Annotated in this window: 50 protein-coding genes and 2 pseudogenes (1 of these 52 running past the window's edge); 43 read left to right on the forward strand and 9 right to left on the reverse strand. The window is 39.9% G+C overall.

All coding sequences use genetic code 11. The features are described from left to right. Positions 1-396: pseudogene (locus tag NML75_RS05650) on the forward strand (MBL fold metallo-hydrolase); the annotation flags it as partial. Positions 397-512: 116 nt separating this feature from the next. Here NML75_RS05650 and NML75_RS05655 read toward each other — a convergent pair. Then, positions 513-1,991, reverse strand: coding sequence for an oligosaccharide flippase family protein (locus NML75_RS05655; RefSeq protein ID WP_225750592.1), 1,479 nt, complete (start codon positions 1,989-1,991; stop codon positions 513-515). Between the two features lie 124 nt (positions 1,992-2,115). On the opposite strand from NML75_RS05655, the gene mecA reads away from it, so the two are divergent. From mecA to NML75_RS05720, 13 genes are all read left to right on the forward strand, one after another. Next, complete coding sequence (gene mecA / locus NML75_RS05660; protein WP_004252273.1) at positions 2,116-2,853, forward strand: adaptor protein MecA; 738 nt, start codon at positions 2,116-2,118, stop codon at positions 2,851-2,853. Between the two features lie 194 nt (positions 2,854-3,047). After that, complete coding sequence (locus NML75_RS05665) at positions 3,048-3,611, forward strand: TIGR01440 family protein (protein ID WP_004252274.1); 564 nt, start codon at positions 3,048-3,050, stop codon at positions 3,609-3,611. Position 3,612: 1 nt separating this feature from the next. Continuing rightward, entirely contained in the window at positions 3,613-9,426 is a 5,814-nt protein-coding gene (locus NML75_RS05670) for a ZmpA/ZmpB/ZmpC family metallo-endopeptidase (RefSeq protein WP_254733556.1), read from the forward strand. A 158-nt stretch (positions 9,427-9,584) separates the two neighbouring features. Continuing rightward, the gene (locus tag NML75_RS05675; protein WP_254733555.1) at positions 9,585-10,145 is read left to right on the forward strand and encodes a TlpA family protein disulfide reductase; all 561 of its coding nucleotides are present in this window, start codon (positions 9,585-9,587) and stop codon (positions 10,143-10,145) included. Between the two features lie 9 nt (positions 10,146-10,154). Next, positions 10,155-11,270, forward strand: coding sequence for a peptide-methionine (R)-S-oxide reductase MsrB (gene msrB, locus NML75_RS05680; RefSeq protein WP_254733554.1), 1,116 nt, complete (start codon positions 10,155-10,157; stop codon positions 11,268-11,270). 277 nt (positions 11,271-11,547) lie between these two features. Continuing rightward, positions 11,548-12,039: a hypothetical protein gene (locus NML75_RS05685; RefSeq protein ID WP_254733553.1), complete on the forward strand. Its 492-nt coding sequence runs from the start codon at positions 11,548-11,550 to the stop codon at positions 12,037-12,039. A 67-nt stretch (positions 12,040-12,106) separates the two neighbouring features. Continuing rightward, complete coding sequence (locus NML75_RS05690) at positions 12,107-12,583, forward strand: DUF2975 domain-containing protein (protein WP_223333387.1); 477 nt, start codon at positions 12,107-12,109, stop codon at positions 12,581-12,583. A 17-nt stretch (positions 12,584-12,600) separates the two neighbouring features. Beyond that, positions 12,601-12,804 carry a helix-turn-helix domain-containing protein gene (locus tag NML75_RS05695; RefSeq protein ID WP_004252288.1) on the forward strand — a complete coding sequence of 68 codons (204 nt, stop codon included), beginning with the start codon at positions 12,601-12,603 and terminating at the stop codon, positions 12,802-12,804. Between the two features lie 137 nt (positions 12,805-12,941). Next, positions 12,942-14,663 carry an aminodeoxychorismate synthase component I gene (gene pabB, locus NML75_RS05700; protein WP_254733552.1) on the forward strand — a complete coding sequence of 574 codons (1,722 nt, stop codon included), beginning with the start codon at positions 12,942-12,944 and terminating at the stop codon, positions 14,661-14,663. Beyond that, complete coding sequence (locus NML75_RS05705) at positions 14,664-15,281, forward strand: alpha/beta fold hydrolase (RefSeq protein WP_254733551.1); 618 nt, start codon at positions 14,664-14,666, stop codon at positions 15,279-15,281. A gap of 49 nt (positions 15,282-15,330) precedes the next feature. Then, the gene (locus NML75_RS05710; RefSeq protein ID WP_074324663.1) at positions 15,331-16,161 is read left to right on the forward strand and encodes an excalibur calcium-binding domain-containing protein; all 831 of its coding nucleotides are present in this window, start codon (positions 15,331-15,333) and stop codon (positions 16,159-16,161) included. A gap of 105 nt (positions 16,162-16,266) precedes the next feature. Further along, positions 16,267-17,226 (forward strand): ROK family glucokinase, encoded by a 960-nt coding sequence (locus tag NML75_RS05715; protein WP_225750585.1) that lies wholly within the window; start codon positions 16,267-16,269, stop codon positions 17,224-17,226. 101 nt (positions 17,227-17,327) lie between these two features. Continuing rightward, entirely contained in the window at positions 17,328-18,167 is an 840-nt protein-coding gene (locus NML75_RS05720; protein ID WP_254733550.1) for a thymidylate synthase, read from the forward strand. Positions 18,168-18,209: 42 nt separating this feature from the next. Here the strand turns inward: NML75_RS05720 and NML75_RS05725 are convergent, their stop codons facing one another. Then, on the reverse strand, positions 18,210-18,380 hold the full coding sequence (locus NML75_RS05725; protein WP_001051780.1) for a DUF3042 family protein: 171 nt from the start codon (positions 18,378-18,380) through the stop codon (positions 18,210-18,212). A 122-nt stretch (positions 18,381-18,502) separates the two neighbouring features. Here NML75_RS05725 and miaA point away from each other — a divergent pair, with 122 nt between their 5' ends. The 16 genes and pseudogenes from miaA to pyrE all read left to right on the forward strand — a co-directional run bounded on the left by miaA (position 18,503) and on the right by pyrE (position 39,786). Next, positions 18,503-19,387: a tRNA (adenosine(37)-N6)-dimethylallyltransferase MiaA gene (gene miaA / locus NML75_RS05730; RefSeq protein WP_225750583.1), complete on the forward strand. Its 885-nt coding sequence runs from the start codon at positions 18,503-18,505 to the stop codon at positions 19,385-19,387. Continuing rightward, the gene (gene hflX / locus NML75_RS05735; RefSeq protein ID WP_254733549.1) at positions 19,380-20,618 is read left to right on the forward strand and encodes a GTPase HflX; all 1,239 of its coding nucleotides are present in this window, start codon (positions 19,380-19,382) and stop codon (positions 20,616-20,618) included. The genes miaA and hflX overlap by 8 nt, the downstream gene beginning before the upstream one ends. Continuing rightward, positions 20,611-21,234: a cystathionine beta-lyase gene (locus NML75_RS05740; protein ID WP_254733548.1), complete on the forward strand. Its 624-nt coding sequence runs from the start codon at positions 20,611-20,613 to the stop codon at positions 21,232-21,234. Before hflX ends, NML75_RS05740 begins: the two co-directional genes overlap by 8 nt. A 14-nt stretch (positions 21,235-21,248) precedes the next feature. Then, positions 21,249-22,178: a ribonuclease Z gene (gene rnz, locus NML75_RS05745; RefSeq protein WP_254733547.1), complete on the forward strand. Its 930-nt coding sequence runs from the start codon at positions 21,249-21,251 to the stop codon at positions 22,176-22,178. A 20-nt stretch (positions 22,179-22,198) separates the two neighbouring features. Beyond that, positions 22,199-22,954 carry an SDR family NAD(P)-dependent oxidoreductase gene (locus tag NML75_RS05750; protein WP_070889324.1) on the forward strand — a complete coding sequence of 252 codons (756 nt, stop codon included), beginning with the start codon at positions 22,199-22,201 and terminating at the stop codon, positions 22,952-22,954. A 389-nt stretch (positions 22,955-23,343) separates the two neighbouring features. Next, positions 23,344-23,673, forward strand: a complete 330-nt coding sequence (locus NML75_RS05755; protein WP_254733546.1) for a hypothetical protein — start codon at positions 23,344-23,346, stop codon at positions 23,671-23,673. A gap of 6 nt (positions 23,674-23,679) precedes the next feature. Further along, a complete protein-coding gene (locus NML75_RS05760; RefSeq protein ID WP_006150191.1) occupies positions 23,680-23,874 on the forward strand; it encodes a helix-turn-helix transcriptional regulator in 195 nt (64 codons plus the stop codon). 242 nt (positions 23,875-24,116) lie between these two features. Continuing rightward, positions 24,117-25,865 (forward strand): glycoside hydrolase family 13 protein, encoded by a 1,749-nt coding sequence (locus tag NML75_RS05765; RefSeq protein ID WP_254733545.1) that lies wholly within the window; start codon positions 24,117-24,119, stop codon positions 25,863-25,865. Positions 25,866-26,154: 289 nt separating this feature from the next. Next, positions 26,155-30,873, forward strand: a pseudogene (locus tag NML75_RS05770) (Ig-like domain-containing protein); the annotation flags it as partial. Between the two features lie 147 nt (positions 30,874-31,020). After that, on the forward strand, positions 31,021-31,722 hold the full coding sequence (locus tag NML75_RS05775) for an ABC transporter ATP-binding protein (protein ID WP_254733544.1): 702 nt from the start codon (positions 31,021-31,023) through the stop codon (positions 31,720-31,722). Between the two features lies 1 nt (position 31,723). Beyond that, positions 31,724-34,429 (forward strand): ABC transporter permease, encoded by a 2,706-nt coding sequence (locus NML75_RS05780; protein ID WP_254733543.1) that lies wholly within the window; start codon positions 31,724-31,726, stop codon positions 34,427-34,429. A 96-nt stretch (positions 34,430-34,525) separates the two neighbouring features. Next, positions 34,526-35,878: a UDP-N-acetylmuramoyl-L-alanine--D-glutamate ligase gene (murD, locus tag NML75_RS05785; RefSeq protein ID WP_070677992.1), complete on the forward strand. Its 1,353-nt coding sequence runs from the start codon at positions 34,526-34,528 to the stop codon at positions 35,876-35,878. A 1-nt stretch (position 35,879) separates the two neighbouring features. Then, complete coding sequence (locus tag NML75_RS05790; RefSeq protein ID WP_004252319.1) at positions 35,880-36,938, forward strand: UDP-N-acetylglucosamine--N-acetylmuramyl-(pentapeptide) pyrophosphoryl-undecaprenol N-acetylglucosamine transferase; 1,059 nt, start codon at positions 35,880-35,882, stop codon at positions 36,936-36,938. A 9-nt stretch (positions 36,939-36,947) separates the two neighbouring features. After that, complete coding sequence (locus tag NML75_RS05795; protein WP_004252321.1) at positions 36,948-38,213, forward strand: cell division protein FtsQ/DivIB; 1,266 nt, start codon at positions 36,948-36,950, stop codon at positions 38,211-38,213. Between the two features lie 207 nt (positions 38,214-38,420). After that, the gene (pyrF, locus tag NML75_RS05800; protein WP_004252322.1) at positions 38,421-39,122 is read left to right on the forward strand and encodes an orotidine-5'-phosphate decarboxylase; all 702 of its coding nucleotides are present in this window, start codon (positions 38,421-38,423) and stop codon (positions 39,120-39,122) included. Between the two features lie 31 nt (positions 39,123-39,153). Further along, the gene (gene pyrE, locus NML75_RS05805; protein ID WP_004252330.1) at positions 39,154-39,786 is read left to right on the forward strand and encodes an orotate phosphoribosyltransferase; all 633 of its coding nucleotides are present in this window, start codon (positions 39,154-39,156) and stop codon (positions 39,784-39,786) included. Positions 39,787-39,849: 63 nt separating this feature from the next. Here the strand turns inward: pyrE and NML75_RS05810 are convergent, their stop codons facing one another. From NML75_RS05810 to NML75_RS05825, 4 genes are read right to left on the reverse strand one after another with little or no spacing between them, the layout of a single operon-like run. Next, the gene (locus NML75_RS05810; RefSeq protein ID WP_004252332.1) at positions 39,850-40,716 is read right to left on the reverse strand and encodes a cysteine ABC transporter substrate-binding protein; all 867 of its coding nucleotides are present in this window, start codon (positions 40,714-40,716) and stop codon (positions 39,850-39,852) included. A gap of 18 nt (positions 40,717-40,734) precedes the next feature. Beyond that, a complete protein-coding gene (locus tag NML75_RS05815) occupies positions 40,735-41,493 on the reverse strand; it encodes an amino acid ABC transporter ATP-binding protein (RefSeq protein ID WP_004252334.1) in 759 nt (252 codons plus the stop codon). Beyond that, positions 41,494-42,171 carry an amino acid ABC transporter permease gene (locus NML75_RS05820; protein ID WP_004252335.1) on the reverse strand — a complete coding sequence of 226 codons (678 nt, stop codon included), beginning with the start codon at positions 42,169-42,171 and terminating at the stop codon, positions 41,494-41,496. It lies immediately after the preceding gene. Further along, positions 42,131-42,811: an amino acid ABC transporter permease gene (locus NML75_RS05825; protein WP_004252341.1), complete on the reverse strand. Its 681-nt coding sequence runs from the start codon at positions 42,809-42,811 to the stop codon at positions 42,131-42,133. Before NML75_RS05825 ends, NML75_RS05820 begins: the two co-directional genes overlap by 41 nt. Before the next feature lie 207 nt (positions 42,812-43,018). Between NML75_RS05825 and NML75_RS05830 the strand changes: the two genes are divergently transcribed. The 7 genes from NML75_RS05830 to manA all read left to right on the forward strand — a co-directional run bounded on the left by NML75_RS05830 (position 43,019) and on the right by manA (position 50,244). After that, on the forward strand, positions 43,019-43,414 hold the full coding sequence (locus NML75_RS05830; protein ID WP_004252342.1) for a CopY/TcrY family copper transport repressor: 396 nt from the start codon (positions 43,019-43,021) through the stop codon (positions 43,412-43,414). A 10-nt stretch (positions 43,415-43,424) separates the two neighbouring features. Continuing rightward, entirely contained in the window at positions 43,425-43,796 is a 372-nt protein-coding gene (locus NML75_RS05835) for a cupredoxin domain-containing protein (protein ID WP_004252344.1), read from the forward strand. A gap of 9 nt (positions 43,797-43,805) precedes the next feature. Next, positions 43,806-46,028, forward strand: a complete 2,223-nt coding sequence (locus tag NML75_RS05840; RefSeq protein WP_254733542.1) for a heavy metal translocating P-type ATPase — start codon at positions 43,806-43,808, stop codon at positions 46,026-46,028. A 217-nt stretch (positions 46,029-46,245) separates the two neighbouring features. After that, positions 46,246-48,021 (forward strand): pyruvate oxidase, encoded by a 1,776-nt coding sequence (gene spxB, locus NML75_RS05845; protein ID WP_254733541.1) that lies wholly within the window; start codon positions 46,246-46,248, stop codon positions 48,019-48,021. A 58-nt stretch (positions 48,022-48,079) separates the two neighbouring features. Continuing rightward, positions 48,080-48,427: a VOC family protein gene (locus NML75_RS05850; protein ID WP_254733540.1), complete on the forward strand. Its 348-nt coding sequence runs from the start codon at positions 48,080-48,082 to the stop codon at positions 48,425-48,427. 143 nt (positions 48,428-48,570) lie between these two features. Then, on the forward strand, positions 48,571-49,149 hold the full coding sequence (locus tag NML75_RS05855) for a DUF3592 domain-containing protein (RefSeq protein WP_254733539.1): 579 nt from the start codon (positions 48,571-48,573) through the stop codon (positions 49,147-49,149). Positions 49,150-49,299: 150 nt separating this feature from the next. After that, positions 49,300-50,244, forward strand: a complete 945-nt coding sequence (manA, locus tag NML75_RS05860; protein WP_254733538.1) for a mannose-6-phosphate isomerase, class I — start codon at positions 49,300-49,302, stop codon at positions 50,242-50,244. Between the two features lie 42 nt (positions 50,245-50,286). On the opposite strand, the gene NML75_RS05865 is transcribed toward manA, so the two are convergent. After that, positions 50,287-51,627, reverse strand: a complete 1,341-nt coding sequence (locus NML75_RS05865) for a sodium-dependent transporter (protein ID WP_254733537.1) — start codon at positions 51,625-51,627, stop codon at positions 50,287-50,289. A gap of 248 nt (positions 51,628-51,875) precedes the next feature. On the opposite strand from NML75_RS05865, the gene NML75_RS05870 reads away from it, so the two are divergent. Then, positions 51,876-52,616 carry a MerR family transcriptional regulator gene (locus NML75_RS05870; protein ID WP_254733536.1) on the forward strand — a complete coding sequence of 247 codons (741 nt, stop codon included), beginning with the start codon at positions 51,876-51,878 and terminating at the stop codon, positions 52,614-52,616. A gap of 41 nt (positions 52,617-52,657) precedes the next feature. Here NML75_RS05870 and NML75_RS05875 read toward each other — a convergent pair whose 3' ends face one another. Beyond that, on the reverse strand, positions 52,658-53,833 hold the full coding sequence (locus tag NML75_RS05875) for an NAD(P)/FAD-dependent oxidoreductase (protein ID WP_004252358.1): 1,176 nt from the start codon (positions 53,831-53,833) through the stop codon (positions 52,658-52,660). A gap of 56 nt (positions 53,834-53,889) precedes the next feature. Next, positions 53,890-54,735: a DegV family protein gene (locus NML75_RS05880; RefSeq protein ID WP_254733535.1), complete on the reverse strand. Its 846-nt coding sequence runs from the start codon at positions 54,733-54,735 to the stop codon at positions 53,890-53,892. A 124-nt stretch (positions 54,736-54,859) separates the two neighbouring features. Between NML75_RS05880 and NML75_RS05885 the strand changes: the two genes are divergently transcribed. From NML75_RS05885 to NML75_RS05905, 5 genes are all read left to right on the forward strand, one after another. Beyond that, positions 54,860-55,417, forward strand: a complete 558-nt coding sequence (locus NML75_RS05885; protein ID WP_004252362.1) for a TetR/AcrR family transcriptional regulator — start codon at positions 54,860-54,862, stop codon at positions 55,415-55,417. A gap of 18 nt (positions 55,418-55,435) precedes the next feature. Further along, a complete protein-coding gene (locus NML75_RS05890) occupies positions 55,436-55,903 on the forward strand; it encodes a deoxycytidylate deaminase (protein WP_254733534.1) in 468 nt (155 codons plus the stop codon). A gap of 88 nt (positions 55,904-55,991) precedes the next feature. Beyond that, entirely contained in the window at positions 55,992-56,621 is a 630-nt protein-coding gene (gene upp, locus NML75_RS05895) for a uracil phosphoribosyltransferase (RefSeq protein WP_004252365.1), read from the forward strand. Between the two features lie 160 nt (positions 56,622-56,781). Then, positions 56,782-57,372, forward strand: a complete 591-nt coding sequence (gene clpP, locus NML75_RS05900; protein ID WP_254733533.1) for an ATP-dependent Clp protease proteolytic subunit ClpP — start codon at positions 56,782-56,784, stop codon at positions 57,370-57,372. 75 nt (positions 57,373-57,447) lie between these two features. Next, positions 57,448-57,671, forward strand: partial view of a YlbG family protein gene (locus NML75_RS05905; RefSeq protein WP_004252368.1) — the 5' portion only. It continues 46 nt past the right edge of the window; 224 of the gene's 270 nt are visible here — the first part of the coding sequence; its start codon is at positions 57,448-57,450; the stop codon falls past the right edge of the window.

A 57,671-nucleotide genomic window follows, 5' to 3' on the forward strand; every position in this document is an offset into this window, starting at 1 on the left:
AGATTCTTTACAAATAGTGGAGCGATGAAGACAGGTTGGCTCAAAGAAAATGGACTTTGGTACTATCTAGATAAGGATGGTATCATGCAAACAGGCCTTCAAGAGATAAATGGGGCACGCTATTACCTCAATGCAAGTGGTGCCATGGAAACTGGTTGGAAACAACTGAATGGTAACTGGTACTATTTCCAAACAAATGGTTCTCTCCTAAGAAATGGAACAAGTCCTGACGGGTACAAGCTCAATGCAGATGGAATTTGGACGACTGTTACAACCGAGGAAACAACTCAGGAACAAACTGTGGCAAAAAGTCAGGGGCACATTTTCGAAACAACAGAAGTTGAGAGAACTCAACAAACAGAAAGCTTATCTGTTACATCTGAGGAAAAAAATTAGTCTACTGAACCTAAAACACAAGCGAGCCAAGAATAGAATTAAGTTTCTAACTGATTTTTAATTAATTTTTTCTACAATAAAAACACCTATAAAGCTTAAGCTTTATAGGTGTTTTGTTAACTTCGTTTGATTTTTGCACGAACTAGATCTAGTGCATAGTGAAGGGTTTTATCCTTAATTACAAAGAGAGCGAAAGCATAATAGATTGCACATCCGGCGATTGTTGATGCCACCATGCTGAGCATAGCCATATTCACTGTGTATGAATGAACTTGGAAGAGAATTTTACAGATATAGTAAATTGGAATAAAGCCTAGTGACACAATTGTGTAGCGAGTTAATGTTCCAAAAATTTCTTTCAAATCCAAGAGTTTATGCTTCTGAATAAAGCGGATTTCAAGTAGAACCACAATTGCCTCAGCAATAATCGTTGTCCCGATGTAGTAGGCAGGAGTAAAGATGTTGTTGAAAAGGAGTAGAGAGTTTAGGATGACATTGACACCGCCCCCCATAAAGTAGAAAGCTGTTAATCGGTTTTCATGGTCATTGATAAAGATAATTTGCTTTCCAAGGATTAATTCGATAGCCCAGATAATGGTTCGAAAGGCAAAGACGCTTGTTACAATTCCTGCTTCTATATATTTCTCAGAAGAGTAAATAACAGTCGCATAGGTTCCTAAAACCATGATTCCGATACTAGTCGGAATCATGAGGAAGAAAAAGAGAGATGCACCTTGGTTGACCAGATACTTATAAGAATGAAAATCTTTTTTTCCTAAGTAGTAACCAAGTCGAGGAATGCTGACATTGATAGCTCCACTCAGGACACTAGCAATCAGCATAACAATACTTGAAGCAATAGTGTAGTAGGAGATGTAATTCTCATCAGGTCCTTTGGTAATGAACATACGGTCTAGCAAGGTGTAGAGCATATTGGCATTTGCTAGAAGCAACATGGTTAGAAGAGGCTTAGATGCTTTGATGAGTTCAATAACTTCGATCTTGACAAAGGAAACTTCTCGTTTAATCCATAGGAAGCTGAGTAGATAGTTGATAATGGTTGTTGCACTCATGATTGTAGCATAAGGAACAATATCATCAGGTGTCCTAACGAAAGCGAAGATAGCGACTAACATTCCAATACGAATCACGAGTGTTTTATAAAGGATAAAAGAATAATTCTCATAGGCTTCATTCATCCATTCGATATTCAGAAATTGGAAGAGAGCTTGGATTCCAAGGATATAGTAAAGAATTTTTAGATTGACAATACTAGTATCAAAATAAATAAAGAGGAAATAGATAGCTGTTGTTACAACTGAAGTAATGAGCGAAATATAGAACAACTTAGAAAAGACATAATTAATCTTATTTTTGTCATCCTTTACTTTACTAATTGCTCGAATCCCATAATTGTAAATCCCAAAGGCAGCTAGTGGAATGACAAAGCTCGCCCAGGTGTTAGCTGTGTTAAAGTAGCCATAATTTGATTTACTAAGAATCCGCGTTAGATAGGGATTAGTAATCAGGGGAAAAACGATGTTTAAAATATTGACCAGCAAGCTGGCCAAAGCATTAACTTTTATATTTTTCATGGAACTTTCTTTCTTACATTCTAAAATAGATACTAGTATTATATCACATTCCAACGCCATTCTTTTGATAAAATCATTTAAATCTTGTATAATAGATAGAACTGAAAGTATGAGGTTACGAACTATGAAAATGAAACAAATCAGTGATACCACACTAAAAATCACCATGTCTTTAGAAGATTTGATGGATCGTGGAATGGAAATCGCAGACTTTCTCGTTCCACAAGAAAAAACAGAAGAGTTTTTCTATGCCATTCTGGATGAGTTAGAAATGCCAGATAGTTTCTTGGATACAGGTATGCTTAGCTTCCGAGTGACACCGAAGCCTGATAAGGTCGACGTCTTTGTAACCAAGTCTAAGATTGACCAAAATTTGGATTTTGAGGATTTGGCAGACCTTCCTGACATGGATGAACTAGCAAAAATGTCTCCAGATGAGTTCTTGAAAACATTGGAAAAGACCATGGCAGAGAAAACTAAAGAAGACATTGAAGCTATTCAATCTCTAGAGCAGGTTGAAAAAGAAGAGGAAGCAGCGATTGATGAAATTGCTGAGGTGGATGAAGGGAAAAGAGAACCTTATGTCTACTACATCCTACGCTTTGACGACTTAACTAGTTTGGTTTCTTTTGCGAAAACAGTTGATTACCAAATGGAGACTTCAGAACTTTACAAAATGAACGACCAATACTATCTAACAGTCTTGGTTGATGTAGAAGATCATCCAAGTATTTATCCAGCTTGGTTATTGGCTCGCATGCGTGAATTTGCAGATGATAGTGATATTAGCCGTTCAGTTCTCCAAGAATACGGTCAAATCATCATCAATCACGATGCCGTCCAAGGACTCCAAAAAGTTTGAAGTATTTGAAAAAAGACAGAGAAATAGAATTCTCTGTTTTTTCGTTTTAGATTTGAATTTGATTAGGTTTAGACTATACGATAATTTTTGTAAACTCAATTGAGGTGCTATAGATGAATACTTTCTATTACGTCACTTAGCTTGCTAAAATAATGAAAAAACGATATCATAGAAAGAAATAAGCGAGGTAAAGTATGGACCAAGGACATTTACAAAAAGAGGTAGAGGAAATCCTAGAAGATGTGTTGGCAAAGGCTTCTCTCCATGAGGGGGCTCTCTTTGTTTTGGGCTTATCTTCCAGTGAGGTGATAGGAGGACACATCGGGAAAGCCTCTAGTCAAGAAATTGGAGAATTAATTGTTAAAAGAATCTTAGAAATCTTATCAGCTAAAGGAATCCACCTAGCAGTTCAAGGGTGCGAACATGTTAATCGGGCCTTGGTAGTAGAACGAGAGGTTGCAATCAAATACAATCTTGAGATTGTTAGTGTTCTTCCGACACTGAACGCTGGAGGATCAGGGCAATTGGCGGCCTTTCGCTATATGAAAGACCCAGTTGAGGTCGAATTTATCAAAGCTGATGCAGGGCTCGATATTGGAGATACGGCTATTGGGATGCATATCAAACATGTTCAAGTACCGATACGTCCAGTTTTGAGATCAATCGGTCAAGCCCACGTAACTGCCCTCGCTAGTCGTCCCAAGCTTATTGGAGGGGCGCGTGCCCAATACCCACAAGATGCTATTAGGAAATTGTAAAATGGAAAAGAAACATATTGAAAAGGTTATAAAATATTCTATTAGAAAGTTCTCTGTTGGAGTCGGTTCTGCTGTTATCGGAGCCGTACTTTTCGGTGCTAACAACCTCTTGCTTGATCCAGTAGTGGCTAATGAAGTTTGTGAGCCAAATCAGGTACACTATCGTTATTTAGCAGAGCAAGAGCTAACAGAAGCTGAAAAGGCCCTTATTCATAAGGAACTTCCTTCTGATTTAAAACAAGATGATGTTGTTTATCTTGTTTACCGAAGGAAAGCCACTATTTCTCAGGAATTACCAAAAACTGGAAGTAAAGAGCTAGGTCTCGTTGGTTTTGGCTTTGCGACAGCTGCATTAGCTGTACTAGTGTTCTCTAAGAAGCGACCTAATAAGATAGCAGGTATTCTTTTTATTGGTGCACTTGGAGGTAGCTACTTCATTCCTCAGACTATTCAAGCTTTTGAAAATCAAATTCTTTTATCTTATAACCAAACAATTTCTGCTTGTAGTCAAGAAGATTTAGCCAACGGAGTTATTCAAATTGATGGATATGACTACATTGGTTACTTCAAAGAAGCTGATTTGAAGGTTTCAATGCCTGAAAATAATCAAGGCAATAACTTGATTACAGATAAAGTGACACAAGAAGCTCGTGAAGGCGAATCACTTGTTCAACCAGAGCTTCCAACCTACAGCGAAGAGACTACAACTACAGCAACACAGGGAGAAACTCAAGGAAGCGAATCTCTCGTTCAGCCAGAACCTCCTGTTCATACAAGTGAAGAAACAACAGAGAGCACCCAAGAAGAAGCTCCTATTGGTGAATCCCCTGTCAAACCAGAGTCTCCAGCCCAACCAGAGAATAGTACAGCTAAGGGTACTCAAGAAGAAGGTCATGTAGGCGAATCTCCAATCCAACCGGAATTACCAGCCTATACAGGAGAAGTAACAGCCAAGGGCACTCAAGAAGAAGGTCATGTAGGCGAATCTCTTGTCCAGGAAGAACTTCCAGCCTATACAGGAGAAGTAACAGCCAAGGGTACTCAGGAAGAAGGTCATGTAGGCGAATCTCTAATCCAACCGGAATTACCAGCCTATACAGGAGAAGTAACAGCCAAGGGTACTCAGGAAGAAGGTCATGTAGGCGAATCTCTAATCCAACCGGAACTCCCAGCCTATACAGATGAAGTAACAGCTAAGGGCACTCAAGAAGAAGGACACGAAGGTGAACCTCTCATTCAACCGAGCTTGCCAGAATACAATGTGACTGAGTCAACTGTGACTGAAACAGAAACTGTTACAATTCCATATTCTACAGAATACCTATCGGATTCTAATCGCTATACAGACGAAGAAAGTGTTGTTCAAAAGGGTGAAGTTGGTAGTCAACTCATACATCGTGTCTATAAAACTGTAGATGGGGAGAAAGTTGGCGAAGCTATCACCACTAGTACGGAAGTTGTTAAAGCTCCTGTAGCTGAAAAAATCAGTCGCGGAACCAAAGCAATTGAAGGCCAAACCGAAGAAGTTTCTGTTGAAGAAGTTCCTTTTAAAACGATAACGGAACAAGATTCTAGTCTACTCAAGGGAACTGAAACAGTTGCTCAGGTTGGTAAGAATGGTAAGAAGAAAATTACTAAAGTCTACAAGACTATCAAGGGTGTGAAAACTGCAGATGCACCTACTGTTTCAGAAGAAGTTCTTGAACAGGCACAAGACCACATTATCAAAAAAGGTACTAAGGAATTAGAAAAACCTACTCTAACATTAACTAAAGTTGATACAGAAGAATTGAATCGAAGTGCAAATGCAACTTATAGCCTTAAAAAACCAGATGGAGTGACTATCAAATCTATTCAAGCAGTGTTGAAAAAAGGCGATCAAGTTATTAAGACATTTGCTATTTCAGAGTCTAATCTTGCGACAGCTTTAGCTGATTTAGATTATTACAAGGATTATACACTTGCAACGACCATGGTGTATGATCGTGGTAATGGTGACGAGGAAGAAGTTCTTAAGGAAGAACCATTGAGAATCGACCTTAAAAAAGTTGAAGTCAAAAATATTAAGGAAACAAGCTTAATCAGTGTGGATGACCAAGGTAATGAGACCGATAGTAGTCTCTTGTCCGAGAAACCATCGAATGTTAAGCCATACTACTTAAAAATTACGACTTACGATAACAAGGTTACGAAACTAGCTGTTGATAAAATCGAAGAAGTTACTGTAGATGGAGATAAACTATACAAGGTAACTGCAAAAGCACCAGATTTGATTCAACGTACTGCAGAAAATCGTTTCACTGAAGAGTATGTACACTATTTGCCTAAACCAAAAGCTCATGAAGGTGATGTGTATTACGACTTTTATGAACTTGTAAAAGCTATGCAAGCAAATCCTACTGGTACCTTTAAGCTTGGTAGCAATATGAATGCTAATAATGTACCACCGGCTGGCAAATCTTATGTAACCAATGCCTTTAAAGGTTCATTAGGAAGTACTGATGGTAATAAATTTGCTATTCATAATATCACTAGACCATTGTTTGGAAACATTGAAGGTGGTTCTGTTAAGGATCTCTTATTGGAAAATGTCAATATTGATATGCCTGGAGTTGATCGAGTAGCTCCAATCGCAGGTGTTATCAAAAACAATGCAACTATTGAAAATGTCAAAGTAACCGGAAGTGTTGTTGGTAACAATGATGTAGCTGGTATTATCAATAAAATTGATGGTAGTGGAAAAGTAAGTAATGTCGCCTTTATCGGTAAACTTCACGCTGCTGGCAATAGAGGAGGCTATTTAGCTGGTATTCTTGGTGAAAACTGGAAGGGTGTTGTTGAGAAAGCATACGTTGATGCTGAGATCACTGGTAATAAAGCAAAAGCTGCAGGACTAGTCTATTCATCTCAAAATGGTGCTAATAACTACACGATCGGTACAGAAGGGGTCCTAAGAAATTCAGTTGCTAAAGGTTCTATCGAACTGAAAGAAGCCGTTCAGTCTGGTGGATTGCTGGGTACTAACTGGGCCTTAGGTACTATTGAAGACAACATCACTATGATGAAAGTCAAAACAGGTGAGCTGGTGTTTGGTCACTCAGATATTGATGCTGACGACTACTTCACATATTCAAGAACCAAACGTAATTATAGTGTTGATGGCGTGAGTGAAGGTAAAAAATCCTTTAACAATTCACGTAAAATTCCAAGTATCTCACTGGCTGAGGCCGAGAAGAAAATTGAAGCAATGGGAATCACTGCTGATAAATTTACCAGCAGCAAACCTATTGAAGACAAGCTTAATAACAGTCTAAACAAAGACGATCAGTACAAAGCAATTGATAGTTATGATACGAATCGTGAGCTAGCTTACCGTAATATCGCAAAACTTCAACCTTTCTATAATAAGGAGTGGATTGTAGACCAAGGTAATAAATTAGCCGCAGGAAGTCCTCTCTTGACTAAAGAAGTATTGTCTGTAACTGCTATGAAAGGCAATACCTTTGTGACGGAATTAGCTGATGCTGATCATATTATGATCCACTATGCAGATAAGACAAAAGATATCTTTACCATTTCACCTAAAGATTCAAAAGTGAAACAAGTGAAAGAGTATGGTATTGCAGAACTTGGTGAAGTTGTTTATACTCCGAATATGGTTGACAAGGACCGTCGTGATCTCATCAATGCTATTGTTGAAAAATTAAGTCCTGTGGAATTACAATCTGACCCAATCTACACGCACCTTGGTAGAACTGGTCCAAATAAAGTTAATGCTATTAAGAACCTTTATCTTGAAGAAACCTTCAAAGAAGTTAAGGATAATCTTACTAAATTTGTGAAACAGTTGGTTGAAAATGAGGATCATCAATTAAACACAGATGAAGCTGCTAAACGTGCTTTGATCAAGAAAATTGATGATAACAAGGCAGCGGTTCTCCTTGGACTATCTTACCTTAACCGTTATTACGGAGTGAAGTTTGATGATTTCAATATCAAGCAACTCATGTTGTTCAAGCCAGACTTTTATGGTAAGAATGTAAGTGTATTAGACCGTTTGATTGAAATTGGTTCAAAAGAAGATTATGTCAAAGGGACTCGTACACACGATGCCTTCCGTGAAGTAGTTGCTAAAAATACTCTTTCTGGCAACCTAAATGACTTCCTGAAATATAACATGGAACTCTTCACAAAAGATACAGACTTGAATGATTGGTTTATAAAAGCAACTAAAGATAATGTCTATATCGTGGAACCAAAAACAACAAATCCTGATTTTGCTGATAAGAAACATAGAGCTTACGAAGGCTTAAATAACGATATGCATGGCAAGATGATTTTACCACTCTTGAACTTAAAAGATGCCCATATGTTCTTGATTTCAACATATAATACCATGGCCTACAGTTCATTTGAAAAGTATGGTAAGAACACTGAAGCAGAGCGTAATGCCTTCAAAGCTGAAATTGATAAGGTTGCTAAAGGACAACAGAATTACCTAGATTTCTGGTCACGTCTATCTCTAGATAAAGTACGTAATCAGCTCTTGAAGAGCAATAATATGGTTCCAACACCTGTACTGGACAACCAGAATTATAAAGGCATTAGTACTGATCGTTATGGCCATACAAACAGTGGTAAAGATGTGGCGCCTATCCGTGAATTGTATGGACCTACAGACCGTTACCATGCGACTGATTGGCGTATGGGAGCTGTGGCTCGCGTTTATGCGAATCCATATAAGGATGATTCTGTCTTCTTTATGGTGACGGACATGATTAGTGATTTTGGAGTATCTGCCTTTACTCATGAAACAACTCACGTCAATGACCGAATGGTATACCTAGGTGGCTCAAGACACCGTGAAGGAACGGATCTTGAAGCATTTGCTCAAGGAATGTTACAAACTCCGTCAGTATCAAATCCAAATGGTGAGTACAAAGCCCTAGGTCTCAACATGGCTTATGAACGTCCAAACGATGGAAATCAATGGTATAACACCAATCCAAATGACCTTAAATCACGTGACGAAATTGATCGTTACATGAAGGGATATAATGACACTCTCATGCTTCTAGATTATCTTGAAGGAGAAGCTGTCCTCAATAAAGCAAATCAAGATTTAAACAATGCTTGGTTCAAGAAGGTCGATAAGCAATACCGAGGAAATAACACCAAGAACCAATTCGACAAGGTTCGACCTTTAAGTGATGAGGAAAAAGCTATTCCTTTACGCACAGTAGATGACTTAATTACGAATAACTTCATGACCAACCGTGGTCCAGGTAATAGAGTTTATAATCCATCTGACTTTGATTCTGCTTATGTGAATGTTCCAATGATGACTGGTATCTATGGTGGTAATACAAGTGAAGGTGCTCCAGGAGCGATGTCATTTAAACACAATACTTTCAGAATCTGGGGTTACTATGGCTACGAAAAAGGCTTCCTGAACTATGCTTCTAACATGCTAAAAGCTGAATCTAAAAAAGCTGGTAAAGATACTCTAGGTGATGACTTCATCATTAACAAGATTTCTGAAGGAAAATTCAACAACCTTGAAGAATGGAAGAAAGCTTACTTCAATGAAGTTGTAACAAGTGCCAAAAATGGAATTCAGTCTATTGAAATTGATGGTAAAACATACAATAGTTATGAAGACTTGAAACGAGCATTTGCTGAAGCAGTTGATAAAGATAAGGCTACTCTAAGTAATGGTTCTGTCAAATTTGACAACACCGTATCACTTAAAGAAAAACTCTTTAAGAAACTTCTTCAACAAACAGATAGCTTTAAAACTTCTATCTTTAAATAATCAATTGACTCTCACCTGCTTAGCAGGTGGGAGTTTTTTGTGCAAGAAAAGATGCCTTATTTTCTAAGCAGATTTCAAGTATTTTTAGGATGCTAGGTATATAATAGAGCTATAATACAATATCTATATTCATATGATGAGTGAGAAAGGTGATGAAGATGAAAAAATGGCAAACATCTGTATTGGTCTGTGCTAGTTTGCTTTGTCTATCGGCTTGTAAAAACCAGTCAGCAAACCAGGCTGATAATCAGAGTGGAGACAAACAAGGGCAAGTTAGCTCTCAAATGGCAAAACAAGGGGAAGAAGTTCCAGACTTTGAGCTCACTGGAGTTGATGGAAAAACGTATCGTCTATCAGATTACAAAGGCAAAAAAGTCTATCTCAAATTTTGGGCATCTTGGTGCTCTATTTGTCTAGCCAGCCTCCCTGATACCGATGAACTGGCAAAAGAAGCTGGCGATGACTATGTCATCTTGACAGTGGTTTCTCCTGGTCAAAAAGGGGAACAAGCAGAAGAAGCCTTCCAAAAATGGTATCAAGGATTGGACTATAAAAATCTCCCTGTCCTTCTAGACCCTTCGGGAAAACTCTTAGCAAGTTACGGAGTCCGTTCTTATCCGACTCAGGCCTTTATCGATAAAGAAGGCAAACTAGTTAAGACCCAGCCAGGTTTTATGGACAAAGAAACTATTTTAAAGACTTTAAAAAGTATAGATTAGAGGCTCATCATGAATGATAAATTAAAAATAATTGTATTCATAGGAATCATCATTTGCGTTATTATCGGATTTTTATTTCTTTGGGAAAAAAGAAGCGCTAGCTACACCGATACCTCTCAAATTGAGAAGGCAGCAGTTAGTCAAGGGCAAAAAATCACGAAAAAAACTGAGCCAAGTAAAGATGCTGACCTACATGAAATCTATCTTGCGGGAGGCTGTTTCTGGGGAGTTGAAGAGTATTTTTCAAGAGTAGCAGGTGTGACAGATGCTGTTTCTGGCTATGCGAATGGCAGAGGAGAAACAACCCAGTATGAATTGATCGGCCAAACAGGCCATGCTGAGACTGTTCATGTGACCTACGATGCCAATCAAATTACTCTAAAAGAGATCTTGCTCCATTATTTCCGCATTATCAATCCAACTAGTAAAAATAAGCAGGGAAATGATGTGGGGACTCAGTACAGAACGGGAGTTTACTATAAGGATGAGCAGGACCTAGAAGTCATCAATCAAGTCTTTGATCAAGTTGCTCAGAAGTATGACCAGCCTCTAGCGGTTGAAAAGGAAGCCTTAAGAAATTTTATCGTAGCTGAGGACTACCACCAAGACTATCTCCAGAAAAATCCTAATGGATATTGCCATATCAATGTCAATCAAGCATCCTATCCTGTTATTGATGCGAGTAAATATCCAAAACCGAGTGACGATGAATTGAAAAAACTCCTCTCTCCTGAGGAATATGCAGTGACTCAAAATAGTCAAACAGAACGGGCCTTTTCAAATCGTTACTGGGATAAATTTGAAGCAGGCATTTATGTAGATGTAGCAACTGGAGAACCTCTCTTTTCTTCGAAAGATAAATTTGAATCGGGTTGTGGTTGGCCAAGTTTTACCCAGCCTATCAGTCCAGATGTTGCGACCTATAAGGAAGACAAGTCTTATAATATGGTCAGAACAGAAGTCAGAAGCCGAACTGGTGATTCTCATCTAGGACATGTCTTTACAGACGGGCCTCAGGACAAGGGAGGGCTTCGCTATTGTATTAATAGCCTGTCTATCCGTTTTATTCCAAAGAATCAAATGGAAGAAAAGGGTTATGGTTATTTGTTAGATTATGTTGAGTGAACGTGATATTCTTAAAAATAGTTTACTAAAAATGTTTTGGATTCATATTTGATTTTTTTAGAAGTGTTGACTTTAATATTTGAAGCCTAATTGCTCTTAAATAAAGATATTTTTAAATAAAAGAAAAAAATTATCAAAAAACGATAAAAAAGTGTTGCATTTCAAAAAAATTATGCTATACTAGATATATCGATAAACAATAATAAGTTTTCGAGTAGTAACAAAAAGAGCTCATTTGTTGCTAAAACAAAAATACTTTATAAAAGAGGAAATCATCATGAAAAAAACTACATCAACTAAAATCGTAAACTTTGCTAAATCACTTGTTACACTAGGCTCTAATTTCGGAATCTTTACCCTCAGTTTCTTTAGTATTGCATCATTAGTTCTTCTCCTTGGTCAATTTGATATCAGCCAACTAATGCCTGAAGGTGGAGAGGTAACAAGGTCAGGCTACGAAGCGTGGGGAGGGGTTAATGCCTTTGTTCTAACCTTTGTTGCCGGTAATACACTTCTGACTTATGGCCTTATCAAATTAAAACAGTTTGCTAAGAACTTTAAGGAAAGCGATCTTTTTGAAGATACAACCATTTCATTCTTGAAAAAAGGTGCAGTTCTAATGACACTAGTAGGAGCAATCCAAGGTATTACAGAACTTATTCTTAACCCAGCTCATATTATTTTTAACTTCTCGATTGCAGCATTTTTGTTTATTGCTAGCTTGGTGCTTACTTCAATCAAAAATCAATTTTCAGATAAAGTAGCATAATGCATGTACGTAACACTTACTAATATTGTATAATATAGTAGAGATTAGAAACGAGGTTTTGAAATTAATGTCTAAGAAAAATTCCTACTTACCATTTGCTTTAGGTTTTATTAATATCCTACTTTTTATCTTGGGAGTGTCTTTGGTTATATCCATCCTTTTAACAGTTTTCAATGTAACTGAGATTAACCTATTTAACCTTGGGACTATTTCCTTAAAACCTGATATGGTGAATACTTCAATTCTAGTGAGTGCTTTGTCCTTTATCAATAGCTTTATCATTCTGTTTGTACTATTTTGTGTTAGACAGTTCTTCCAAAATATTATTCATGAACAGATTTTTACAAGTTATAATGTCAAACTTGCTAATCGTATCTCTATTTCCCTCTTTATTGCCTCATTTCTAGGAGATGGTATTTTGACACTCAATGGTTATTCATTTCTAAATATAACTTTCATGGTTACTGCTCTCGTTGTTTGGACAATTGGTAAAGTCCTTGAAAAAGCAAACGAAATTGCAGAAGAAAATGAGTTTACAATTTAGAGAAAGGAGAATATCACATGATTGTTATTAATCTAGATGTCGAATTAGCAAAGAAAAAAATGCGTTCAGGAGATTTAGCAGAACGTGTAGGTATTACTCCCGCAAATCTTTCAATACTGAAAACAGGTAAGGCTAAGGCTATACGTTTTTCAACACTAGAAGCCATTTGTAAAGAACTTGGTTGCCAACCTGGTGATATATTGGAATATGTGCCAGATTAAAAAGTGGTTCAGCATAAGCTGAACCTTTTTATTTTGTTAAATTATATAAAGAATTCTAAAACATTTCCTGATAATCTGATAAAAAATACTGACTAGATAAATTCTAGGGACCTTCTTATTTATGGTATACTTAGGATATGCATAGAAAAACAGTGATTGATTTTAGGGCTTTGGGCGAGAGATATACCTTTACCCAGCCTATCAAAGAGTTAAAAACCAGAGATTTAGCAAAAGTAGCAGACTTGCTGGCACAAGTGGAAAGCTACCAAGAGCAGGGCTATTATGTAGTTGGTTATGTCAGCTATGAGGCTGCGCCAGCTTTTGAGGAGAAGTTAGCGGTTCACGAGGGTCCCTTGTTAAGAGAGTATCTCCTCTATTTCACTATTCATGATAGTGTAGAAAAATCCAGTATCCCTCTGACTTATGAGGAGGTGGATTTGCCATCAAATTGGCAGGAAGTAACATCTGCTGAGGACTACGAAAAGGCTATTGCCCAAATTCACCATCATTTACGACAAGGCGATACTTATCAGGTCAATTATACGGTCCAACTCAAACAGAATTTAAGTGCCAATCCTTTTGCTATCTACAATCGTATGGTGGTGGAGCAGGAAGCGGGATATAATGCCTACGTAGAGCACGATGATATGGCAGTGATTTCCATGAGCCCTGAACTCTTTTTTGAGCAAAATGGTCGTGAGTTGACCACTCGTCCTATGAAGGGGACTACTAAACGTGGTCTGACTGACGATGAAGACTTGAAAGAGGCCACTTGGCTGGAACAGGATCCCAAAAATCGTTCAGAAAACATGATGATAGTGGACCTCTTGCGAAATGACATGAATCGTATTTCTGAGGTTGGTAGTGAGCATGTGGAGCGTTTATGCCAAGTAGAGCAGTATTCTACAGTTTGGCAGATGACTTCGACTATCAAGAGTCAGTTACGACCGGATGTTGATCTAGTAGAAATCTTCCGTTCACTCTTTCCATGTGGCTCCATCACAGGAGCTCCCAAGATAGCGACCATGGAAATTATCAAAAACTTGGAACCGCAAGCTAGAGGAGTTTACTGTGGAACTGTTGGCCTCCTACTTCCCAATGGACGACGGATTTTCAATGTAGCTATTCGAACTATTCAACTGCATGGAGGGCAAGCTATCTATGGTGTCGGAGGTGGCATCACTTGGGATAGTACTTGGGAGTCAGAATACCGTGAAGTCCATCAAAAGGCAGCTGTTCTTTACCGAAAACAACCTCGTTTTCAATTGATTACGACAGGGAAAATCAGCCAGAAAAAATTGCTCTTTGAAAAGCAACATCTAGAAAGATTGAAAAAGGCTAGTCGTTATTTTGCCTTTCCATTTGACCAAGAAGTTTTGAAACAAAAAATAGAGAAGGAGTACCAGTCTTGTGGCGTCCATCAAGATTATCGGATACGAATCAGTCTCAGCAAATCTGGAGAGATTGAAATTGAACGACAAGTATTGACACCGCTTAGCTCTAGTTTTTGTCAGGCCAAGCTTTGTCAGAAAGCAGCTGATTTGGAGCAGGCCTTTACCTACTTTAAGACGACACACCGACCACATTTGACAGTGGGAGAGCAGGAAATCATCTATCACACTGCTGATGGAAAATTACTTGAAACCTCTATTGGGAATCTGGTCTTAAAAATGGATGGCAAGCTCTATACACCTCCTAGTCAGCTAGGTCTTTTACCAGGAATTTATCGCCAGCATTTACTTGAAATCGGGCAGCTGGAAGAGAGGGTCTTAACCATAGAAGATTTGAAGCAAGCAGAAGTCATCTATGGCTGTAATGCAGTGAGAGGCTTGTATGAGTTGTCAGTAAAGGAGGACTAAATGAAACTAATATTTTTACACGGTTTAGGACAGTCAGCATATAGTTGGAAAGAAGTTCAGGATTTTCTCGCAGATTATCCCTCTGAAGCCCTAGAGTTATTCCCTTCCGGAGTTGCTACCTACCAAGAAGCTAAGGAGCACATTTATCAGCACTTGTCAGAGGAGACAGAACCTTTTGTCTTAATCGGTTTGTCCTTAGGGGCTGCACTTGCATTGGAGCTTTCAAGTTCTGATATATCAAATCTTCAGGCCTTGGTTTTGTCAGGCTGTCCACTGAAACTAGCGGGTAACATTCCTTTTTATATTCAGTTGCTGATATTTAAATTGCTTCCCAAAAGGATATTTGAGAAACAGGGAGCAGATAAGGCTCTTATGGTTGGAGTTTCTGAGGAATTAAAGACACTTGATTTAAGAGAGATTGCAAGGAATTGTCCCTATCCAAGCTTGTTAATTTGTGGTAGTCAGGATAAGCCTAATCTCAGTTCAATGAAAGCTATTCAAGAACTGATGCCAAATTCCCAGTTCCAGATTATCCCTGAGGGCCCTCATATCTTGAATAGGGCCAAACCAAAAGAGTTTGCAGAAATAACTAGAAGTTTTCTTGAATTGCTGAAATAAGTTTGATAAAATAATATCGAGATTAATATTATAATTTTTGGAGGAAATCATGAACAAACGTCATTTATTAAAACTTGGTCTAGCTTCTTTACCTGCTCTAGCTTTGTTTTTACATCCAGTTGTGGCAGATGAAAGTATCCATTTTTCAAGCTGTAAGGAAGCTTGGGAGAATGGTTATGCAGATATTCATAAGGGAGAACCAGGGTATTCTGCTACTCTAGATAAAGATCATGATGGGATTGCCTGTGAATCAAAGAATGCGCCTAAGGGTGTTTTAAAAGAGAAAAAGTCGAGTACATCTCAAACTAACACCAATGTAGCACCTACCCCAAGTGTAGCAGCTGAAAGTGGCTGGGTTCGTCAAAATGGGTCTTGGTACTATTTTTCTGAAAATGGGAAAACAGTAACAAATACTTGGCAGGGTGCTTACTATCTCAAGTCAGATGGAAGAATGGCTGAGAATGAGTGGGTATACGATAACTATTACCAAGCCTGGTATTACCTTAAATCAGATGGATCTTATGCACGTAATGCTTGGCAGGGAAGTTACTATCTCAAATCAGATGGTAAGATGGCTCAGGGTGAATGGATTTATGATTCTTACTACAAAGCTTGGTATTACCTCAAATCAGATGGAGCTTATGCGCATAATACTTGGCAAGGTTCATATTACCTCAAGTCAAATGGGAAAATGGCTCAGAGTGAGTGGGTCTATGATTCTTCTTACCAAGCCTGGTATTACTTGAAATCAGATGGATCTTATGCTCGCAATGCATGGCAAGGAAATTACTATTTGAAATCGGATGGTAAAATGGCTAAGAATGAGCGAGTGGATGGTGGACGCTATTATGTAGATGCTTCTGGTTTGTGGAAACCATAGAGTAGAAATAATCTGGAAAGGTAATGCAAAGCTTTGCACAAATCTAACGATTTTGTTATACTATGTCTGTAAGCATTTCCATTAATAAATATAAAGGAGAAAAAGATGAGTCAAAAGATTATTGGGATTGACCTTGGTGGAACTTCTGTCAAGTTTGCAATTTTAACTCAAGAAGGAGAAATCCAAGAAAAATGGTCTATTAAGACTAACATTTTGGATGAAGGAAGCCATATCGTAGACGATATGATTGAATCAATTCAACATCGTTTGAACTTGCTTGGATTGTCAGCTACGGATTTCCAAGGGATTGGTATGGGTTCACCTGGTGTGGTTGATCGTGAAAATGGAACTGTTATCGGAGCCTACAACCTCAACTGGAAAACTCTTCAACCAATCAAAGAAAAGATGGAAAAAGCCTTGGGTATTCCATTCTTTATTGACAATGACGCTAACGTAGCTGCTCTTGGTGAGCGTTGGATGGGGGCCGGTGAAAACCAACCAGACGTTGTCTTTATGACTCTGGGTACAGGTGTTGGTGGCGGTATCGTGGCAGAAGGCAAATTGCTCCACGGTGTTGCAGGTGCTGCAGGTGAACTTGGACACATCACTGTTGACTTTGACCAACCAATCCCATGTACTTGTGGTAAAAAAGGCTGTCTTGAGACAGTAGCTTCAGCAACAGGTATTGTCAACTTGACTCGTCGTTATGCAGATGAGTATGAAGGTGATGCAGCCTTAAAACGCTTGATTGATGACGGAGAAGAAGTAACTGCTAAAACCGTCTTTGATTTGGCAAAAGAAGGGGACGACCTCGCTTTGATCGTTTACCGTAACTTCTCACGTTACTTGGGTATTGCATGTGCCAACATCGGTTCTATCCTAAATCCATCAACAATCGTTATCGGTGGTGGAGTTTCAGCTGCTGGGGAATTCCTTCTCCAAGGTGTGCAAAAGGTTTATGATGAAAATACCTTCCCACAAGTTCGTACAACAACGAAATTAGCTCTTGCGACTCTAGGAAATGACGCTGGAGTTATCGGAGCAGCATCTCTTGTCTTGCAATAAGAAACAAAAGAAGGAGAAAATCACTATCTTGAAGCGAGTGATTTTCCTCCTTTCTTTTTTTATGCTATACTAGTTAAGAATAAACGTTGAGGAGAGAGTAAATGACAAAAGCAGATAAGATTTTTAAAGAAAATATTGAGCGAATTCTCAATGAAGGAGTCTTTTCAGAACAAGCTCGTCCCAAGTATAAGGATGGAACAGTTGCCAACTCCAAGTACATTACAGGTGCTTTTGCAGAGTATGATTTGTCTAAGGGTGAATTTCCAATTACAACCTTGCGTCCAATTGCTATCAAATCAGCCATTAAAGAAGTGCTCTGGATTTACCAAGATCAATCAAATAGCCTGGAAGTTCTCAATGATAAGTACAATGTTCACTACTGGAATGACTGGGAAGTAGGAGATACAGGGACAATCGGTGAGCGTTACGGGGCTGTTGTTAAGAAGCATGACATCATTAACAAGATTCTCAAACAGTTGGAAGCTAATCCTTGGAACCGTCGTAATATCATCTCTCTCTGGGACTACCAAGCCTTCGAAGAAACAGATGGCCTTCTTCCGTGTGCCTTCCAGACCATGTTTGATGTCCGTCGAGTAGATGGGGAAATTTACCTGGATGCAACCTTGACCCAGCGTTCTAACGATATGCTGGTTGCTCATCACATCAATGCCATGCAGTATGTAGCTCTTCAAATGATGATTGCCAACCACTTTGGTTGGAAAGTTGGAAAATTCTTCTATTTTATCAATAACCTTCATATCTATGACAATCAATTTGAACAAGCTCAGGAATTGCTCCGTCGTGAACCTTCAAATTGCCAACCACGTTTGGTCTTGAATGTACCAGACAAGACCAACTTCTTTGATATTAAAGCAGAAGATTTTGAGTTGGTTGACTATGATCCAGTGAAACCGCAATTGAAATTTGATTTGGCTATTTAAGAACAACAAAAGAAGTTGGAATTTCCAACTTCTTTTTGTTTATTAGCGTGATACGCGACGGCGAGCTGCTTTTTTACGGTTTTCTTCGATGAAAGCTGCTTTTTGTTCTTCTGGTTCAATCACTTTCTTTTTGAATGCGTATACTGCACCTGCAACAGCAGCCACAGTTCCTGCAACACCTGTTACGAGACCTTTAGCAAATCCTTTAGCCATGAGTCTTCCTCCTTTTATTTATAAATCAGACGGAAATAGCTTAAGAGATAGCATTTTTCTGCCTGTCCATTTTGTGATATAATAATAGTAACGAAAAAATGGGAATTTTTCAAGGAAAAACGATGAAAACAAAAATAATTGTGATTGTTGGTCCAACAGCTGTTGGAAAGACTGCACTAGCCATTGAAGTTGCTCAGCGATTTAATGGCGAAGTAGTCAGTGGAGATAGCCAACAAGTCTACCGAGGGCTAGATATTGGAACGGCCAAGGCTAGTCCAGAGGAGCAGGCAACTGTCCCTCATCACTTGATTGATGTGAGAGATGTAACCGAGTCTTACTCGGCTTTTGATTTTGTTTCAGAGGCCAAGACAGCTATTGAGGATATTCAAAGCCGAGGTAAGCTTGCAATTATTGCTGGTGGGACTGGACTTTATATCCAGAGTCTGCTAGAAGGCTATCATCTTGGTGGGGAGACACCCCATGAGGATATTTTAGCTTATCGTGCTAGTCTAGAACCTTTTTCAGATGAGGAGTTAGCACATCTGGTGGATCAAGCAGGCCTTGAAATTCCCCAATTTAATCGTCGCCGTGCTATGCGTGCCTTGGAAATTGCCCATTTTGCTCAAGATTTGGAAAATCAAGAGACTTTATATGAGCCACTGGTTATTTGTTTGGACGATGAGCGCAGTCAATTGTATGAACGGATTAACCATCGTGTGGATTTCATGTTTGAAGCTGGACTATTGGATGAGGCCAAGTGGTTGTTTGACCATTATCCAGATGTGCAGGCAGCCAAAGGTATTGGATACAAGGAACTTTTTCCTTATTTTAGAGGGGAGCAAAGTTTGGAGGAGGCTAGCGATAGTCTCAAGCAGGCGACTCGTCGATTTGCCAAGCGCCAGCTAACCTGGTTCCGCAATCGCATGCAGGTGACCTTTTATCAGATAGGAGAATCTGGTGTAAAAGAGCGTATTTTAAGCCAGATTGAGGAGTTCTTAAATGATTGAAACGGAGAAAAAAGAGGAGCGAGTCCTGCTGATTGGTGTTGAACTGCAGGGAATGGATAATTTTGACCTCTCCATGGAAGAACTGGCTAGTCTAGCCAAAACAGCTGGAGCAGTTGTAGTCGATAGCTACAGACAAAAACGAGAAAAATACGACTTCAAGACCTTTGTCGGTTCTGGTAAGTTGGAAGAAATTGCTCAAATGGTGGATGCAGAAGAAATCACAACTGTCATTGTCAACAACCGTCTGACACCTCGTCAAAATGTCAATTTAGAGGAAGTCTTAGGTGTCAAGGTCATTGACCGTATGCAGTTGATTTTAGATATCTTTGCTATGCGAGCTCGAAGCCATGAAGGTAAGCTACAAGTTCATCTTGCACAACTCAAGTATCTCTTGCCTCGTTTGGTTGGTCAGGGGATTATGCTCAGCCGTCAGGCAGGGGGAATTGGTTCTCGTGGTCCAGGTGAAAGCCAGCTGGAGCTTAACCGTCGTAGTGTTCGAAATCAAATAACGGATATTGAACGTCAACTCAAGGTGGTGGAGAAAAATCGGGCGACAGTTCGAGAAAAACGTCTCGAGTCAAGTACCTTTAAGATTGGTTTGATTGGCTACACCAATGCTGGAAAGTCAACTATTATGAACACCCTAACCAGTAAGACTCAGTATGAGGCAGATGAACTCTTCGCGACCTTGGATGCGACAACTAAAAGCATTCATCTAGGGGGCAATCTTCAAGTTACTCTGACTGATACTGTTGGGTTTATCCAAGACTTGCCGACAGAGTTGGTGTCGAGTTTTAAATCAACCCTTGAAGAAAGCAAGCATGTAGATCTCTTAGTTCATGTTATTGATGCTAGCAATCCTTACCATGAGGAGCATGAAAAAACAGTTCTTTCTATCATGAAAGATTTGGATATGGAGGATATTCCTCGCTTGACCCTTTATAATAAAGCAGATTTGGTGGAAGACTTTACGCCTACTCAAACGCCATATGCTCTGATTTCTGCTAAATCTAAGGATAGTCGAGAACAGTTGCAGGCTTTATTGCTAGATAAGATCAAGGAAATTTTTGAACCCTTTACGCTACGCGTGCCTTTTTCTAAATCCTACAAGATTCATGATTTGGAAAGTGTTGCGATTCTTGAAGAACGGGACTATCAAGATGACGGCGAAGTCATTAGAGGATACATTTCTGAGAAAAATAAATGGAGATTAGAAGAATTTTATGACTGATATCAAAACTTTGGCACTCAAGTATGGTGGATATACGAGTCTAGACAAGGTTTATCTAGACCAGCTTTTAGCTGGTAGGTCTGAAGAGGAGCAACTAGCTCTCATCACACCTCCACCAAGCGTGGTTAATGCCTACTTTGCAGAGCTTTACCAGAAAAAGAGCCCTGATGCTGCGACAGTTTATTTTGCGGAGCTAACTCAAGAGCTAAATCTTTTTAATGCTGAACCAAGTTTTACCATAGAAAACAAGCCTTTTATTCGTCTGAATCTATCTGGTAAATCCTTTGGATTTTGCTACGAGAAAGAAGGTCTTGGTCGCATTTTCTCAGAGAACGAGGAAGCAATTACGGATGAATTACTCTTTGAAATTGCACAAATTTTCCCTCACCAGCTGGTTTTTGAGGAGTCTGGAAAGATTTATATGAAGGCTGTTGGAGATGAGGAAGTTGTTAGCGTAAAAAGTTTAACTGCTTTGACGGACTTGGAAAGCTTGGCTGATGGTCGCAAGCGTCTCAAAGGCTATAGTCAAGAAGATTTACTACAAGAGGCTAAAGCCTATACTGGTAAGCTTTATTATCGCTCAGAAAACCGCACCGCTATGTTATATATTGATTAATTAGAAAGTAGCAAATGGATATTCAATTTTTAGGAACAGGGGCTGGTCAGCCCTCTAAAGCCCGCAACGTTTCAAGCCTAGCCCTGAAACTCTTGGATGAGATTAACGAAGTATGGCTCTTTGATTGTGGAGAAGGAACGCAAAATCGCATTCTGGAAACCACGATTCGACCACGTAAGGTCAGCAAAATCTTTATCACTCACTTGCATGGAGATCATATCTTTGGTCTGCCTGGATTTCTTTCTAGCCGTGCCTTTCAAGCGAATGAAGAGCAGACAGATTTGGAAATCTATGGACCTCAAGGTATCAAGTCTTTCGTCTTGACCAGCCTTCGTGTGTCAGGTTCTCGTTTGCCTTACCGTATTCATTTTCATGAGTTCGCCCAGGATTCCCTAGGGAAAATTCTCGAAACGGATAAATTCACGGTTTATGCAGAGGAGTTGGACCATACTATTTTCTGTGTCGGCTATCGTATCATGCAAAAGGACCTAGAAGGCACTCTGGATGCTGAGAAACTCAAGGCTGCCGGCGTACCATTTGGACCGCTTTTTGGTAAAATCAAAAACGGCCAGGATGTTGTTCTAGAAGACGGCACCGAGATTAAGGCGGCAGACTATATCTCAGCACCGCGACCTGGTAAGATTATCACTATCTTAGGTGACACTCGAAAAACCAATGCCAGTGTGCGTCTGGCTGTCAATGCAGATGTCCTTGTCCATGAGTCCACTTATGGTAAAGGTGATGAAAAAATTGCCCGCAATCATGGTCACTCAACCAATATGCAGGCTGCCCAAGTAGCGACAGAAGCGGGAGCCAAACGACTCTTGCTCAACCATATCAGCGCCCGTTTTCTTTCAAAGGACATTAGCCAGCTTAAGAAAGATGCTGCAACGATTTTTGAAAATGTACATGTGGTCAAAGACTTGGAAGAAGTGGAAATCTAGAAGATTGAGAAAGGATAAGTATGTCTACGATTCTCATTACAGGAGCTAGTGGTGGCCTAGCTCAAGAAATGGTCAAACTCTTGCCAAATGATCAACTGATCTTGCTAGGTAGAAACAAGGAAAAATTAGCTCAACTATACGGAAATCATCCACAGGCTGAATTGATTGAAATTGATATTACCGACGCTCAAGCTTTAGAAGAACTAGTTGCTGAACTCTATCAGCGTTATGGTAAGATTGATGTCTTAATTAACAACGCTGGATATGGGATTTTTGAAGATTTTGACAAGATTTCTGATCAAGATATTCATCAAATGTTTGAGGTCAACACCTTTGCTCTCATGAATCTATCCCGTTTGATTGCGGCTGGTATGAAGGAGATTCGAAAAGGTCATATCATCAATATCGTTAGCATGGCAGGTCTGATAGCTACTGGCAAGTCTAGCCTTTACTCTGCGACCAAGTTTGCGGCCATTGGTTTTTCAAATGCTTTGCGCCTTGAACTCATGCCCTATGGTGTCTATGTGACAACTGTTAATCCAGGACCTATCCGTACAGGATTTTTCGACCAGGCAGACCCGGATGGGATTTATCTCAAGTCGGTTGATCGTTTCCTACTCGAGCCAGATACAGTAGCTAGAAAGATTGTCAAAACCATAGGAAAAAACAAACGTGAAATCAATCTTCCTCTCTTACTGAATCTAGCCCATAAGTTTTATACCCTCTTTCCCAAGTTAGCAGATAAGTTGGCTGGGGAAACCTTTAACTATAAGTAAAAATGCTATTCCCTTGAGGAATGGCTTTTTATTTTTTTCGGTTGCTAATTTGTAGAAAAATACCACATGATAAACAGGCAGTTTATAACGATTAAGCCCATTTAAGGTATAAATAGAGATAGGAAAGCAGAAAAGAGAGGATAAACTTCAAGTCTAACATAACTAAAAGTATATCTATAGCGGAAGCTTATGAAGTCAAGATAAAATAGGATTAAAAGAACTTGCCCTTTGTCAGATTGATTAGACTGTAAATTGGAGTTAGGAATATTCTTAGAATAGATGAAGAAAATTAAAAATGTTAAAACATCTTGACATTTTATCTATTTAGAGTATAATAAGAAATGTAAAGAGCTCTTGATATTATTACAAAAATTTGGAGGAACAAAGCCATGAAAAAGATGGATGAAATGGACAGATATATTCAGTTGCGTTCTGAGGAGTGGGGCTATAAAACAGCGCTTTTGGGTTTATGTGCATGGACAGGATTTAATATCTATCAAGCACTTGTTGGTGGTGGCAAACTTGAAATGCTTCCTTGCTTAATTTTGATCTTATCTGTAAGTGTGCAAGGATTTGCTCAAACCGCAATGAAACGTAATATAATTGCTGGTGATGAAGAGTATAAAGAACCAAATAAACTTGTTCAAGGAGTAATTTTGATGGTTGTTATCCTTATCGTAGTATTGGCTCTTGGCGTTTATTTTTTTCAGAAAGACTAATGCTGTATGAAAAATAATATCAAACAGTTAAGAAAGTCTGAGGGACTACGTCAGGAAGATATGGCAAGAATATTAGGCGTTAGTCGACAAACCATCATTGCTATCGAGAATGACAAGTACAATCCTACACTTGAACTAGCAATGAAAATTGCAAGGTTGCTACGACTACATGTTGAAGAAATTTTCATTTTAGAAGATTAAAGATATCAGATAGCATTTATTTTAATCATCTGATTCGTAATGATGAGAGAGTTTTCCGGTTCATGGAAACTCTCTTTTTAAAGCTCAAAAAGAGTCTACTCAATTTTACCTTTGTCTATCTTATATATCTATCGTAAAACTGGTATAAAATTTGCAAATAAACAGCTAAAATAGTATACTAGAACTAGCAATTACGAAAACGTTTGCGCAAGAACTGTAGTAGATTATTTAGGAGACACAATATGGAATTAACGGCCATTTATCATAGACCAGAATCAGAGTATGCTTATCTTTACAAAGAAGGTCAGCTACATATCCGAATCAGAACCAAGAAGGATGATGTCCAGAAGGTTATCTTACATTATGGAGATCCCTTTATTTTCATTGAGGATAAGTATGAAGCTAAGAAAGAAATGACTAAAGTAACCTCAGATGCCCTATTTGACTATTGGCAGGTTACAGTCTCTGTTGATTTTGCACGGATTCAATATCTCTTTGAGCTCCTTGATGAGAAAGGTCAGGGTGTTTTTTACGGTGATAAGGGGTGTGTAGAACATACTCAAGAAAACTTAGACGCTGAAGGAAATGGTTTCAAGCTTCCATACATTCACGAAATTGATGGTTGTCAGGTTCCTAGTTGGGTTTCAAATACCGTATGGTATCAGATTTTCCCAGAACGCTTTGCTAATGGCAATCCTAATTTGACCCCAGATGGAGCTCGAGAGTGGGATGCAGAGATTGCGCCTAACAGGGATGATTTTTTTGGTGGAGATTTACAAGGAATTATCGACCATCTAGACTATCTTAAAGACTTAGGAATCACAGGACTTTATCTATGTCCGATTTTCGAAGCGACGACCAATCACAAGTATGATACGACGGATTATTTTGAAATCGACCGTCACTTTGGAGACAAGGAAGTCTTCGCTAATCTCGTCGAGGAAGCCCACAAACGTGGCATCAAGATCATGCTAGATGCGGTGTTTAATCATATCGGCTACCAGTCGACTCAATGGCAGGATGTCCTAAAAAATGGAGAAAAGTCAGTTTATAAAGATTGGTTCCATATCCAAGAATTTCCAGTTACTGAGGATAAACTTCAGAATCCAAGAGAACTCCCTTATCATACCTTTGCCTTTGCTAGCTACATGCCTAAGTTGAATACAGCTAATCCGGAGGTTAGGGACTATCTTCTCAGTGTTGCTACTTACTGGATTGAAAATTTTGATATTGATGCTTGGCGCTTGGACGTTGCCAATGAAATTGACCATCAGTTCTGGAGAGATTTCAGAAAGGCAGTTCTCGCTAAAAAACCTGATTTGTATATCTTAGGTGAAATCTGGCATACGTCTCAGCCTTGGCTAAAAGGGGATGAGTTCCATGCGGTCATGAACTACCCGCTCTCTGAAAGTATTAAGGATTATTTCTTGCGTCAGCGTAAAAAGACAGAGCAGTTTATTTCAGAAATCAACAGCCAGTCTATGTACTACAAGCAACAAATCTCAGAGGTGATGTTTAATCTTCTGGATTCTCATGATACAGAGCGTATCCTTACAACTGCCAAAGGAAATATCCAGCATGTCAAGGCTGCCCTAACTTTCCTCTATCTTCAAAAAGGGACCCCTTGTATCTATTACGGAACAGAGTTGGCCCTAATTGGTGGACCAGACCCTGATTGCCGTCGTGTCATGCCTTGGGGCCGTGTTTCTGAAGACAATGACATGCTGAATTTTATGAAGAAATTGATCCAAGTCCGTAAGGAAGTGGCAAGTATTATTCAGCATGGAAATTATCGCTTGGAAGAAGTGAAATCAGATGTCCTATCTTTGAAGTGGAACTACCAAGGGAAAGAAGTTCAAGCAATCTTTAATCAGTCTTCTGAGAAATATACTTTAGACAGAGATTCAGTTGACTTAGCGAGCCATTGCCAGTTTGAAGATGGTCAGCAAGTCATCTTGCCAGATGGATTTGTTGTTTATATGCTAGACTAGCATGGTTCATTGGGGTATTATGTCATATCAGTGAAAAATAATTTAGAAGGTTGTTTCTATAAAGGAGCAGTCTTTTATTTTGTATATGATTTAGTAATTCTACATAATGCCTCAATACAGTTTTTTATATCCAATATTTTCTACTAATTTTAGTAATCATAGTCTGAAGTATGCTTTTTTCGAGAAACTATTGATGTATCTATTATAATTGTATAAAATATGAATGAAGATGATGACTCATGAAAATAAAGAGCAAGGATGGGCGAACATATTGATTGATAGTCGAGTAAGAGAATTCAACCAAAACTGGCATTTCAAGCTCAATGCCGATGCTAAAGATGCGGTCAAGCCAGATGCCGATGTTTCTAGTTGGAAGAAATTAGACCTTCCTCATGACTGGAGTATCTACAATGACTTTGATCATGACTCACCTGCCCAAAATGAAGGTGGGCAACTCAATGGTGGTGATGCTTGGTATCGTAAGACCTTTAAACTCGATGAAGAAGACCTCAATAAGAATGTTCGTATCACATTTGATGGGGTTTACATGGATTCTCAGGTTTATGTAAATGGTCAGCTAGTTGGTCACTATCCAAATGGTTACAACCAATTCTCATATGACATCACTGACTATCTTCATAAAGACGGTCGCGAGAATGTCGTAGTAGTGCATGCCATCAACAAACAACCAAGTAGCCGTTGGTACTCAGGAAGCGGGATTTACCGTGATGTTACCCTTCAAGTCACAGATAAGGTCCACACTGAGAAAAACGGAACAACTATCTTAACTCCAGACCTTGAAAAACAACAAAATGGTAAGGTAGATACTCATGTAACAAGTAAGATCGTCAATACTGATGATAAAGATCATGAAATTCTTGCTGAGTATCAAATCACTGAACGTAATGGTCAAGCTGTAACTGACCTAGTTCGTACAGCTAGTCAAGTCTTGAAAGCTCATCAATCAGCCAGCTTGAATGCTATTTTACAAGTTGATAAACCAAAACTTTGGACAGTTAATAGCGACAAGCCTGCCCTTTACGAATTGGTGACACGTGTTTATCGTGATGGTCAATTGGTCGATGCTAAAAAAGATTTGTTTGGTTACCGTTACTACAACTGGACACCAAATGAAGGCTTCTCTTTGAATGGTGAACGCATTAAATTCCATGGGGTTTCTCTTCACCATGACCATGGAGCTCTTGGAGCTGAAGAAAACTATAAAGCAGAATACCGCCGTCTGAAACAAATGAAGGATATGGGTGTAAACTCAATTCGTACAACCCACAACCCAGCTAGTGAGCAGACTTTGCAGATTGCTGCTGAGCTTGGTTTGTTGGTCCAAGAAGAAGCCTTTGATACTTGGTATGGTGGTAAGAAACAGTATGACTACGGTCGCTTCTTTGACAAAGATGCAACTCACCCAGACGCTAAAAAAGGTGAAAAATGGTCTGATTTTGACCTTCGTACCATGGTTGAACGAGGAAAGAACAACCCTACTATCGTTATGTGGTCTATCGGTAATGAAATCGGTGAAGCAGACGGGAAACCTCGTTCTCTAGCAACTGTTAAACGCTTGGTTCAAGTGATCAAGGCAGTTGATAAGACACGCTATGTCACTATGGGAGCAGACAAGTTCCGCTTTGGTGATGGTAGTGGTGATCATGAAAAGATTGCGAACGAACTTGATGCGGTTGGATTTAACTATTCAGAAGACAACTACAAGAAGCTTCGTGCGAAACATCCAAATTGGTTGATTTACGGTTCAGAAACTTCTTCAGCAACTCGTACTCGTGGTAGCTATTTTCGTCCAGAAAGTGAGCTAGTTCACAGTAACCAAGCTTACCGTCATTATGAGCAGTCAGACTACGGTAATGACCGTGTTGGTTGGGGTAAAACAGCCACTGCATCGTGGACTTTTGACCGTGACAATGCTGGTTATGCTGGTCAGTTTATCTGGACGGGTACCGACTATATCGGTGAACCTACTCCATGGCACAACCAAAATAACACACCAGTTAAGAGTTCTTACTTCGGTATCGTAGATACAGCCGGCATTCCAAAGAATGACTACTACTTGTATCAAAGCCAATGGGTTTCTGCTGAGAAGAAACCAATGGTTCACCTGCTTCCTCACTGGAATTGGGAAGACTCTAGTATAAAAGAGAATGTAGCGGATGCAGATGGTAAGATTCCTGTTCGTGCATTTTCAAATGCTGCCAGTGTGGAACTATTCTTGAATGGTGAGTCCTTAGGTAAGAAAACATTTAACAAGAAACAAACAAGTGATGGACGTACTTACCAAGAAGGTGCCAATGCAAATGAACTTTACCTTGAGTGGAAGGTTGCTTATCAACCTGGAACATTGGAAGCAGTAGCTCGTGATGAGGCTGGTAATGAAATTGCTCGTGATAAGGTTACGACTGCTGGTGAGCCTGCAGGTGTTCGCTTAGTCAAAGAAGAAAATGCTATCGCAGCTGATGGAAAAGACCTCACTTATATCTATTACGAAATTGTTGACAGTAAAGGTAACGTAGTTCCTACAGCCAATAATCTTGTTCGCTTCCAGTTGCATGGACAAGGTCAGATTGTCGGTGTGGATAACGGGGAACAAGCCAGCCGTGAACGTTACAAAGAACAAGCAAATGGTTCATGGATTCGCAAAGCCTTTAATGGTAAGGGTGTTGTGATTGTCAAATCAACTGAGCAAGCAGGTAAATTCACCTTGACTGCTCACTCTGATTTCTTGAAATCTGGTCAAACAACTATCTTCACAGGTAAGAAAGACCAAGAGGAAAAAACTGTTTTAGGTACAGAGGTTTCTAAAGTTCGTACAGTAATCGGTCAAGCAGCGAAAATGCCTTCAAAAGTAGGATTTATCTACAGTGATGGCAGCCGTGCAAAACTTCCAGTAGAATGGTCCGCAGTTGATGTCAACCAACCTGGTATTTTTACTGTTAAAGGTGTGGCTGACGGAAGAGATGTAGAAGCGCGTGTTGAAGTCTTGGCGCTCGAAGCAGAATTACCTGTAGTTAAGAGAATTGCACCAAGTACAGATCTGAGTACGGTTGATCCATCTGTTACCTATGTATTGTCAGATGGTACTCTAGGAAACTATGACGTTGATAGGTGGGAAGTTGCAGCTGAAGATCAAGCTAAATTAACTATCCCAGGCTCTCGTATCCAAGCCAAAGGAATTTCAGGCGATGATGAAATCGCTACGACCTTTGTAGTCGCAGAAGGTCAAGCGGCCTCACCAGTAGTACCGACTGTAACTGTTGCAGACCAGCCTGTAGAAGGGCTCTCAACTGACCAACCGGTTCTATACCATAAACTTGCTTATGGAGCTACTTTGCCTGAAGTCAAAGCTTTAGCTGAAAATGCGAAAGTGACTGTTATTCAAGCTAACGAAGCAAATGGTATGCGTGCTAGTATTTATGTTCAACCAAATGATGGTGGAGCACTTCAGACTTATGCTATCCAATTCTTACAAGAAGCTCCTCAGATTGAACGTTTAAGCCTAGAAGTTGAAAATGCAGACGCACTGAAAGAAGACCAAACAGTTGGTATCAAAGTCTTGGCTCATTATCAAGATGGAACTCAGGCCGTATTAAAAGCTGACAAGGTATCCTTCTCAACATCAGGTGAAGGAGACGTAGCTGTTCGTAAAGGTATGCTTGAATTGCATAAACCTGGTCAAGTAACTTTGAAAGCTCAATTTGAAGGAGCTGAAGGTCAGATTGACTTGAACATCCAGGCAAATACTGAAAATAAAGTTGTCCAGGCTATTCGTCCAGTAAGTGTCGTGACAGGTTTGAACCAAGAACCAAGTCTACCTGATACAGTAACTGTAGAGTACGATAAAGGATTTCCAAAAGTTCACAAGGTAACTTGGCAAGCAGTTGCTAAGGAAGACCTTGCTAAATACCATAGCTTTGATGTTCTTGGTAAAGTAGAAGGAATTGAGAACGAAGCTCATGCTAAAGTTTCTGTAGAAAGTATCATTGCAGTCGAAGAAGTGACTACAACAACTCCGGTTTCAGAAGCTCCTCAATTACCAGAAAGCGTCCGTACTTACCACTCAAATGGCCAAGTATCTTCAGCTAAAGTGACTTGGGATGCTATTGACCCAAGCCAATATGCAACTGAAGGTAACTTTACAGTGACAGGGCATGTCGAAGGGACTCAGTTACCAACAAAACTTCATGTTCGTGTGTCTGCTCAGACAGAAACTGGTGCTAATATTTCTGACCAGTGGACAGGTTCAGAGTTGCCACTTGCCTTTGCATCAGACTCAAATCCAAGTGACTCAGTAGCCAATGTCAATGACAAACTAATCTCATTTAATGATCAACCGGCAAACCGCTGGACAAACTGGAAACGTACAAGTGAAGCATCGGTCGGAATCCTATTTGGTGATTCTGGTATCCTGTCTAAACGTTCGGTTGACAATCTCAATGTTGCCTTCCACGAAGACCACGGTGTTGGTGCACCTAAGTCTTATGTCATCGAATACTATGTAGGAACAGATGTTCCAACAGTTCCTAAGAACCCAAGCTTTGTAGCTAGTGAAGACCACGTCTTTAACGATGACAATAACTGGAAACAAGTGACAAATCTTAAAGCTCCAGATCAAGTGAGAGCTGGAGAAATGACTCACTTTAGCTTTGATAAAGTCAATACCTATGCGGTTCGTATCCGTATGGTTAGACCAGATGGTAAATGGGGTACTTCCATTACAGAAATTCAAATCTTCTCTAAACAAGTAGCTGCAGCTAAGAAAGCTCAAGCTCAAATCCAAGTAGATGGAAAAGATTTGCCAAACTTTAACCCTGGCTTGACTGACTATTATCTAGAAGCTAAAGAAGACGAAGCACCAACAGTAACGGCAAGTGTATCAGATAATGGTATTGCTACAGTGATTCCAAGCGTGCGTGAAGGGGATCCAGTTCGTGTTGTCGTTAAGGCTGAAAACGGAGATATTCTAGGTGAATACCATCTCCACTTCTGTTGAGCACACACGTGGAAGTAATGAGAAAAACTGAAGCAGAGAGGACCAAAGTGTCCTCTCTTTTCTATCTTATATTTGCTTTAATTCTCACTGCAAAAGAGTTATAATAAAGATGAAAATAGGGATAGAAGAGGAGGAGATAGGATGGCTTACATTGAAATGAAAAATAGCTATAAGAGATATCATACTGGAGAAACAGAAATTGTAGCCAATCGTGACGTCAACTTCGAGATTGAAAAGGGAGAACTGGTCATTATCCTTGGTTCATCTGGAGCAGGAAAGTCAACGGTCTTAAATATTCTAGGTGGAATGGATACCAATGATGAAGGACAAGTTTGGATTGACGGAATCAATATCTCGAATTTCACTTCTCATCAGAGAACCAACTATCGTAGAAATGACGTTGGTTTTGTCTTTCAGTTTTATAACTTGGTTGCTAACTTGACTGCTAAAGAAAATGTCGAGTTGGCATCAGAAATTGTCTTAGATGCCTTAGATCCTGAGCAAGTTCTAAAGGTCGTAGGTCTAGGCCATCGTCTCAATAATTTTCCAGCTCAGCTATCAGGTGGTGAACAACAACGGGTAGCAATAGCTCGAGCTGTGGCTAAAAATCCCAAAATTCTCCTCTGTGATGAACCAACGGGAGCTTTGGACTACCAGACTGGTAAGCAGGTTTTAAAGATTCTTCAAGAAATGTCATGTAAGAAGGGCGCTACCGTTGTCATCGTGACCCACAATGCTTCCCTAGCTCCTATAGCTGATCGGGTGATTCAGATACATGATGCCAGTGTCAAGAGCGTTGTTATCAATCCTCAACCACAGGATATTGATGATTTGGAGTACTGATATGAAAAGGAAGATATATTGGAAAGACCTGCTCCAGTCTTTCACAGGTTCAAAAGGGCGATTTCTATCCATTCTAACTTTGATGATGTTAGGTTCTTTGGCCCTAGTCGGTCTCAAAGTGGCCAGTCCCAATATGGAGCGAACAGCTTGGACTTTTCTGAAAAATACCAATGCGGCAGATGTGACCATCATAGGAGATTATGGGCTTGATCAGGCAGACCAGGCAGAATTGCAAACTCTATCAGGAGCAGATGTCGAGTTTGGTTATATGACAGATTTGATTCTGGCAAATAGTGAAGATGCCATACGAATCTTTTCAAATACTGATAAGATTTCAAAATTTCAAGTAACGGAAGGTCGTTTGCCTGAAAAAGAAGATGAATTGGCCTTGGCGGACTTTTGGAAAGATCAATATCAGATTGGTCAAGTCATTTATTTGAGTCAAAAAAAAGGCAGTAATTCTCAATTAAAGCGGGATAGTTATACCATTACAGGCTTTGTCCACTCTCCAGATATTTTTTCAAAATCAGATATGGGGAGTTCAGCCAGTGGTAATGGGAACTTAGTAGCATATGGTGTTGTAACTGAAGAAAATTTTAAGAGCTCTGTTTACACGATTGCCCGCCTGCGTTTTGCTAGCCTAACAGATGTCAATCCTTTCTCTAGTGATTACGAAAAGAAGCTAGAGGAAGAAGAGGAGACTTTAAAGGAACTAGTTGCTGATAATGGTCAAGCTCGACTTGAGAAAATGAAGAAAGACGCTCAAAAATCACTTGATGAAGGAAAGAAGCAACTGGACCAGGTAGAGACCAACCTGGTAGCTGGCAAGAAACGTCTACAAGAAATCGAGACTCAGCTTCAAGGACAAGAAGTACAGTTAAGCCAACTTCCAGAACCACAAAAGAGCCAAGTTTCGAGCCAGATAGAAGAAGCTAAAGAACAATTGAAACAAGAAAAGGAAAAACTAAGTCATGCTGAGTCAGATTTTGCTAGTGAGAAGGCTAAATGGCAGACCAGTCAGGATGAAGTCAATGCTCTGACAGAGCCAACCTATCATGTTTACAATCGAAAAAGCTCTCCTACTGGTCAAGGTTATCTCATGTATAGTAACTCAGCCATGAGTATTCGTGCCGTGGGAAATATCTTTCCAGTTGTTCTCTATGCCGTCGCAGCCATGGTTACCTTTACAACTATGACACGTTTTGTGGATGAGGAAAGGACCAATGCAGGAATCTTTAAAGCTCTAGGCTACCATAGCAAAGACATCATTGCTAAGTTTGTGATTTATGGTCTAGTTGCTGGAACGCTTGGAACTCTTCTAGGAATTCTAATTGGCCATTATGTTTTAGCACCCACAATCTCACATATCATCACCGAGCGTATGATTGTTGGTGAGAATCAACAGTATTTTTACTGGACCTATAGTTGCTTAGCTCTGGGGGTGAGCTTAGTAGCTAGTGTCCTACCTGCCTACCTTGTATCTCGCAGAGACTTACATGAAGAAACGGCGCAATTATTACTCCCTAAGCCACCAGTCAAGGGATCTAAAATTCTCTTAGAGCGCATCACATTTATTTGGTCACGCTTGAGTTTTACTCAGAAGGTAACAGCCCGCAACATTTTCCGTTACAAACAACGCATGCTGATGACCATTTTTGGAGTTGCTGGTTCAGTAGCTCTTCTCTTTGCAGGGCTTGGTATTCAATCCTCTGTGGTTGGAGTGGCTAGTAGACAGTTTAATGATTTACAACAGTATCAGATGATTCTCTCTGTCAATTCTAGTGCTTCAAATTCAGATAAGGTTGAACTAGAAGAAAAATTGCAGAGTGATGACGTAGAGAATTATCGTTTAATATACTCAAAGCAGATTGAGGAAAAATATCCTGGCAAGGCAGGTATTCAAACCGTGACCATCATGGTAACGGATCAAGATGACCTAGCTCCCTTTGTTCAATTAGAAAAAAATGGAGAAAAGTTAAGCTTGTCTAACGGAGTTGTCTTGACAGAAAAATTGGCCCAGTTGGCAGGAGTTTCCGTTGGTGACAACTTTACAATAGATGGAAAAACTTTTAAAGTAGGTGGCATCACCGAGCACTATGTAGGCCATTTTGTTTATATGAATCAGGCGATCTATGAGAGAATTTATGGTCAATCTCCTAAGATGAATACCTATCTAGTCCAACTTAAGGATAAAAGTGAAGGCAATACTGAAAGAGTTGCAGGAGAATTTATGGAGCAGGCAGCTGTCAATGGCCTCGTTCAAAATGCTTCAACCATTCAGCTATTTGAAAGTTTCGCCAGTTCCCTTAACCAAACAATGGCAATTTTGGTACTGGTATCGGTGCTTTTAGCTATTGTGATTCTCTATAATCTGACAAATATCAATGTTGCTGAACGGATTCGTGAACTTTCCACCATCAAGGTCCTTGGTTTTCACAATCAAGAAGTGACCCTTTACATCTATCGGGAAACTATCATATTGTCAGTGGTTGGAGTTATTTTAGGATTAGTCACAGGTTACTATCTCCATCAATTTTTAATCCAGATGATTGCTCCTGGCAGCTTCCGCTTTCAACCAAAAGTAGGTTGGGAAGTGTATCTAATCCCAGTTCTAGCAGTTAGTGTCATTCTGATTATCCTTGGATTTTTTGTAAATCATTATCTGAGAAAGATTGATATGCTAGAAGCCCTCAAGTCGGTAGAATAGGTTTATCATAACAAAAAACAAATAAGAAAGCCCTTTGTGGCTTTTTTATTTTCATAAAAATGGTAAAATAGTAAGAGTAGAAATGGAGTTCTAGATATGAAACGAATTGATCAATTTGAAAATAAGAAAGTATTAGTCCTAGGTTTAGCCAAATCAGGTGAGTCTGCAGCTCGTCTCTTGGACAAGTTGGGTGCCATTGTAACAGTTAATGATGGCAAGCCTTTTGAGGAAAATCCAGCTGCTCAAAGCCTTTTGGAAGATGGTATCAAGGTTGTAACTGGTGGTCATCCCTTGGAATTGTTGGATGAAGATTTTGCCCTCATGGTGAAAAACCCTGGTATTCCTTATAGAAACCCTATGATTGAAAAAGCTCTAGAAAAAGGCATTCCAGTCTTGACAGAGGTTGAGTTGGCCTATTTGATTTCTGATGCACCAATCGTCGGTATTACTGGTTCAAATGGTAAGACAACGACCACAACCATGATTGGTGAAGTTCTGACTGCTGCAGGACAAAATGGACTCTTATCAGGTAACATCGGTTATCCTGCTAGTCAGGTTGCTCAAACTGCAACAGATAAGGATACCCTTGTCATGGAACTTTCTTCTTTCCAATTAATGGGAATCCAGGAATTCCATCCTGAAATTGCTGTTATCACCAACCTGATGCCAACACATATTGACTATCACGGTTCTTTTGAGGACTATGTGGCAGCCAAGTGGAATATCCAAAGCAATATGACAGCAGCTGATTACCTAGTATTGAACTTCAACCAGGAATTAGCTAAAGAACTTGCTACAAAGACAAACGCGGCTGTAGTACCATTCTCAACACTTGAAAAGGTTGACGGAGCCTATCTTGAAGATGGTCTTCTCTACTTCCGTGGTGAAAAAGTCATGGCAGCTGATGAAATCGGTGTTCCAGGTAGCCACAATGTGGAAAATGCTCTTGCAACCATTGCCGTTGCTAAACTGCGTGGCGTTGATAATGAAACCATCAAGGAAACCTTGTCAGCCTTTGGTGGTGTGAAGCACCGTCTCCAGTTTGTAGACCAAATCAATGGCGTTAAATTCTATAACGATAGTAAGTCAACCAATATTTTAGCAACTCAAAAAGCCTTGTCAGGATTTGATAATAGCAAGGTTATCTTGATTGCTGGTGGGTTGGACCGTGGCAATGAGTTTGACGAATTGGTTCCTGATATTACTGGACTTAAGAAAATGGTCATCCTCGGTCAATCTGCCGAACGTGTCAAGCGTGCAGCAGATAAAGCTGGTGTGGCTTATGTCGACGCGACTGATATTGCAGATGCGACTCGTAAGGCTTATGAACTTGCGGAAGAGGGAGATGTTGTTCTCCTCAGTCCTGCCAATGCGAGCTGGGATATGTATGCTAACTTTGAAGTACGTGGAGATCTTTTCATCGACACTGTAGCGGAGTTAAAGGGATAATATGAAAAAAATAGTATTTACTGGTGGGGGAACGGTTGGACACGTTACCCTCAACCTTTTGTTAATGCCTAAGTTCATCGAAGATGGCTGGGAAGTTCACTATATTGGTGATAAAAATGGGATTGAGCATCATGAAATTCTCAAGTCAGGTTTAGATATTACCTTCCATTCGATTGCAACAGGGAAATTACGTCGATATTTCTCATGGCAAAATATGGTTGACGTCTTTAAGGTTGCTTTTGGAATTCTTCAATCGCTCTTTATCATGCTTCGAGTTCGTCCACAAGCCCTCTTTTCTAAGGGTGGATTTGTATCTGTTCCGCCTGTTATCGCAGCGCGAGTATGCAGAGTACCAGTCTTCATCCACGAGTCTGATCTCTCTATGGGATTGGCCAATAAAATTGCCTATAAGTTTGCGACTAAGATGTACTCTACTTTCGAGCAAGCGTCTAGTCTCACTAAGGTAGAACATGTAGGAGCTGTGACCAAGGTTTCTGGTCCAGTTATGGAAGAACCTGAAGAAATGGTGGATATCCGAACTTCTTTCAATGATAAGCTACCAACTCTTCTTTTCGTCGGAGGTTCTGCTGGGGCGCGTGTCTTTAACCAACTAGTAACAGACCACAAGGAAGAGCTGACTAGTCGCTATAATATCATTAACCTGACAGGTGATGCTAGTTTAAATGAACTAAGTTCAAACCTCTACCGTGTTGACTATGCGACGGAACTCTATCAACCACTCATGAATATGGCTGATGTGGTCATCACTCGTGGTGGTGCCAATACGATTTTTGAACTCCTTGCTATGGCTAAATTGCACGTCATTGTGCCACTGGGTCGTGAAGCCAGCCGCGGAGATCAGATTGAAAATGCAGCCTATTTTGTGAAGAAAGGCTATGCTGAGGAGTTGCAAGAGAGCGATTTGACTTTGTCAACTTTAGAAGAAAAAGTAAATCAACTCTTGACCAACAAAGAGATTTACCAAAACAAGATGAAGAATTCTCAGGAATTAAAATCTGTGGCAGATTTTTATGAGTTACTAAAAAAAGATTTATCATAAGGAAAATTGATGTCAAAGGATAAAAAGAATCAGCACACTCAAGGCAAGGAATTGTCAGAGTGGCAAAAACGAAATCAAGAATATCTTCAAAAAAAAGCTGAAGAAGAGGCGAAACGTGCCGAAGAAGAAGCACGTGAAAAAGAAGAACAAGTATCAGAGTCTTCTGAAAGCGCTCAAGAAGTGTCAGAATGGCAAAAACAACACCAGGAGTATTTGAGTAAAAGAACGGAAGAAAACTCTACGAGTTCTGAAGAAGTGGACGAAGAATCCGAAAAATCTGAAGAGAAGGATTCGGATACTAGCGATGAGACTTCAAATGAAGAGAAAGATTCGGAGGAAACTCCTCAAGAAGACTCTAAGAGTCAGGATCAAGTAGAGAAAGAAAAAGCTGACGAAAAGGTTAAGAAACAGAAAAAGGTAAAAACCAAGAGTAAACCTCCAAAACCGGCCATTCCTTCTATACATATCTGGCGAGCAGTTACGATCCTCGTCCCTAGTTTTATAATCTTATTCTTGTCTATTTATCTACTAAGTCCTCTAGCTACAATGAAACATATTGAAGTTACAGGGACGGTTCAGACAAGTGCAGACCAAGTCAAAGAAGCTTCTGGCATTCGTGACAGTGACTATACAATCAGCTTGCTCTTAAATAAAGATAAGCATGCGGAAATGGTCAAATCAAATCACTGGATTGAATCGGCTAAGATAACTTATCAATTTCCAGTTCACTTCACCATTGAAGTGAAGGAATTTGAGATTGCGGCCTACTCTGTTTCTGGAGATAGCTATTACCCAATCTTATCTAGTGGAAGCATTGAATCAACTGCCGTTAGTTCTGACAACTTACCTGAGAAATACATATCTGTTTTATTTAACGATGAGGAACAGATTAAAACCCTAATTTCTCAGCTAAATGAAGTTAGTCCAGAAATTAAGCAAGAGATTGAGAAGATTGAACTTGCACCAAGCAAGGTAACAAGTGACCTTCTAAAGATTACCATGTATGATACAGACGAGATTTTGGTGCCATTATCAGAACTAGGTAAGAAATTACCTTACTATAGTAAGATAAAACCACAGTTGACAGTTCCTAGCGGAATTGACATGGAGGTCGGTATCTATAGCTATAGTCTAGTGGATAAGGCTCTGGATGACGAAAGAGTCAAAGCCAAAGAAGAGGAAAAGAAGAAGCAGGAAGAAGAGAAGAAAAAACAAGCTGAGCAAGGAAATCAAGATCAAACAACACAGACGACTCAAACAACACAGAGTCGCTAAGTTTCAGATGATTCGTCCAGTTACTTGTTTTTACTTGACAAGTACCGCTTTAAATAATAGAATAGTAAAAAACCTTTAAAGCAGTCCAGAGAGGCAGCTAAGGTTAGACGGTGAAAGGGTGTAGACTACCCATTTTTCGTGGAACCTTGCTGTAGGCAGGTTCCTTTTTTCATGCTCTCTAGCTTACAAAGGTAAAAGGAGAAAAGTATGCGCGAAGCTCGTCCAGTCATTGCTCTTGATTTTCCTAGTTTTGAGGCAGTCAAGCAGTTTTTAGCTCTTTTTCCAGCAGGAGAGAGCCTCTATCTAAAGGTAGGTATGGAACTCTATTACGCTACAGGACCTGAGATTGTTTCTTATCTGAAAGGTTTGGGACATAGTGTCTTTCTGGATCTTAAACTCCATGATATTCCAAATACAGTCAAATCAGCCATGAAGGTCTTGTCTCATCTGGGCGTTGATATGACCAATGTTCATGCAGCAGGTGGCGTTGAGATGATGAAGGCTGCGCGTGAAGGCTTTGGGAAAGAAGCCAAATTGATTGCTGTCACTCAGTTAACTTCAACCTCTGAGGAACAAATGAGAGAGTTTCAAAATATCCAAACCAGTCTTCAAGAATCTGTCATTCATTATGCTAAGAAAACCGCTGAAGCGGGATTAGATGGTGTGGTTTGTTCAGCTCAAGAAGTAAAACTCATCAAAGAAGCTACCAGTCCAGACTTTATTTGCCTGACACCCGGCATTCGTCCATCAGGCGCTGCAGTAGGAGACCAAAAACGAGTCATGACACCAGCAGATGCTTATCATATTGGTAGTGACTATATCGTTGTTGGACGCCCAATCACTCAAGCCACTGATCCAGTAGCAGCTTATCATGCTATCAAGGATGAATGGACACAAGACTGGAAATAAGAATATAGTTTAAAATACAAAGGAGAATCCCATGACACTTGCTAAAGACATTGCTAGCCATCTATTGAAAATTCAAGCCGTTTACCTCAAACCAGAAGAGCCCTTCACTTGGGCATCAGGTATCAAGTCACCAATTTATACGGACAACCGTGTGACGCTTGCCTACCCAGAAACTCGAACTTTGATTGAGAATGGTTTTGTAGAAGCCATCAAGTCAGAATTCCCAGAGGTAGAAGTGATTGCAGGAACAGCGACTGCGGGTATCCCACACGGTGCCATCATCGCTGACAAGATGAATCTGCCATTTGCTTATATCCGTAGCAAACCAAAAGACCACGGAGCAGGAAACCAAATCGAAGGCCGTGTAGCCCAAGGTCAAAAAATGGTCGTTGTGGAAGATTTGATTTCAACTGGTGGTTCGGTTCTTGAAGCTGTTGCAGCTGCCAAACGTGAAGGAGCGGATGTTCTTGGAGTTGTGGCTATCTTCAGCTATCAATTACCAAAAGCAGATAAAAACTTTGCAGATGCTGGTGTCAAACTGGTGACTCTTTCAAACTACAGTGAGCTTATCCACCTAGCCCAAGAAGAAGGCTACATCACACCAGAAGGACTTGCTCTCCTCAAACGCTTTAAAGAAGACCAAGAAAATTGGCAAAATGCTTAAGGTATATAAAAATCAGGTAACCCTTAGGGTTACCTGATTTCTTTTTGTTACATTTATTAGATGTTAGTCAACTTTTCCACCTTCAACAACTAGGTCATCTGCTTTAGCAGCATCACCGTAAGTTGGGTGAAGTGTTTTTTCATAAGCCTTGTGGAAGAAGTTTTCTTTGCCTAATTTTTCGATTTCTTGGTTGATGTAGTCAAGCAGTTCTTGGTTACCTTTTTGAACTGCGGGTGCAATGGTATCTGGGTTACCTAGAGAAGAAATTCCTACCTCATATCCTTTATTTTCAAGTGCCCAAGCTAGAACTTCAGTATTGTCAGTAGAGAAGGCATCTCCACGTCCATCAAGAAGGGCTTGGTAGGCATCGCTATATTGATCGTATTTTTGGAGTTTTACTTCTGGGTGATTTTTCTCAAAGTAAGTTTCAGCAGTCGTTCCTTTTGTAACAATCAAGGTTTTGCCTTCAAGTTCTTTAACGTCCTTGATGACTTTATCTTTTGGTGACACAACACCGAGAGAAACTTTCATGTAAGGAAGGGCAAAGTCAACTTGTTTCTTACGTTCGTCAGTAACTGTGAAGTTGGCAAGGGTGATATCAACCTTGTTAGAAATCAAGTATTCAGCACGGTTGGCAGCATCAACAGAAACGTATTTGACCTTTACACCAAGGTCTTGTGCTAATTGGTTACCTAGTTCGATATCATAACCTTGGTAAGAACCGTCGTTGTCAACATAACCAAATGGTTTTTTGTCTCCAAATACCGCGATTCGAAGTTCACCACTTTTCTTAATTTCATCAATAGTACGAGCTTTGGCAGTTGCCTTTGTAGATGAAGCATCAGAGCTTCCTCCTGAACTACAAGCTGTGACGAAGATAAGCGCAAATGCTAGAGCAAAAACAGTTAGAATTGGTTTAAGTAGTTTCATAATAATCTCCTTTGTTGATTATAGATATGAGCCAAACTGGCTAAAGTCAAAGACGTTTAAAAATTCTTGTGCTCGTTTCGTTTGTGGATTTGTGAAGAATTCTTGAGCAGTTCCTTCTTCAGCAATTTTTCCTTGGTCTAGAAAGATAATGCGGTCCGCAATAGCTTGGGCAAACTGCATTTCGTGGGTTACCAGAATCATGGTACGACCTTCTTGGGCCAAGTCATTGATGAGTTCTAGAACCTCACGTACCATTTCTGGATCCAGTGAAGCAGTTACTTCGTCAAAGAGGATAATTTCTGGATGCATGAGAAGTGCACGAACGATGGCTACCCGTTGCTTTTGTCCACCAGATAATTGACGAGCAAAGCTATGTTTTTTATCTAGAAGTCCGACACGTTCCAGTAGTTGCAGAGCTTCTTCAGTGACTTCTTTTTTGTCTCTCCCCTGAGCCTTGATAGGTCCTAGGATGAGGTTTTGAAGGACATCTAGGTGAGGAAAGAGTTCATAACTTTGAAAGACCATACCGATCTTTTGGCGAACCAGGTGAAAATCTTTTTTATTTTCAACGATGGACTGACCATCAAGCAGGATATCTCCTCCTTGAATACTTTCTAAACCATTGAGGCAGCGAAGTAGCGTACTTTTACCACAACCAGATGGTCCTAGGATGACGACGACTTCTCCCTTTTTAATATCTAGGGAAAGTCCTTGGAGGATTGGATTATCTCCGAAGGATTTTTTTAGTTCCTTGATTTCTAAAATAGTTTCAGACATTTAGTTCCTCCAATGTTTTTCTAGATGAGTAGATAGTTTGGAAATAGGGAAGCAAACTGCGAAATACAAGACTAGGATGGTTCCATATATCCAAAAGGAAGCGGTTGGGATGGTTAAGCGATTGCTATCAATGATTTGTTGTCCAACCTTGGTAACCTCAACAACTCCAATCAAAACAACCAAGGAAGTCGTTTTGATCATACGAGTGACAAGATTGATGGCTTGCGGTAGAAGCCTTCTCAAAACTTGAGGGATAATGATATGGTAGTAGAGTTGCACTTTAGTTAAGCCAAGCGCTTGTCCGCTCTCAAACTGATGTTTAGGCAAGGAAGTGATAGCGCCACGAACCAAGTCACCCATCTCAGCTGTTCCCCAGAGGGTGAAAACGATAATAGCAGAAGTCTCCCCAGAGATATTGATATTAAAGTTTCGAGCTAAGCCAAAGTAAACGATGAAAAGGAGCACTAGCTGCGGCATAATCCGGATAAATTCTAGATATAAGCGTGTCAATAAGCGAATCACTCTAGAATGAGAGGTCATGATAATTCCCATAACCGTTCCGAAAATCATGGATAAGAAGACAGACAGGATAGAAATCCCAATTGTGACTCCCAATCCCTGTAAAATTCTCAAGAGATTATTTCCCTGAAAGAGTACTTGCATTCCCGAATCCTGCATGACGGAGCCTCCTTTCTATCCAACTAAAGACTAGTGAAATAGGTAGAAGCACGATAAGGTAAGCAACCACCAACATGGCTAGTGCGATATCTGTTTCATAGTAGAGTCCAATCAAATCCTTAGCAACATACATTAGGTCAGCAAGGGCGACTGCCGAAAAGACAGATGTTTCTTTGATGAGGAAAATAACATTTGCGCTAAAGGATGGTAGAGCCACTGCAGTCGCTTGTGGAAGAATCACGTAGCGAAAGACCTGAAAAGGTGTAAGCCCAATGGCTAAACCAATTTCATGCTGGGTTTGACTGACGGCTTCTAGCCCGCTTCGGAAGGATTCTGCCATGTAGGAACCACCTAAGAAAATGAGTCCAACCGTTGCACAGACTTCTGAAGAGAGAACAATCCCTATTCGAGGTAGACCGAAGTAGAGAAAGAAAAGTTGTATCAAAAGGGGTGTATTTCGTGACAATTCTATATAGGCTGTAGCTAATTGTGAGAAAACAGGAACTCGATAATGTCGGATGACGCTGACGATGATCCCCAGCAAAAAAGAACCTAGAATTCCCCAAACTGCAATATGCAAGGTCAGAAAAAAAGCCTTTTGATAGAGTGGTAGATATTGTTCAACAATGGACCAATCCAAAAGTAGAACCTCCTATCTAGGAAAATAATACAGTTATTGTAGCATTAAAACAGAGCTTTGAATAATATGTATTTTTTATCACAATGATAGACAAAATCTATTGGAAAGGGAAATTTTAAAATTTTTAGGAAATTTAGTTGACAAATGTAGATTTTGAGAGTATACTGATAATTGTAATTGACAAATGTAGACTTTGGAGGTGTACTGATGCAGATTTCGGATGCAGAATGGCAGGTCATGAAGATTATCTGGATGCAGGGAGAACAGACTAGTACTGATCTGATAAAAGTATTAGAGAAAAGGTTTAGCTGGTCCAAATCCACGATCCAGACACTCTTGGCTCGTTTGGTGGAGAAAGAATGTTTGACTCGGGAAAAACAGGGCAAGTACTTTGTCTATTCGGCCCTTTTAACGCTAGATGATAGTAGGGGCTTAATGGTTCATGATATCAAAGACAAGCTTTGTTCTCGCAGAATAAAGCTCTTGCTAGCTGATTTGATTGAAGAATGTGATTTTACCCTAGCTGACTTGGAGGGCTTGGAAGAAGTGATTTCAAAGAAAAAAGCAAATGCTGTAACAGAAGTAAAATGTAATTGTATGTAAAGGAGACGCTATGTTAAATCTATTTGTATCTATTGTTGTTTTAGGAATGATTGCTTTTATCCTCTTTTGGTTTTTCAAAAAACCGCAAGAAGATGCTAAGAGAGCCCAACAAAAGAATGGCTATCAGGAGATTCGAGTGGAGGTCATGGGGGGCTACACTCCAGGAACCATTATCCTCAAAAAATCGCAACCTGCTCGCATTATTTTTGATCGAAAAGATCCTTCACCTTGCTTGGACCAAATCGTTTTTCCAGACTTTGGAGTGCATGCAGATCTGCCTATGGGAGACCAATATGTGGTTGAAATCACTCCTGAAGAAGCAGGTGAGTATGGTTTCTCTTGTGGCATGAATATGATGCACGGTAAGATGATTGTAGAATAGGAGAATGATATGACTGAAATTGTAAAAGCAAGTCTTGAAAATGGTGTTCAAAAAATCCGTATCACGGCAGACAAAGGCTACCATCCAGCCCACATTCAACTGCAAAAAGGGATTCCTGCTGAGATTACCTTTCATCGTGTGACACCTTCAAACTGTTATAAAGAGATTCTCTTCGAAGAAGAAGGGATTCTAGAACCGATCGCTCAAGATGAGGAAAAACTCATTCGTTTTACTCCTCAAGACCTGGGTGAGTATGAATTTTCATGCGGCATGAAGATGCAAAAGGGGACCTATACCGTTGTTGAAAAAACTAAAAAGTCTCTAAGTCTTTTACAGCGTTTTTGGATTACTAGTATCTTTACTGTGCCTCTTGTGATTCTCATGATTGGGATGTCTACAGGAGGAATTAGTCACCAAGTCATGCGTTGGGGCACCTTTTTAGCCACAACACCCATTATGCTGGTAGCTGGAGTTCCATATATCAGAAGCGCCTGGGCTAGTTTTAAAAAGCACAATTCCAACATGGATACCTTGGTTGCTCTGGGAACCCTAGTGGCCTATTTCTATAGCTTAGTTGCCCTCTTCACTGGTCTGCCCGTTTACTTTGAAAGTGCTGCATTTATCCTCTTCTTCATTCTTTTGGGAGCAGTTTTTGAGGAAAAAATGCGAAAAAATACTTCGCAGGCAGTCGAAAAATTATTAGACCTACAAGCAAAGACAGCAGAGGTTTTGCGTGATGATGTTTATGTTCAAATACCTCTAGAACAAGTCAAAGTTGGGGATCTCATTCGCGTTCGACCAGGTGAAAAAATTGCCGTTGATGGGACTGTGTTAGAAGGTGAAACGAGTATTGATGAATCAATGGTGACTGGGGAAAGTATTCCAGTCGATAAATCAGTTGGAGATGCTGTCATTGGTTCAACTATCAATAATAGTGGTACGATCATCTTTAGAGCTGAAAAAGTTGGTTCTGAGACTATGCTGGCTCAGATTGTGGACTTTGTGAAGAAAGCGCAAACGAGTCGTGCTCCTATTCAAGATTTGACCGACAAGATTTCAGGGATTTTTGTACCAGCAGTTGTCATTTTAGGACTTCTTACTTTTTGGATCTGGTTTGTTTTCCTTGGAGATAGCTTTGTGACGTCACTTCTCTACGGAGTTGCTGTTTTGATAATTGCCTGTCCTTGTGCACTAGGACTCGCGACACCGACAGCACTCATGGTTGGAACAGGACGAAGTGCCAAGATGGGGATCCTTCTCAAAAATGGTACAGTTTTACAGGAGATCCAAAAAGTCCAAACGGTTGTTTTTGATAAGACAGGAACCTTGACCGAAGGGAAGCCAGTAGTGACAGATGTTATTGGTGATGAAAGAGAAGTGCTAAGTTTGGCTGCTTCACTGGAGGATGTATCTCAACACCCGCTAGCTCAAGCTATTGTTAATCGTGCATCTGAACTAGGAATTAGCCTTTACCCAGTGGAAAACTTCCAAGCCTTGCATGGAAAAGGTGTGACTGGGATTATTAATGGTAAACAAGTCTTGCTTGGGAATGCTAAGCTCTTAGCTGACCTTGCTATTCCACATGATTATCAAGAACGATTTGATTTGCTTGAGAAAGAAGCAAAAACAGTTGTCTTCCTATCCGTAGATGGTGAACTAAAAGGCTTAATTGCCTTGCAGGATGTCCCTAAGGAAAATGCTCGAGAAGCTATTGCTAAATTGAAAAAACGCGGCCTCAGAACGGTTATGCTTACCGGAGATAATGCTGGAGTAGCCCATGCGATTGCAGAGCAAATTGGGATAGAAGAAGTAATCGCAAATGTCTTGCCAGAGGAAAAGGCGCATGAGATTCACAAGCTTCAAAAGAAAGGAAAACTGGCCTTTGTTGGAGATGGTATCAATGATGCGCCGGCCCTAAGTGTAGCTGATGTCGGAATTGCCATGGGTTCTGGAACAGATATTGCCATCGAATCAGCAGACCTTGTCCTTACAACCAACAATTTACTAGGATTGGCACGTGCCTTTGACATGAGTAAGAAGACCTTTAATCGTATTCTACTCAATCTTTTCTGGGCTTCTATCTATAACCTCATTGGTATTCCGATTGCAGCAGGAGTGTTTTCTGGTCTTGGTTTGGTACTCAATCCAGAACTTGCAGGATTGGCCATGGCCTTTAGTTCAGTCTCTGTTTTAATCAGCTCTCTCATGCTTAATTTTACTAAAGTCGAATAAAAAGCGGTCTTAACCGCTTTTTTGCTATTCTAAAACAGATTTTCGAAACGTTTTCAAACTGTACTGTAATAGAGAATGGAGTTTTGTGAGCACATTCTTATGAATCTGAAATCAAATGTGATAAATTAGGATTGTAAATTTACTGAATCGTTTTCAAATAACATATAAAAGCGTTTTTTGTAAATATATGAAATTATTTTGAAGGAGAGTTATCATTATGACTCAAGGGAAAATTACTGCGTCTGCAGCAATGCTCAACGTATTGAAAACATGGGGCGTAGACACTATCTACGGTATCCCATCAGGAACACTCAGCTCATTGATGGACGCTTTGGCTGAAGACAAAGATATCCGTTTCTTGCAAGTTCGCCACGAAGAAACAGGTGCTCTTGCAGCGGTTATGCAGGCTAAATTTGGCGGATCTATCGGTGTTGCAGTTGGTTCAGGTGGTCCAGGTGCGACTCACTTGATCAACGGTGTTTACGATGCAGCTATGGATAACACTCCATTCCTCGCTATCCTTGGATCACGTCCTGTTAATGAACTCAACATGGATGCCTTCCAAGAATTGAACCAAAACCCAATGTACAACGGTATCGCTGTTTACAACAAACGTGTAGCTTACGCAGAGCAATTACCAAAAGTTATCGACGAAGCTTGCCGTGCTGCTGTTTCTAAAAAAGGTCCAGCCGTTGTTGAAATTCCAGTAAACTTTGGTTTCCAAGAAATCGACGAAAACTCATACTACGGTTCAGGTTCATACGAGCGTTCATTCATCGCTCCTGCTTTGAACGAAGTTGAAATCGACAAAGCTGTTGAAATTTTGAACAATGCTGAACGTCCAGTTATCTACGCTGGTTACGGTGGTGTTAAAGCTGGTGAAGTGATTACTGAATTGTCACGTAAAATCAAAGCACCAATCATCACAACTGGTAAAAACTTCGAAGCTTTCGAATGGAACTACGAAGGTTTGACAGGTTCTGCTTACCGTGTTGGTTGGAAGCCAGCCAACGAAGTGGTCTTTGAAGCAGACACTGTTCTTTTCCTTGGTTCAAACTTCCCATTTGCTGAAGTATATGAAGCATTCAAAAACACTGAAAAATTCATCCAAGTCGATATCGACCCTTACAAACTTGGTAAACGTCACGCCCTTGACGCTTCAATCCTTGGTGACGCAGGTCAAGCAGCTAAAGCTATCCTTGACAAAGTGAACCCAGTTGAATCTACTCCATGGTGGCGTGCAAACGTTAAGAACAACCAAAACTGGCGTGATTACATGAACAAACTCGAAGGTAAAACTGAGGGTGAATTGCAATTGTATCAAGTTTACAATGCAATCAACAAACATGCTGATCAAGACGCTATCTACTCAATCGACGTAGGTGACACTACTCAAACATCTACTCGTCACCTTCACATGACACCTAAGAACATGTGGCGTACATCTCCACTCTTTGCGACAATGGGTATTGCCCTTCCTGGTGGTATCGCTGCTAAGAAAGACAATCCAGGTCGCCAAGTATGGAACATCATGGGTGACGGTGCATTCAACATGTGCTACCCAGACGTTATCACAAACGTTCAATACGACCTTCCAGTTATCAACGTTGTCTTCTCAAATGGTAAATATGCCTTCATCAAGGACAAATACGAAGACACAAACAAACACTTGTTTGGTTGTGACTTCCCTAATGCTGACTATGCGAAAATCGCTGAAGCGCAAGGTGCTGTAGGGTTCACTGTAAACCGTATCGAAGATATCGATGCAGTTGTTGCAGAAGCTGTTAAACTCAACAAAGAAGGTAAAACTGTTGTTATTGATGCTCACATCACTCCACATCGTCCACTTCCAGTAGAAGTACTTGAGTTGGATCCAAAACAACACTCAGAAGAAGCTATTAAAGCCTTCAAGGAAAAATACGAAGCTGAAGAGCTTGTACCATTCCGCCTCTTCTTGGAAGAAGAAGGATTGCAATCACGCGCAATTAAATAATTCCTTCGTGGAACTTAAAAAGATCGGAGCAATACGGTCTTTTTATGGAGGATAGTAAATGAATTTAAATCAATTGGATATTATTGTTTCAAATGTTCCCCAAGTCTGTGCTGACTTGGAGCGTATTTTGGATAAAAAGTCAGATTATGTTGATGACAGTTTTGCTCAGTTTACGATTGGCAGTCACTGTCTGATGTTGTCCCAAAATCATTTGATTCCTTTGGAGGATTTTCAGTCAGGCATCATTATTCATATCGAGGTTGAGGATCTAAATCAGAATTATCAACGATTAAAAGAGATTGGTGTCGAGATTTTACATGGGCCGTGTGAAACGGATTGGGGAACGGAGTCCTTATTAGTTAAAGGTCCTGCTGGTCTAGTGCTTGATTTTTATCGTATGAAATAGGGTGCTTAGTCATTTGAAGTTAACCTTAGCTATTTTTAAAACAGAAATTGAGAACATAAACGATTAAAAGATCGGAGCAATCCGGTCTTTTTCTTTCATTTCTGTTAAAATAGATTCATCATCATGTTTTAAGGAGAAAAAAGATGCCAACAACTTTCTTTCTATTATCTGGATTAATGATTTTAGGATTTGCTGCCTTCACCTATTTTATGTTTTACTATTTTATATTTAGTAATTATAGTAATGCCAAGAGATGTACCGAAAGAACGGAAGGAGTTATTATCCGATATTCCTATGTTCTTTATAATGGGATTAGTCTCCCAGTTGTTGAATACACTGTTGATGGAAACCAATACAAGGTCGTAGGGCCTAAATTTCTATCTACTATTTCAAATACAATCAGTACTCCCTTAGGTTCAATCGTATCTGATGTAAAAACGGATAATTTTGAAAATGGTGAAATTCCACAAGTTTTAAGATACAAAGTTAAGGGTAATAGTTTTTTGTCTTTTACAAAATCTCCTCTTAAGGAACGCTTTCCAATTGGTGGAAAAGTTGCTGTTTATTATGATCCTAAAAAACCAAAACATTCCTATGTAGAAAGACCACTAAGACCTGGGCGATATGCATGGTTGGTAAAATGTTTTATCTATCTTAATGTTTTTATTATGGTTGCTCTAGCTTTCTTTATCATGTTCATTCTTCCAAATCTTGTGAACTAATAGTTTCTTGTAGATTTTTTAAAAGTATGAAAACCATATCGTTACTATTTTTATAAAATCTTCTCCCTACTTTATAAGATAAGAAAAAGAGTTCAATTAGGACTCTTTTTTTGCTATAATGAGGGTGAAAAATTAGACAGGAGATGTAACATGTCAGAACCGTTATTTTTAAATTCCGTAATGCAAGAAAAAATCTGGGGAGGTACCAAACTTCGTGATGAGTTTGGCTATGATATCCCAAGCGAAAAGATTGGTGAGTATTGGGCAATCTCAGCTCATCCAAATGGAGTGTCTAAGGTAGCCAATGGCCACTATGAAGGAACAGACCTTGCTACTTTGTATGCAGAACACCGTGAGTTGTTTGGCAACCGTCCAGAACCAGTATTTCCACTCTTGACTAAAATCTTAGATGCCAATGATTGGCTCAGTGTGCAAGTTCACCCAGATGATGCTTATGGACTAGAGCACGAAGGCGAGCTTGGAAAAACAGAATGTTGGTATATCATCGCAGCAGATGAAGGTTCAGAGATTATCTACGGTCACAATGCTAAGTCTAAGGAAGAACTTCGCCAGCAAATCGAAGATAAGAACTGGGATGCCTTGCTTACAAAAGTACCTGTTAAGGCTGGAGATTTCTTCTATGTACCAAGTGGAACTATGCATGCTATCGGTGCGGGAATCTTAATCCTTGAAACGCAACAGTCTAGTGATACAACTTACCGTGTCTATGACTTTGACCGCAAGGATGATAATGGTAACTTGCGTGAACTTCACCTCGAAAAATCAATCGATGTTTTGAATATTGGTGAGCCTGCAAACAGCCGTCCTGTGGCTGTCAAAGCAGATGATTTGCGTTCAACTTTACTTGTCTCTAATGATTTCTTTGCAGTTTACAAGTGGGAAATCACAGGAAAAGTTGAATTTGAGAAGACGGCTGATTACAGCTTGTTGAGTGTCTTGGCTGGTCAAGGGAAACTGACTGTTGACGGAAAAGATTATCCAATTCAAAAAGGTAGCCACTTTATCTTACCAAGTGATGTTGAAGCTTGGACCTTGGAAGGGCAATGTCTAGAATTGATTGTTAGCCATCCATAAGAAGAAAAGACTTGAGAGATATTCTCAAGTCCTTTTTTGTATTTACATAAATTGGGCGATAAAGACCACGATGATAATAATTGGAATGATGAAACGAAGAAGGAAAAGCCAGACTTGGAAAAGTCCTTGTTTCCATGGTGTTTCATAAAGATGAAGTTCCTCCATTGCCAGTGTTTTCTTGAAAATATAGCCTGTAAAAAGAGACAAGCAAAGAGCACCAAATGGCATGAGGAGATTGGAAACCAAGAAATCCATAGCATCAAAGAAGGTTTTCCCAAAGATTTGAACATCGGCCATCACTCCATAGGATAGGGCTGAGGGGATACCAAATACAAAAATCAAAACCCCTAAAATCATACTCCACTTAGCACGTTTACGGTTGTCTTGATTGGTGATGTTACCAACGTTGATTTCAAGCATAACGACTGAGGAAGTTATCGTTGCAAAGAGGAAGAGTAAGAGAAAAAGGATATAGAATATGGTACCAAAGGGCATCTTATCAAAGAGTTGTGGCAAGACGATAAAGAGGAGGCTTGGTCCACCTTCAGACTGGATATTAAAGGCTGACATAGCTGGAAAAATCGCAAGTCCCGCCATGATAGAAACTGAGATGTTCAAGGCTACGATGGACATACCTGATTGGACTAGATTGGTTTTCTTGTCTAGGTAGGAAGCGTAGGTCAGCATGGCTGTAACTCCAAGGGATAGGGCAAAGAAAGATTGCCCCAGTGCATAGAGAAGTCCAGCACTTGTTAGTTTTGAAAACTCAGGTTTAAGGAAGTAAACGACGCCTTCCATGGCGTATGGCAAACTGAGAGAACGCCCGATAATAACAATAAAGATGATAAAAAGTAGGGGCATCATAACCTTAGATGCTCTTTCAATCCCTTTTTGAACGCCGTGTGAAACAATGAAAATGTTCAAGAAGATAAAGGATGCTTGGGCTCCTAAAGCAATAACTGGATTAGAAATGATGGAAGAGAATTGCTGGGCATAATCTCCATTTCCGATTAGGTGGAATAATCTTCCAATCTCGATACCAAGGTATACCAGAATCCAACCCCCAATGACACTATAAAATGAGAGAAGGATGAAAAGAGCAAAGGCACCAATCCAACCAATAAAGTTGTACTTTTGATTGTTTCCAAGCTTGCCAAAGGTTTTGATTGCCGACACGCCAGCGCTTCGACCAAGGGCAAACTCAGCCAGTAGAAGAGGGAAACCAATCAATAGTGTCGAGATTAGAAAGACCAGTAAAAATCCACCACCACCATTGGCAGCAGTCATGTAAGGGAACTTCCAAACTGCTCCAAGACCAATTGCAGAACCAGCAGATGCAAGGATGAAACCCAGTTTTGAGCCCCATTGCGATTTTTCAGACATCGTTAAACTCCAATCTATTTTTAAAATAAGAAAAGGCTACTTGAGTTGTCAAATAGCCCTCTCTCAATTGCTCTTTTGAGCTTTTTATTTGATTGATAGACTTGATTATCCTATCATGTTTTCTGAAGCCTGTCAAGAAAACCATTTTCGGTTTTTCATACCTTTTTCAAAAGTTAAAAAAATTTTCTAAATAAAGCTTGACTCTGACCTAAGGGAAGGGTGTATACTATCAATGTGAGGAGAAAATCATGTACCATATCAAAGAAGCTGCGCAACTTTCAGGTGTCTCCGTCAAGACCCTCTACCATTATGATAAGATAGGACTCTTAGTTCCGTTAAAGTCAGAAAATGGCTATCGAATTTACAGTCAAGAGGATTTAGAACGACTTCAAGTTATCCTCTATTACAAGTATCTAGGCTTTTCTTTAGAAAAAATGGCAGAGCTATTGAAGGAAGAAAAGACGGACTTGTTACCACATTTGGCAAGACAGTTGGATTACCTAACTCGAGAAAGGCAACATCTAGACACCTTGATTTTAACCTTACAAAAAACCATTCAAGAACAAAAAGGAGAAATAAAAATGACCATTCAAGAAAAATTCACTGGATTTAGCTACCAAGACAATCAAAAATACCACCAAGAGGCAGTAGAGAAATATGGGCAAGAAGTCATGGATCAGGCCCTCGAACGCCAAAAAGGTCGTGAAGATGAGTCTACGGCCGCCTTTAACCAAGTTTTTCAATCCTTGGCACAAAACCTTCAAGCTGGTTTACCTGCAACAGCAACCGAAAACCAAGAAGAAGCTGGCAAACTCTTGCAAGCTATTCGTACATATGGATTTGACTGCTCTATGGAAGTCTTCGGTTATATCGGCCAAGGCTATGTCTATAATCCAGAGTTCAAGGAAAACATTGACAAATTTGGACCTGGAACAGCTCAATACACTTCAGATGTTATTGCCCACTATGTTAGAACTCAGACAAAATAAAAATCGGCGGAGTAATCTCTGCCGATTTCTTACTTTAAAGATTAATCATAATGCAGACTTCCTGCCACCCAGCCAGTACAGAGGGCAGAAGTGATGTTAAAGCCACCCGTGTGGGCGTTGATATCTAGGACCTCTCCTGCAAAGTGAAGGCCAGGAACCAGTTTGCTTTCCAGCGTTTTAGGATTGATTTCCTTGAGACTAATACCTCCTTTGGTAACAAAGGATTTAGCAAGGGACATTTTGCCAGTTACGGGAATTTTAAGAACTTTGATAGACTGGACAAGTTGGTCCCGTTCTTTTTCAGTTAGCTGTTTAACTTTTTCAGGGTATCCTTGCACAAAGAATTCTGCTAAGCGTTCTGGCAACAAAGATTTCAAGGCATTTTTTAAGGATTTTTCACGATTTTCTTCTAGAAATGCCACCAAGTCGCTCTCAGAAAGCTGAGGCAAAGTGTCTAAGGAAAGTATCTCACCACCCTTGACAAAGCTTGACATACGCAGGGCAGCAGGGCCTGACAAACCAAAGTGGGTAAAGAGCAAATCATGAGTAATGACGTGCTTGCTATAACTGAGGGTTACATCATCTAGGGAAATTCCCTGCAAGGCCTTATGAGGAAAATCTGTCAATAAGGGACTTTCAGCAGCTTCAAGCTCTGTAATGGTGTGCTTAAAATGGCGAGCAATCTCGTGGCCAAAACCAGTCGAACCAGTCGAAGGATAAGACTTACCACCTGTTGTGACGATGAGTTTATCACAAGTGAAGGTCTGGTCTGCTGACTTAAGGACAAACTGGTCGTCTATCTTTTTAACAGAAACAATCTCTGTTTGAGTGGCAATTTGCCCACCAAGTTCAATGATTTTCTTTTCCAAGGCTTCGATAATGGTTCGCGATTTATCGCTAGCTGGGAAGACACGTCCGTGGTCTTCAACCTTGAGTTTAACACCATTTTCCGTGAAAAAGTTGATGATATCATGGTTATCAAACTGGGAGAAGACACTGTAAAGAAATCGCCCATTTCCAGGGATGCCAGCTAGTAGGTCGTCTAAAGTGCCGTTGTTAGTCACATTGCAACGACCACCGCCAGTTCCAGCTAATTTTTTTCCAAGTTTCCGATTTTTTTCAATGAGAAGGGTTTTCTGCCCGTAAAAGCTACTGGAAATCGTAGCCATCATACCAGCAGGGCCCCCTCCGATGACAATAGTATCAAAATGTTTCATAAGAGTATTGTACCATAAAAAAACAAGAGATGATTAGACATCTCTTGTCAGATTTATTAGTTGATTTCGTATCCCATGAGGAGCCCGCCTTCTTCCGCATAGAAACTGCAGAGTCCAGAAGTTGGGATGATTCTAATGTCAGCTTGTGGGTATTTTTCTCGTAAGAGCTCTGAGAGCTGTTGGCAGAATTTTTCATTGCTGCGGTGAGCCATGACGATACGCCCACCAGCATAGCCAGCTTTGATTAACTCTTCATAGGCGGCTTGAAGAGACTTTTTAGCACCACGAGCTTTTTGGAGGAGTTCTAAGGTTCCGGTTTCGCTTGCTTCCCCAACCATACGAATATTGAGGAGCCCGACAACTGTACCAATAAGCTTACTCAATCGACCGTTTTTAACCAAGTTATCCACTTTAGCAAGAACGAACAACAACTTCGTTTTTTCTTGGTAAGTAGTAATCACTTCAACGACTTCTTCAAAAGAAAGTCCTTGGTTGATCAAATCATTGATCTTTTCGACGATTAGGTCAACTTCCCCACCAGCTGATAAGCTATCGATGACATGAATCTGAGTATCAGGGTGTTCTTCGAGATAGATATTCTTAGCTAATTGAGCACTATTGTGGCTACCAGAGAGAGTTCCAGTGATAGTCACTACAAAAATATGTTTGGCACCTTCGAATGCTCGTAAGTAATCATCAGGACTAGGGCAGGCTGATTTTGAAGCTTCAGAAGTCGCATACATAGTTTCCATCATCTGATCGATATCCAGATTGGCATCATCGACAAAGACTTGATCTGCTACCTGAATCTTTAAGGGAACACTAACAAATTCAGTATCAAAAGCAAGGTTTTCCAGTTGGCGATAATCACAACCAGAGTCAGCTACAATCTTCCAAGTCATAGAAATTCTCCATCTTTATCACTTATACATTGACAAAGGTTCTGTCTTTTTTTACAATTATATCATGAAAGCCCTTGAAACAAAAGTAGTACCTCTCTGTTGTCACAAGTAGAAAGAAATTGTTATGTCTGAACGTAAAATATCTGAAAAATCGCTTGAAAACCTTAGAAAATCAAATCAAGAATCTAATTTGCTAACCAGAGAAGCGATTGAAACAGCTCTTTTGCAACTCTTGGAGAAAAAGGAGTTGGCTAAGATTAGCATTTCTGAGTTGGTCAAGCGTGCTGGCGTTTCTCGTGCAGCTTTTTATCGAAACTATGATTCCAAAGAAGAGATTTTAGAAAGTGTCTTTAAACGTAGCGTCCATAACATCATGGAGCAATTGAGTCATTACGATGTTAAAACAGACCTTTATCTCGTATGGGTTCATCTCTTTAGAGAAGCCAAGAAAGAAGCCAAAGTTATTCAGCTTGCCCTAGACTATCACTTAGAAAAAATCTTTGTGCAAGCCATGCAAGAATTTCTAGAAAAATACTATGGAAAATCAAAAGGTGTCAGCTCTTACCTGCATTCTTTTTGGAGTTCGGCCATCGTATCGGTCTTGCTTAAATGGATCAAGGATGGGATGAAGGTTCCTGCTGAAAAAATCGCAGATCTACGCCTGCCATTTTTCAAAAAATAAAACATGAGGAGAAATGCTATGACAGAAAAAAGACTAGCTTGGGATGAGTATTTTGCTGCTCAAGCTCTATTGATTGCCAATCGCTCAACCTGTAAACGTGCCAAGGTAGGAGCTGTTTTAGTCAAGGATAACAAGGTTATTTCAACAGGCTATAATGGTTCTGTATCAGGAACAGAGCATTGTATAGATCATGACTGTCTGGTGATTGAAGGCCACTGTGTCCGCACTCTTCATGCAGAAGTGAATGCTATACTGCAAGGAGCCGAACGTGGAGTTCCTAAAGGCTTTACAGCTTACGTTACTCATTTTCCATGCCTCAACTGTACAAAACAACTGCTTCAGGTAGGTTGTGAGCGTGTTGTTTATATCAACCAATACCGTATGGATGACTATGCCCAACACCTTTATCAAGAAAAAGGGACAGAATTAACACATTTGCCACTTGAGACAGTTCAAGCAGCTCTTCAAGCAGCAGATTTGATCTAGAGTTATAAAAAAATAAATGGTTTAGAAAGATTTTTAAACCATTTTTTGGTATAATAAGAAGAATAAATTGAAAGAAGGAATTCAGAAAATGGGAAAACTTGAAGTTATTAATCATCCACTGATTCAACACAAATTATCAATCTTGCGTCGCACTGACACTTCTACAAAAGCTTTTCGTGAACTAGTAGACGAGATTGCAATGTTGATGGGATATGAAGTGCTTCGTGATCTTCCACTTGAAGATGTAGAAATCGAAACACCGATCACAAAAACAGTTCAAAAACAGTTGGCTGGTAAAAAATTGGCGATTGTCCCAATCTTGCGTGCAGGTATTGGTATGGTTGATGGACTATTGAGTTTGGTTCCAGCAGCAAAAGTTGGTCACATTGGTATGTACCGTGACGAAGAAACCCTTCAACCAGTAGAATACTTGGTAAAATTACCTGAAGATATTGACCAACGTCAAATTTTTGTAGTTGATCCTATGCTTGCAACAGGTGGATCAGCGATTTTGGCTGTTGACTCCCTCAAAAAACGTGGAGCTTCAAACATCAAGTTTGTCTGCCTTGTATCAGCTCCAGAAGGTGTGAAGGCACTTCAAGCAGCACACCCTGATGTAGAAATCTTTACAGCAGCTTTGGATGAACGCTTGAACGAACATGGTTACATCGTTCCAGGTCTTGGAGATGCTGGAGACCGCTTGTTCGGAACAAAATAAGATTCTAAAGTGATATTGAGACTATAGCCTAGTCTTAGTTTTGAAAGGAGGTTGAATTTTTGTATCTGTCTTTAGAATAGAGCAAAAATTTGACCTTTTTTGACCAAGGATATATAATAATCCTAATAACAAAGAAATTAGAAATCAAAAGGAGAAATGAATGATTCCTGTAGTTATTGAACAAACAAGTCGTGGAGAACGCTCGTATGACATCTACTCACGTCTTCTTAAGGACCGCATTATCATGTTGACTGGACCAGTCGAAGACAATATGGCAAACTCAGTTATCGCCCAATTGCTTTTCTTGGATGCCCAAGATAGTACAAAAGATATTTACCTTTATGTAAACACTCCTGGAGGTTCTGTATCAGCTGGTTTGGCAATCGTTGATACTATGAACTTTATCAAGGCAGATGTCCAAACTATCGTTATGGGAATGGCAGCATCAATGGGAACTGTCATTGCATCTAGTGGTGCTAAAGGTAAACGTTTCATGCTTCCAAATGCAGAGTATATGATTCACCAGCCAATGGGTGGAACTGGTGGCGGAACTCAGCAGACTGATATGGCTATTGCAGCTGAACACTTGCTTAAAACCCGTAAGACTTTGGAGCAAATTCTTGCAGATAATTCTGGTAAATCTGTTGAACAAATTCATAGAGATGCTGAACGTGATTACTGGATGAGCGCTCAAGAAACTCTTGACTACGGTTTTATTGACGAAATTATGGCTAATAATTCTTTGAATTAAACTACTAAAGCAAGCTCGACTGAGCTTGTTTTTTTTGATATAATAGAAGGAAGATTGTTAGAAGGAAGTTGAATTATGTTTCAAAAAGAGAATCGGTCTGGTCTGATTATCTATTTATACTATAATCGCGATGCTAAAAAACTCGCAAATTATGGTGATATTTGTTACCACTCAAAAAAACATCGTTACCTACAACTTTATGTTCCAACAGAGGAAGTAGAGGAGCTGGTAAATCGTTTAGGAAAAGAGAAATTTATCAAGAAAGTGAGAGTTTGTCATATCCAAGAATTGGAAACTCC

This window comes from Streptococcus sp. CF4-3, from assembly GCF_024295385.1.
Taxonomy (GTDB): domain Bacteria; phylum Bacillota; class Bacilli; order Lactobacillales; family Streptococcaceae; genus Streptococcus; species Streptococcus infantis_I.

Coding starts and splice junctions, on each gene's coding strand:
- NML75_RS05670 (WP_254733556.1), top strand. CDS start 3,613: ATGGAAAAGAAACATATTGAAAAGGTTATAAAATATTCTATTAGAAAG.
- hflX (WP_254733549.1), top strand. CDS start 19,380: ATGATTGAAACGGAGAAAAAAGAGGAGCGAGTCCTGCTGATTGGTGTT.
- miaA (WP_225750583.1), top strand. CDS start 18,503: ATGAAAACAAAAATAATTGTGATTGTTGGTCCAACAGCTGTTGGAAAG.
- NML75_RS05850 (WP_254733540.1), top strand. CDS start 48,080: ATGAATTTAAATCAATTGGATATTATTGTTTCAAATGTTCCCCAAGTC.
- NML75_RS05880 (WP_254733535.1), bottom strand. CDS start 54,735: ATGACTTGGAAGATTGTAGCTGACTCTGGTTGTGATTATCGCCAACTG.
- NML75_RS05830 (WP_004252342.1), top strand. CDS start 43,019: ATGCAGATTTCGGATGCAGAATGGCAGGTCATGAAGATTATCTGGATG.
- NML75_RS05855 (WP_254733539.1), top strand. CDS start 48,571: ATGCCAACAACTTTCTTTCTATTATCTGGATTAATGATTTTAGGATTT.
- NML75_RS05865 (WP_254733537.1), bottom strand. CDS start 51,627: ATGTCTGAAAAATCGCAATGGGGCTCAAAACTGGGTTTCATCCTTGCA.
- pyrF (WP_004252322.1), top strand. CDS start 38,421: ATGCGCGAAGCTCGTCCAGTCATTGCTCTTGATTTTCCTAGTTTTGAG.
- manA (WP_254733538.1), top strand. CDS start 49,300: ATGTCAGAACCGTTATTTTTAAATTCCGTAATGCAAGAAAAAATCTGG.
- NML75_RS05740 (WP_254733548.1), top strand. CDS start 20,611: ATGACTGATATCAAAACTTTGGCACTCAAGTATGGTGGATATACGAGT.
- NML75_RS05885 (WP_004252362.1), top strand. CDS start 54,860: ATGTCTGAACGTAAAATATCTGAAAAATCGCTTGAAAACCTTAGAAAA.
- NML75_RS05820 (WP_004252335.1), bottom strand. CDS start 42,171: ATGCAGGATTCGGGAATGCAAGTACTCTTTCAGGGAAATAATCTCTTG.
- upp (WP_004252365.1), top strand. CDS start 55,992: ATGGGAAAACTTGAAGTTATTAATCATCCACTGATTCAACACAAATTA.
- NML75_RS05760 (WP_006150191.1), top strand. CDS start 23,680: ATGAAAAATAATATCAAACAGTTAAGAAAGTCTGAGGGACTACGTCAG.
- NML75_RS05835 (WP_004252344.1), top strand. CDS start 43,425: ATGTTAAATCTATTTGTATCTATTGTTGTTTTAGGAATGATTGCTTTT.
- NML75_RS05840 (WP_254733542.1), top strand. CDS start 43,806: ATGACTGAAATTGTAAAAGCAAGTCTTGAAAATGGTGTTCAAAAAATC.
- NML75_RS05775 (WP_254733544.1), top strand. CDS start 31,021: ATGGCTTACATTGAAATGAAAAATAGCTATAAGAGATATCATACTGGA.
- NML75_RS05815 (WP_004252334.1), bottom strand. CDS start 41,493: ATGTCTGAAACTATTTTAGAAATCAAGGAACTAAAAAAATCCTTCGGA.
- NML75_RS05870 (WP_254733536.1), top strand. CDS start 51,876: ATGTACCATATCAAAGAAGCTGCGCAACTTTCAGGTGTCTCCGTCAAG.
- spxB (WP_254733541.1), top strand. CDS start 46,246: ATGACTCAAGGGAAAATTACTGCGTCTGCAGCAATGCTCAACGTATTG.
- pyrE (WP_004252330.1), top strand. CDS start 39,154: ATGACACTTGCTAAAGACATTGCTAGCCATCTATTGAAAATTCAAGCC.
- NML75_RS05665 (WP_004252274.1), top strand. CDS start 3,048: ATGGACCAAGGACATTTACAAAAAGAGGTAGAGGAAATCCTAGAAGAT.
- NML75_RS05725 (WP_001051780.1), bottom strand. CDS start 18,380: ATGGCTAAAGGATTTGCTAAAGGTCTCGTAACAGGTGTTGCAGGAACT.
- NML75_RS05765 (WP_254733545.1), top strand. CDS start 24,117: ATGGAATTAACGGCCATTTATCATAGACCAGAATCAGAGTATGCTTAT.
- murD (WP_070677992.1), top strand. CDS start 34,526: ATGAAACGAATTGATCAATTTGAAAATAAGAAAGTATTAGTCCTAGGT.
- NML75_RS05750 (WP_070889324.1), top strand. CDS start 22,199: ATGTCTACGATTCTCATTACAGGAGCTAGTGGTGGCCTAGCTCAAGAA.
- NML75_RS05695 (WP_004252288.1), top strand. CDS start 12,601: ATGATTGTTATTAATCTAGATGTCGAATTAGCAAAGAAAAAAATGCGT.
- NML75_RS05690 (WP_223333387.1), top strand. CDS start 12,107: ATGTCTAAGAAAAATTCCTACTTACCATTTGCTTTAGGTTTTATTAAT.
- NML75_RS05655 (WP_225750592.1), bottom strand. CDS start 1,991: ATGAAAAATATAAAAGTTAATGCTTTGGCCAGCTTGCTGGTCAATATT.
- NML75_RS05890 (WP_254733534.1), top strand. CDS start 55,436: ATGACAGAAAAAAGACTAGCTTGGGATGAGTATTTTGCTGCTCAAGCT.
- NML75_RS05875 (WP_004252358.1), bottom strand. CDS start 53,833: ATGAAACATTTTGATACTATTGTCATCGGAGGGGGCCCTGCTGGTATG.
- NML75_RS05795 (WP_004252321.1), top strand. CDS start 36,948: ATGTCAAAGGATAAAAAGAATCAGCACACTCAAGGCAAGGAATTGTCA.
- NML75_RS05685 (WP_254733553.1), top strand. CDS start 11,548: ATGAAAAAAACTACATCAACTAAAATCGTAAACTTTGCTAAATCACTT.
- rnz (WP_254733547.1), top strand. CDS start 21,249: ATGGATATTCAATTTTTAGGAACAGGGGCTGGTCAGCCCTCTAAAGCC.
- NML75_RS05715 (WP_225750585.1), top strand. CDS start 16,267: ATGAGTCAAAAGATTATTGGGATTGACCTTGGTGGAACTTCTGTCAAG.
- pabB (WP_254733552.1), top strand. CDS start 12,942: ATGCATAGAAAAACAGTGATTGATTTTAGGGCTTTGGGCGAGAGATAT.
- msrB (WP_254733554.1), top strand. CDS start 10,155: ATGAATGATAAATTAAAAATAATTGTATTCATAGGAATCATCATTTGC.
- mecA (WP_004252273.1), top strand. CDS start 2,116: ATGAAAATGAAACAAATCAGTGATACCACACTAAAAATCACCATGTCT.
- NML75_RS05755 (WP_254733546.1), top strand. CDS start 23,344: ATGAAAAAGATGGATGAAATGGACAGATATATTCAGTTGCGTTCTGAG.
- NML75_RS05780 (WP_254733543.1), top strand. CDS start 31,724: ATGAAAAGGAAGATATATTGGAAAGACCTGCTCCAGTCTTTCACAGGT.
- clpP (WP_254733533.1), top strand. CDS start 56,782: ATGATTCCTGTAGTTATTGAACAAACAAGTCGTGGAGAACGCTCGTAT.
- NML75_RS05710 (WP_074324663.1), top strand. CDS start 15,331: ATGAACAAACGTCATTTATTAAAACTTGGTCTAGCTTCTTTACCTGCT.
- NML75_RS05675 (WP_254733555.1), top strand. CDS start 9,585: ATGAAAAAATGGCAAACATCTGTATTGGTCTGTGCTAGTTTGCTTTGT.
- NML75_RS05720 (WP_254733550.1), top strand. CDS start 17,328: ATGACAAAAGCAGATAAGATTTTTAAAGAAAATATTGAGCGAATTCTC.
- NML75_RS05790 (WP_004252319.1), top strand. CDS start 35,880: ATGAAAAAAATAGTATTTACTGGTGGGGGAACGGTTGGACACGTTACC.
- NML75_RS05705 (WP_254733551.1), top strand. CDS start 14,664: ATGAAACTAATATTTTTACACGGTTTAGGACAGTCAGCATATAGTTGG.
- NML75_RS05810 (WP_004252332.1), bottom strand. CDS start 40,716: ATGAAACTACTTAAACCAATTCTAACTGTTTTTGCTCTAGCATTTGCG.